The organism is Polyangium sp. 15x6, assembly GCF_029960785.1.
Taxonomy (GTDB): domain Bacteria; phylum Myxococcota_A; class Polyangia; order Polyangiales; family Polyangiaceae; genus Polyangium.
The window spans coordinates 57276-114946 of record NZ_JASBQE010000012.1 but is presented as its reverse complement, the minus strand read 5'-3'; the positions used below and the strand labels follow the sequence as shown (position 1 = coordinate 114946).

General features: G+C 69.9%; 45 protein-coding genes (2 of these 45 cut by a window edge). 22 read left to right on the top strand and 23 right to left on the bottom strand.

Annotated elements, in window-relative coordinates:
- The 3 genes from QHF83_RS11925 to QHF83_RS11915 all read right to left on the bottom strand — a co-directional run.
- Nucleotides 1-366 carry the 5' portion of a helix-turn-helix domain-containing protein gene (locus QHF83_RS11925; protein ID WP_282417911.1) on the bottom strand. 78 nt of this gene lie to the left of the window's left edge, so only the first 366 of its 444 coding nucleotides appear in the window; its start codon is at nucleotides 364-366; its stop codon lies beyond the left edge, outside the window.
- A 505-nt stretch (nucleotides 367-871) separates the two neighbouring features.
- Nucleotides 872-2806: a DNA topoisomerase IV subunit B gene (locus tag QHF83_RS11920; RefSeq protein WP_282417910.1), complete on the bottom strand. Its 1935-nt coding sequence runs from the start codon at nucleotides 2804-2806 to the stop codon at nucleotides 872-874.
- Between the two features lie 3 nt (nucleotides 2807-2809).
- Entirely contained in the window at nucleotides 2810-5242 is a 2433-nt protein-coding gene (locus tag QHF83_RS11915) for a DNA topoisomerase (ATP-hydrolyzing) (RefSeq protein ID WP_282417909.1), read from the bottom strand.
- Nucleotides 5243-5593: 351 nt separating this feature from the next.
- Here QHF83_RS11915 and bamA point away from each other — a divergent pair, with 351 nt between their 5' ends.
- Nucleotides 5594-8260: an outer membrane protein assembly factor BamA gene (bamA, locus tag QHF83_RS11910; RefSeq protein WP_282417908.1), complete on the top strand. Its 2667-nt coding sequence runs from the start codon at nucleotides 5594-5596 to the stop codon at nucleotides 8258-8260.
- A 186-nt stretch (nucleotides 8261-8446) separates the two neighbouring features.
- The gene (locus QHF83_RS11905; protein ID WP_282417907.1) at nucleotides 8447-9250 is read left to right on the top strand and encodes a rhomboid family intramembrane serine protease; all 804 of its coding nucleotides are present in this window, start codon (nucleotides 8447-8449) and stop codon (nucleotides 9248-9250) included.
- A 28-nt stretch (nucleotides 9251-9278) separates the two neighbouring features.
- Here QHF83_RS11905 and QHF83_RS11900 read toward each other — a convergent pair whose 3' ends face one another.
- The 9 genes from QHF83_RS11900 to QHF83_RS11860 all read right to left on the bottom strand — a co-directional run bounded on the left by QHF83_RS11900 (nucleotide 9279) and on the right by QHF83_RS11860 (nucleotide 20704).
- Complete coding sequence (locus QHF83_RS11900) at nucleotides 9279-9641, bottom strand: hypothetical protein (protein WP_282417906.1); 363 nt, start codon at nucleotides 9639-9641, stop codon at nucleotides 9279-9281.
- Nucleotides 9642-9679: 38 nt separating this feature from the next.
- Nucleotides 9680-11566: an RNA polymerase sigma factor RpoD gene (gene rpoD / locus QHF83_RS11895; protein ID WP_272423502.1), complete on the bottom strand. Its 1887-nt coding sequence runs from the start codon at nucleotides 11564-11566 to the stop codon at nucleotides 9680-9682.
- 108 nt (nucleotides 11567-11674) lie between these two features.
- Complete coding sequence (dnaG, locus tag QHF83_RS11890; RefSeq protein ID WP_282417905.1) at nucleotides 11675-13600, bottom strand: DNA primase; 1926 nt, start codon at nucleotides 13598-13600, stop codon at nucleotides 11675-11677.
- A 111-nt stretch (nucleotides 13601-13711) separates the two neighbouring features.
- Complete coding sequence (gene atpC, locus QHF83_RS11885) at nucleotides 13712-14266, bottom strand: ATP synthase F1 subunit epsilon (RefSeq protein WP_282417904.1); 555 nt, start codon at nucleotides 14264-14266, stop codon at nucleotides 13712-13714.
- 2 nt (nucleotides 14267-14268) lie between these two features.
- On the bottom strand, nucleotides 14269-15693 hold the full coding sequence (atpD, locus tag QHF83_RS11880; RefSeq protein ID WP_282417903.1) for a F0F1 ATP synthase subunit beta: 1425 nt from the start codon (nucleotides 15691-15693) through the stop codon (nucleotides 14269-14271).
- A gap of 112 nt (nucleotides 15694-15805) precedes the next feature.
- Entirely contained in the window at nucleotides 15806-16630 is an 825-nt protein-coding gene (rsmA, locus tag QHF83_RS11875) for a 16S rRNA (adenine(1518)-N(6)/adenine(1519)-N(6))-dimethyltransferase RsmA (RefSeq protein WP_282417902.1), read from the bottom strand.
- 68 nt (nucleotides 16631-16698) lie between these two features.
- The gene (locus QHF83_RS11870; RefSeq protein WP_282417901.1) at nucleotides 16699-18351 is read right to left on the bottom strand and encodes a DUF58 domain-containing protein; all 1653 of its coding nucleotides are present in this window, start codon (nucleotides 18349-18351) and stop codon (nucleotides 16699-16701) included.
- Nucleotides 18352-18353: 2 nt separating this feature from the next.
- Nucleotides 18354-19325 (bottom strand): MoxR family ATPase, encoded by a 972-nt coding sequence (locus tag QHF83_RS11865; protein ID WP_281311900.1) that lies wholly within the window; start codon nucleotides 19323-19325, stop codon nucleotides 18354-18356.
- Entirely contained in the window at nucleotides 19322-20704 is a 1383-nt protein-coding gene (locus QHF83_RS11860; RefSeq protein WP_282417900.1) for a DUF4350 domain-containing protein, read from the bottom strand. Before QHF83_RS11860 ends, QHF83_RS11865 begins: the two co-directional genes overlap by 4 nt.
- Nucleotides 20705-21511: 807 nt before the next feature.
- On the opposite strand from QHF83_RS11860, the gene rpsP reads away from it, so the two are divergent.
- The 9 genes from rpsP to QHF83_RS11815 are packed head-to-tail and all read left to right on the top strand — an operon-like array spanning nucleotide 21512 to nucleotide 27781.
- Nucleotides 21512-21766 carry a 30S ribosomal protein S16 gene (rpsP, locus tag QHF83_RS11855; RefSeq protein WP_272423510.1) on the top strand — a complete coding sequence of 85 codons (255 nt, stop codon included), beginning with the start codon at nucleotides 21512-21514 and terminating at the stop codon, nucleotides 21764-21766.
- 33 nt (nucleotides 21767-21799) lie between these two features.
- Nucleotides 21800-22033: a KH domain-containing protein gene (locus tag QHF83_RS11850; protein ID WP_136930783.1), complete on the top strand. Its 234-nt coding sequence runs from the start codon at nucleotides 21800-21802 to the stop codon at nucleotides 22031-22033.
- Complete coding sequence (rimM, locus tag QHF83_RS11845; protein WP_282417899.1) at nucleotides 22030-22578, top strand: ribosome maturation factor RimM; 549 nt, start codon at nucleotides 22030-22032, stop codon at nucleotides 22576-22578. The genes QHF83_RS11850 and rimM overlap by 4 nt, the downstream gene beginning before the upstream one ends.
- 12 nt (nucleotides 22579-22590) lie before the next feature.
- On the top strand, nucleotides 22591-23334 hold the full coding sequence (gene trmD / locus QHF83_RS11840; protein ID WP_282417898.1) for a tRNA (guanosine(37)-N1)-methyltransferase TrmD: 744 nt from the start codon (nucleotides 22591-22593) through the stop codon (nucleotides 23332-23334).
- A complete protein-coding gene (locus QHF83_RS11835; RefSeq protein ID WP_282417897.1) occupies nucleotides 23331-23897 on the top strand; it encodes an RNA methyltransferase in 567 nt (188 codons plus the stop codon). Before trmD ends, QHF83_RS11835 begins: the two co-directional genes overlap by 4 nt.
- A 40-nt stretch (nucleotides 23898-23937) precedes the next feature.
- A complete protein-coding gene (gene queG / locus QHF83_RS11830) occupies nucleotides 23938-25092 on the top strand; it encodes a tRNA epoxyqueuosine(34) reductase QueG (RefSeq protein WP_282417896.1) in 1155 nt (384 codons plus the stop codon).
- Between the two features lie 17 nt (nucleotides 25093-25109).
- A complete protein-coding gene (locus tag QHF83_RS11825; RefSeq protein WP_282417895.1) occupies nucleotides 25110-26006 on the top strand; it encodes a lysophospholipid acyltransferase family protein in 897 nt (298 codons plus the stop codon).
- 12 nt (nucleotides 26007-26018) lie between these two features.
- Nucleotides 26019-26750, top strand: a complete 732-nt coding sequence (locus QHF83_RS11820) for a DUF72 domain-containing protein (protein WP_282417894.1) — start codon at nucleotides 26019-26021, stop codon at nucleotides 26748-26750.
- The gene (locus tag QHF83_RS11815) at nucleotides 26747-27781 is read left to right on the top strand and encodes a hypothetical protein (RefSeq protein ID WP_282417893.1); all 1035 of its coding nucleotides are present in this window, start codon (nucleotides 26747-26749) and stop codon (nucleotides 27779-27781) included. Before QHF83_RS11820 ends, QHF83_RS11815 begins: the two co-directional genes overlap by 4 nt.
- Nucleotides 27782-27964: 183 nt before the next feature.
- Here the strand turns inward: QHF83_RS11815 and rpmB are convergent, their stop codons facing one another.
- From rpmB to QHF83_RS11800, 3 genes are all read right to left on the bottom strand, one after another.
- Nucleotides 27965-28189, bottom strand: a complete 225-nt coding sequence (gene rpmB / locus QHF83_RS11810; RefSeq protein ID WP_272423519.1) for a 50S ribosomal protein L28 — start codon at nucleotides 28187-28189, stop codon at nucleotides 27965-27967.
- A 129-nt stretch (nucleotides 28190-28318) separates the two neighbouring features.
- On the bottom strand, nucleotides 28319-30904 hold the full coding sequence (hrpB, locus tag QHF83_RS11805; protein ID WP_282417892.1) for an ATP-dependent helicase HrpB: 2586 nt from the start codon (nucleotides 30902-30904) through the stop codon (nucleotides 28319-28321).
- Complete coding sequence (locus tag QHF83_RS11800) at nucleotides 30904-31236, bottom strand: hypothetical protein (RefSeq protein WP_282417891.1); 333 nt, start codon at nucleotides 31234-31236, stop codon at nucleotides 30904-30906. Before QHF83_RS11800 ends, hrpB begins: the two co-directional genes overlap by 1 nt.
- 155 nt (nucleotides 31237-31391) lie before the next feature.
- Between QHF83_RS11800 and QHF83_RS11795 the strand changes: the two genes are divergently transcribed.
- A complete protein-coding gene (locus tag QHF83_RS11795; RefSeq protein ID WP_272423522.1) occupies nucleotides 31392-31763 on the top strand; it encodes a response regulator in 372 nt (123 codons plus the stop codon).
- 17 nt (nucleotides 31764-31780) lie between these two features.
- On the opposite strand, the gene QHF83_RS11790 is transcribed toward QHF83_RS11795, so the two are convergent.
- The gene (locus QHF83_RS11790; protein ID WP_282417890.1) at nucleotides 31781-32245 is read right to left on the bottom strand and encodes a YbhB/YbcL family Raf kinase inhibitor-like protein; all 465 of its coding nucleotides are present in this window, start codon (nucleotides 32243-32245) and stop codon (nucleotides 31781-31783) included.
- Nucleotides 32246-32414: 169 nt separating this feature from the next.
- On the opposite strand from QHF83_RS11790, the gene QHF83_RS11785 reads away from it, so the two are divergent.
- Complete coding sequence (locus QHF83_RS11785; RefSeq protein WP_282417889.1) at nucleotides 32415-33521, top strand: hypothetical protein; 1107 nt, start codon at nucleotides 32415-32417, stop codon at nucleotides 33519-33521.
- A gap of 166 nt (nucleotides 33522-33687) precedes the next feature.
- Nucleotides 33688-34161 carry a hypothetical protein gene (locus tag QHF83_RS11780; protein WP_282417888.1) on the top strand — a complete coding sequence of 158 codons (474 nt, stop codon included), beginning with the start codon at nucleotides 33688-33690 and terminating at the stop codon, nucleotides 34159-34161.
- A 3-nt stretch (nucleotides 34162-34164) separates the two neighbouring features.
- Here the strand turns inward: QHF83_RS11780 and QHF83_RS11775 are convergent, their stop codons facing one another.
- The 3 genes from QHF83_RS11775 to QHF83_RS11765 all read right to left on the bottom strand — a co-directional run bounded on the left by QHF83_RS11775 (nucleotide 34165) and on the right by QHF83_RS11765 (nucleotide 37819).
- The gene (locus tag QHF83_RS11775; RefSeq protein WP_282417887.1) at nucleotides 34165-35178 is read right to left on the bottom strand and encodes a diacylglycerol kinase family protein; all 1014 of its coding nucleotides are present in this window, start codon (nucleotides 35176-35178) and stop codon (nucleotides 34165-34167) included.
- A 127-nt stretch (nucleotides 35179-35305) separates the two neighbouring features.
- Nucleotides 35306-36379 carry a hypothetical protein gene (locus tag QHF83_RS11770; protein WP_282417886.1) on the bottom strand — a complete coding sequence of 358 codons (1074 nt, stop codon included), beginning with the start codon at nucleotides 36377-36379 and terminating at the stop codon, nucleotides 35306-35308.
- 87 nt (nucleotides 36380-36466) lie between these two features.
- Entirely contained in the window at nucleotides 36467-37819 is a 1353-nt protein-coding gene (locus tag QHF83_RS11765) for a hypothetical protein (RefSeq protein ID WP_282417885.1), read from the bottom strand.
- A 186-nt stretch (nucleotides 37820-38005) separates the two neighbouring features.
- On the opposite strand from QHF83_RS11765, the gene QHF83_RS11760 reads away from it, so the two are divergent.
- Nucleotides 38006-39373: an MFS transporter gene (locus tag QHF83_RS11760; RefSeq protein ID WP_282417884.1), complete on the top strand. Its 1368-nt coding sequence runs from the start codon at nucleotides 38006-38008 to the stop codon at nucleotides 39371-39373.
- Here QHF83_RS11760 and QHF83_RS11755 read toward each other — a convergent pair.
- On the bottom strand, nucleotides 39370-40848 hold the full coding sequence (locus QHF83_RS11755; protein ID WP_282417883.1) for a metallophosphoesterase: 1479 nt from the start codon (nucleotides 40846-40848) through the stop codon (nucleotides 39370-39372). The two genes, QHF83_RS11760 and QHF83_RS11755, sit on opposite strands and share 4 nt — an antisense overlap.
- Before the next feature lie 177 nt (nucleotides 40849-41025).
- Between QHF83_RS11755 and QHF83_RS11750 the strand changes: the two genes are divergently transcribed.
- Nucleotides 41026-41817, top strand: coding sequence for a hypothetical protein (locus QHF83_RS11750; protein WP_282417882.1), 792 nt, complete (start codon nucleotides 41026-41028; stop codon nucleotides 41815-41817).
- Here the strand turns inward: QHF83_RS11750 and QHF83_RS11745 are convergent, their stop codons facing one another.
- On the bottom strand, nucleotides 41818-43092 hold the full coding sequence (locus QHF83_RS11745) for a patatin-like phospholipase family protein (protein WP_282417881.1): 1275 nt from the start codon (nucleotides 43090-43092) through the stop codon (nucleotides 41818-41820).
- Nucleotides 43089-47513, bottom strand: coding sequence for a serine/threonine-protein kinase (locus tag QHF83_RS11740; RefSeq protein WP_282417880.1), 4425 nt, complete (start codon nucleotides 47511-47513; stop codon nucleotides 43089-43091). Before QHF83_RS11740 ends, QHF83_RS11745 begins: the two co-directional genes overlap by 4 nt.
- Before the next feature lie 77 nt (nucleotides 47514-47590).
- Between QHF83_RS11740 and QHF83_RS11735 the strand changes: the two genes are divergently transcribed.
- The 3 genes from QHF83_RS11735 (at nucleotide 47591) to QHF83_RS11725 (ending at nucleotide 52219) form a co-directional block, all read left to right on the top strand.
- The gene (locus tag QHF83_RS11735; RefSeq protein ID WP_282417879.1) at nucleotides 47591-48766 is read left to right on the top strand and encodes a hypothetical protein; all 1176 of its coding nucleotides are present in this window, start codon (nucleotides 47591-47593) and stop codon (nucleotides 48764-48766) included.
- A gap of 211 nt (nucleotides 48767-48977) precedes the next feature.
- A complete protein-coding gene (ftsH, locus tag QHF83_RS11730) occupies nucleotides 48978-50786 on the top strand; it encodes an ATP-dependent zinc metalloprotease FtsH (protein ID WP_282417878.1) in 1809 nt (602 codons plus the stop codon).
- A gap of 77 nt (nucleotides 50787-50863) precedes the next feature.
- The gene (locus tag QHF83_RS11725) at nucleotides 50864-52219 is read left to right on the top strand and encodes a LysM peptidoglycan-binding domain-containing protein (RefSeq protein ID WP_282417877.1); all 1356 of its coding nucleotides are present in this window, start codon (nucleotides 50864-50866) and stop codon (nucleotides 52217-52219) included.
- Here QHF83_RS11725 and QHF83_RS11720 read toward each other — a convergent pair.
- Nucleotides 52216-55749 (bottom strand): protein kinase, encoded by a 3534-nt coding sequence (locus QHF83_RS11720; protein ID WP_282417876.1) that lies wholly within the window; start codon nucleotides 55747-55749, stop codon nucleotides 52216-52218. The genes QHF83_RS11725 and QHF83_RS11720 overlap by 4 nt on opposite strands.
- Nucleotides 55750-55856: 107 nt before the next feature.
- Here QHF83_RS11720 and QHF83_RS11715 point away from each other — a divergent pair, with 107 nt between their 5' ends.
- The 3 genes in view from QHF83_RS11715 to moaC are tightly spaced (at most 12 nt apart) and all read left to right on the top strand, a layout consistent with a single transcriptional unit that may run on beyond the window.
- Complete coding sequence (locus QHF83_RS11715; protein ID WP_272423538.1) at nucleotides 55857-56108, top strand: MoaD/ThiS family protein; 252 nt, start codon at nucleotides 55857-55859, stop codon at nucleotides 56106-56108.
- 4 nt (nucleotides 56109-56112) lie between these two features.
- Entirely contained in the window at nucleotides 56113-57162 is a 1050-nt protein-coding gene (gene moaA / locus QHF83_RS11710; RefSeq protein ID WP_282417875.1) for a GTP 3',8-cyclase MoaA, read from the top strand.
- A 12-nt stretch (nucleotides 57163-57174) separates the two neighbouring features.
- Nucleotides 57175-57671, top strand: the 5' portion of a protein-coding gene (gene moaC, locus QHF83_RS11705; protein WP_282417874.1) for a cyclic pyranopterin monophosphate synthase MoaC. The gene runs 442 nt beyond the window's last position; only the first 497 of its 939 coding nucleotides appear in the window; its start codon is at nucleotides 57175-57177; the stop codon falls past the right edge of the window.

The window sequence follows — 57671 nt, the reverse complement described above, 5'->3', positions numbered from 1 at the left end:
GCCGTCGGCGAGCAGTTCGCGGGCTTTCTGGGCGCGCACCTCATCGTAGAAGACGTGAGGAGAGCGACCGAAGGCGGCGCGGAATTGCCGGGCGAAGTGGAACTCCGACAGGTCGAGATCGAGGGCGACCTCGTACGAGCGGATTCGTTGACCGGCTTCGGCGGCGGCCCGGATGCGCTCGCGCGCGACGCGCATGCGCTCGGGCGTGCTCTTCGGGATGATTTGCGACGGCTGCGGTGCTGGGATCTTGGGCAGCGTCTGCGTGATGGGGGCCTGGCGAACCGCAAATGGCGGCATGGACGAGGCCGAGGGCATACGGGCGGCGGAGGGTGCGTTCAGCATCGTGAAAGGAAGCGCATCGCTCACGGGAACCTCTCCTTGCCACGGGGAATCTCGCCGCTGCATGCGGCGCCGTGACGGCATCTCGACGTTCTGCCTTTGCAACCCTCGGGCCGAACCTCGTCAGAGGGGGGGGCTGGTAGCAAAATTTACCATGCAGGCGTACCAATCTTGGATGCGCATAATCGGGGCTGTGGGCGGGGGACCACGTAGGGGCCATGACTCGGAGCGCAAATGTGCCGGGATTTTGCGCGGATCTGGTGACCCTTCGGGCGCGTAGAGGGGTTGCCCGAGCATCGTTCCGACCCTTGCTACGTCTGACGCTCGGGCCTAACCCTGCGTATGAGCGGCAGGATCTCGTGTTGCGCCGAGTCTGCTCAACTCGCGCAGCTTCGGCTCCGGATGGCCGGGTGCGGCGCGACGGCGCGGCGCCACGGTTGCGCAAGTGCTGGACGCGCGTGATCCCGGACGCATGGGGGTGCGTGGGGACGAACTGCGGAGGTGAGGGGGAAGGGCGGGAGGAGGCTCGGGATCAGACGTCGATTTCGGCGGTCTGGGCTCGGTCCATGATGAACCGGAAGCGGGCCGAGGCGTCTTTGCCCATGAGCTCGTTCAGGATGCGATCGGTCTCGAGCTCGCCCTCGATGACCACGCGCAGGGCGCGGCGGCGGCGGGGGTCGAGCGTCGTGGCCTTGAGGTCCTCGGCGGGCATCTCGCCGAGGCCCTTGAAGCGGGAGATCTCGGGCTTCTGGCCCTTGGGCAGCTTGACGAGGATGCGGTCGCGCTCTTTCTCGTCGAGGGCCCAGTGCGTCTCTTTGCCGGCGTCGATCCGGTAGAGCGGGGGTTGCGCGAGGTAGACGTGGCCGCCGCGGATGAGGCCCGGCAGGTGGCGGTAGAAGAACGTGAGGAGCAGCGTGGCGATGTGCTGTCCGTCGCTGTCGGCGTCCATCAGGAGGAAGATCCGGCCGTAACGGAGCTTCGAGGCGTCGAAGTCCTTGCCGAAGCCGCAGCCGAGCGCGCTGACGATGTCCTGGAGCTCCTTGTTCGAGAGCACCTTCGAGGTCGAGGCTTGCTCGGCGTTCAGCACCTTGCCGCGCAGGGGCAGGATCGCCTGCGTGCGCCGGTCGCGGCCCTGTTTGGCGGAGCCGCCTGCGCTGTCGCCCTCGACGATGAAGAGCTCGCTTTCGTTCGGGTCGGTGGAGCTGCAGTCGGCGAGCTTGCCGGGCAGGTTCAGGCGGTGTGAGACAGCGGTCTTGCGGACGACCTGCTGCGTCGCCTCGCGGCGGGCTTCGCGGGCGCGGGCGGCCAGGATCGCGCGCATCACGATCGCCTCGCCGGCGGTGCCGTTGTCGAGCAGCCATTGCTCGAGCGCGGGGCGCACGATGCCTTCGACGGCGGGGCCGGCCTCGGGGTTGTTCAGCCGGTCCTTCGTTTGCCCCTGGAATTGCGGCTCCTGGATGTAGATCGACAGCAGGCCGACGATGCCCTCGCGGATGTCCTCGGCGGTGAGCGTCACGCCCTTCGGCTGGATCTTCTTGGCCTCGATGAAGGCACGCACGGCCTTCACGATCGCGGTGTTGAAGCCGCTCTCGTGCGAGCCGCCGGTGTGCGTCGGGATGCCGTTCACGTAGGAGCGCACCGACTCGTCGGGCGACTCGGTCCACAGCAGTACGGCTTCGAGCCGGATGTCGCCGTCCTTCGCGACGTGGAACATCGACGCGTGCACCGCGGGCTTGCCTCGCTGCGTGACGAGCTTCGGCAGGTAGTCGGCGATCCCGTTCGGGTGCACGAACTCGACGGTCTCGCCCGTCGCCTGATCCTTGAAGACGATGAGCAGGCCGCCGTGCAGGTAAGCCTTCGCTTCGAGGCGCTCCCTGACGGTGTCCGCGTCGAACGATGCTTTGTCCCCAAAGATTTCCGGGTCGGGGCGGAAGTGCAGGATCGTCCCGTGTTTGCGGGTCGGGGCGCCGCGCTTCAGCTTGCCCGTGGGGATGCCGCGGCTGAAGGCCTGCACGTGCTCGTAGCCGTCGCGGAGGACCTTCACCTCGAGCTCGACGGAGAGCGCGTTCACCACGCTCGAGCCGACGCCGTGCAGGCCGCCGGAGACCTTGTAGTTCGAGCTCGCGAACTTGCCGCCCGCGTGCAGCGTGCAGAGGATGAGCTCGAGCGCGGGGCGGTTGTACTTCGGGTGGACGTCGACCGGGAAGCCGCGGCCGTCGTCGGAGATGGTCGCGCCGCGCCGGTCGGCGTCGAGCGTCACCTCGATGCGCTTGGCGTGGCCGTTGATCGCCTCGTCGACCGCGTTGTCGACGATCTCCCAGAGCAGGTGGTGATAGCCGCGCGTGTCGGTCCCGCCGATGTACATCGCGGGGCGCTTGCGCACCGGCTCGAGGCCCTCGAGGACCTCGATGTCCTTCGCGGTGTAGCGTGATCCGGAGGTGGGCTGCGGGGTAGCGGTCGTTGCCATGGATCAGCTCTCCTCCTCGGAGGGTTTGCCGAGGACGGGCGTCGCGACGGGGGGCGGAACGATCCGGACGACGCGGTCCTTCTTGGCGAAGACCTGCCGGCCGAACTCGCCGCGCGCGCCGAGGACGCTGTCGGGGACCAGGTTCGCGACCTTGCCTTTTTCGGTCTCTGCCTGGATGACGTCGCGATCGTCGAGCATCGCGCCGATGACGCGCTCGTTCTCGTCGAGCTTCATCACGATCGCGCCCTTGCCGGCGCCCGAGAGCACGCCGATCTCCTCGACGGGTACGCCGAGCGCGTAGCCGTTGCTCGCGACGCACACGATGGAGCGGCCGGCGCTCGGGAGCAGCACGGCGAGGATGTCGTCGCCCTCGTTGAGCTTCGCGAACTTGCGGCCTGCGCGGGTGCTCGGCTCGCGGTGCTGGCGCAGCGAGAAGCGGAAACCCAACCCTCCGCGCGTGAGCGCGAGCGCGAAGGGCGGCTCGGGCTCGGCCGCGCCCTCGGTCGGCGCGGAGAGCTCCTCGCCGAGCGCGCGCGGATCGAGCGACATCATCGCGACCATCCGCTCGCCGTCCGCCAGCTTGAAGAGCTTCTGGACCGGGTCGCCGTAGCCCGTCGAGGGCGGGATGTCGTGGATGCGGCAGACGTAGCAGGCGCCGAGGTTCGAGAAGAACGCGACGGCCGAGCGCGTCGATCCCGCGACGGCCGCGAGCACGCTGTCGCCCTCGCGCAGGCGCGTCGCGGACGGGTCCTTGAGCTCGCGCACGCGCTTCACCCAACCCTGGGAGCTCAAAACGATGTTCGCGTCCTCCGCGACGATGAAGTCCTCGGCCTGGAACTCCGGCTCGTCGACCGCGCCCATGATCTTCGTGCGGCGGCGATCGCCGTACTTCTCCTTCAGCTGGGCGAGCTCGTCGCGCACGAGGTCCCATCGCCTCGTGTCGCTCTTGAGCAGCGCCTCGAGGCGCTTGGCCTCCGTGCGTTTGTCCGCGAGCTCCTTGCGCACGACCTGGATCTCCAGCCGCGCGAGGCGATAGAGGCGCAGCTCCAGGATCGCGTCCGTCTGTTCCTCCGAGAGCTCGAAGCGCTTGATCAGCTTGCTCGCGGCGTCCGCCTTGCCTTCGCTCTTGCGGATGATCGCGATCACCTCGTCGAGCGCGTCGAAGACGATCTCGAGGCCCTCGAGGACGTGGATGCGCGCCTTGAGCTCGCCGAGATCGAACTCCAGACGCCGCGTCACCGTCGAGTACCGGAACGTGAGGAACTGGTTCAGGATCTCGTCGAGCCCGAGGCGCTTCGGCGCGGACACGTCGGGGTTGTCCGTGGGCACGAGGCAGGTGAGGTTCACCGGCACGTGCACCGCGAGCGGCGTGTGCTTGTAGAGGTACGCCATGACGAGCTGCGGATCCGTCCCGCGCTTCGTCTCCAGCACGATGCGCACGAGGTCCGTCGACTCGTCGCGCACGTCGAGCAGCGGCGGCAGCTTCTTCGAGATGATCACCTCCGCGATCTTCTCGACGATCGCCTTGCGCTCGACGCCGTACGGGATCGACGTGATCACGAGGAACGAGGGCCCGCGCTTCGAGTCGTCCTCTTCGACCTTCCACTCGCCGCGCAGCTTCAGCGAGCCCTGGCCCGTCGTGTAGACCGCCTCGAGCTCCTCCTTCGTCGCGTGGAGCTGGCCGCCCGTCGGGAAGTCCGGGCCCTTGATCTTCTTCAAGAGCCGGCTCACCGGCAGATCGCGCTGGTTCGAGAGCTCGATGCAAGCGTCGAGCACCTCCGCGAGGTTGTGCGGCGGGATGCTCGTCGCCATGCCGACGGCGATGCCCTGCGAGCCGTTCACGAGCAGGTTCGGGAAGCGCGACGGCAGGATGACGGGCTCGCTCTTCGTGCCGTCGTAGTTCGGCCGCCACTCGACCGTGCGCTTGCCGAGCTCGCCGAGCAGCTCCAGCGCGAGCGGCCGCAGCTTCGCTTCGGTGTAACGCATCGCGGCGGGTGCATCGCCGTCGATCGAGCCGAAGTTGCCGTGGCCCGCGACGAGCGGCGCGCGCATCACGAAGTCCTGCGCGAGCCGGACCATCGCGTCGTAGATCGCGGTGTCGCCGTGCGGGTGGTACTTACCCATCACGTCGCCGACCACCGCCGCGCTCTTGCGGAAGCGCCCGTCGGGGGCGAGGTGAAGGTCGTGCAGCATCGCGTAGAGGATGCGGCGCTGCACGGGCTTCAGGCCGTCGCGCACGTCGGGCAGCGCGCGGGACGTGATGACGCTGAGCGCGTAGTTCAGGTACTTGCGCTGCGCCTCTTCCGCGAGCGACGTGTCGGGCACCGGCGGAGGCGGGGGCGGCTCGCTGCCGCCCGGGGTCTTGGGGGCGCGCCGAGGCCTCTTCTGACCACCCTCGCCATCGAGGGGAAACGGGACCTGCTGGGCAGGGGGCACGGGCGTTATCTCCAGGGATGGGGAGGCAAGGCGCGGCCGCCTCGGCTCGCGCGCGCCCCCCAGGAATCGACGGTGTACCCGCGTTCAGTGGGGCCGCAGGCAGGGGATGCCATTACCCACGGAGCGCCGATCGGTCAAGCCACGGCGGCACGGACGGGGCGGGCACGCCGGCCCCGAAAAGCGTTCGTCCAGAGGGATTTCGCGGGCGAATACGCGCCCCGTGCCCACGATCCGGCCCTTCCCCGACGGACGCTCCTCGTCCCGGGCGCCCTACCGTCCACACATGGACATGGAAAACCAACGGCTCCCACCTTGAGACCTCTGGCCCGCTGGGCTACGGGGAGGCGCCCCTTGTACACGACGCCTATCCCACCCAACCGCCTGACGAGCCGGCTCCGGCTCCTGTGGACGAGCGCCCTTCTGGTCGTCTTCACGATCACCGGGCTCTCGCCTCGGGTGGCCTTCGCGCAAGGAGGCCCGCCGGAAGGCGCAGCGCAGCCTCCCGCAGCGAAGGATGCGGCAGGACAAGGCGACGAAGACGAAGCCGACGAAGAGAAAGGCGCGCCCTCGGCGCCGAACGGAAACGGCGCTGCAGCGCCCGGCGCGCGCCCGGAAGAGGCCGCTCAGCCGGTGCCGACGCTCGCGCCGACCGAGGCCGAGCTCGCGCGTGGTCAGTCCGTCGCGCGCGTCGTCATCGCGGGCAATCGTCGCATCTCCGCGGACGACATCCGCGCTTATCTCGGCACCGCGCGCGTGGGCAAACCCTTCACGCCGGAGGGCCTCTCGCGTGACGTGCGCGAGCTCTGGGACTCGGGCTTCTTCGAGGACATCGAGGTCGACCTGACCCGCCGCGACGACGGAGTCCACCTGCGGATCCTCGTGCGCGAACGTCCGAACATCAAGACGATCGAGTTCGACGGCAACCAGAACATCAGCGCGGAAGACCTCACGGAGGCGCTCAGCGTCGAGGTCAAGAGCGGCACGATCCTCAGCTACAACGCGATCCGTCGCGGCATCCAGAAGCTGCGCGACAAGTACGCGGAGGAGGGCTACTTCCTCGCCGAGGTCTCGTACGAGACGGTCCCGCAGCGCGACAACGAGGTGCTGCTCCGCTTCAAGATCAAGGAGCACGAGCGGGTCACGGTCCGGCGCGTCACGTTCATCGGGAACAACAACATTCCCGACGCCGAGCTGCGCGAGGTGATGATCACCGGGCAAGGCAGCTTCTTCGATTTCGGCACGGGCGGCGCGTTCCGACAGGACGCGTTCGAGCGCGACGTGCTCGTCCTCTCGGCGCTCTACTACGACCGCGGCTTCCTCTCGGTGCAGATCGCGACGCCGCGCGTGATGCTCACGCCGGATCGCACCGGCATCGAGGTGACGCTCACCATCAACGAGGGCCCGCGCTACAAGATCCGCCAGCTCCGCATTTACGAGCGCGACGCCGAGGGCAAGGAGATCGAGCCCATCGGCGGCCGCAGGCGCCTGCGCGAGATGGTCCGCGCGAAGAGCGGCGACTGGTTCAACCGCGCCGAGCTCGCCGCGGACCTCGGCCTGATCCAGACGATGTACCGCGATCAGGGCTACGCGAACGTGGAGGCCCCGCCCGCGACCGACCTCGATCCGGAGCGCCAGGAGGTCGACATCATCGTCGCGATCCGGCGCAACCAGCCGATCAAGATCGGACGCATCGAGATCCGCGGCAACACGAAGACGCGCGACAAGGTCATCCGTCGCGAGATGGAGCTGCTCGAGGAGCAGCTCTTCAGCGAGTCGAAGCTCGAGCGCAGCAAGCGACGCATCACGATGCTCGGCTACTTCGAGCGCGTCGACATCTCGACCGAGCAGGGCGACGACGCCGAGCACATCAACATCAACGTCGAGGTGGTGGAGAAGCCGACGGGCACCTTCCAGGTCGGCGCGGGCTTCTCCAGCATCGAGAACTTCATCGCGACGGCGCAGGTCCAGCAGCAGAACCTCTTCGGTCGCGGCCAGTCGCTCTCGCTGCAGGCGCAGATCTCGGGCCTCCGTCAGCTCATCGACGTCCGGTTCTTCGAGCCGTACCTCTTCGACACGCAGTTCTCCGCGGCGATCAGCGCGTACGATCAGCTCCGCGTCTTCAACGACTTCTCGCAGACCTCGCTCGGCGGATCGCTCACGCTCGGCTACCCGATCATCCAGCCCGAGCTCCGCGTGGCGCTCACGTACACGCTCGAGTCGAACGAGATCTCCACGCAGACGACGTCGACGCTCTTCGGCACTGCATCGGCGGTGAACTACTTCCAGAGCATGCCGCTCGCGAACGTCTACAACGACGGCATCATCTCGAGCATCCGGCCGACGATCACCTACGACACCCGCAACAACCAGCTCTTCCCGTCGTCGGGTATCTTCCTCCAGGGCTCGGTCGAGCTCGCCTCGAAGTACTTCGGCAGCGAGCAGCAGTTCGTCCGGTTCCGTAACACCGCGCGCTTCTACTACCCGATCCGCGACTGGCTCGTCTTCAAGGTGAACAGCGAGTTCGGCGCGGTGACGAGCCCCTCGCCCGAGGGCGTGCCGATCTTCGCGCGCTTCTTCCTCGGCGGCATCCTCGACCTGCGCGGCTTCCTCCTGCGCAGCGTTGGCCCGCGCCTGACCCTGACCCGGACGCTCGATCCGAACGGGAGCCCGGTCCCGAACGGGACGCCCATCGGCGGCAACCTGATGTACTACCAGAACGCCGAGCTCGAGTTCACGATCCTGGAGCAGGTCGGCATCCGCGGCGTCCTCTTCACCGACCTCGGCAACGCCTGGAACCTCGAGCGCAACTACTGCGAGGCGAACCCGGCGTCGCCGTTCTCCGCGACGAACCCCTGCTTCACGCCGGATCAGCTCCTCAACGTCCGCACGTCCTGGGGCTTCGGCCTTCGCTGGTTCTCGCCGCTCGGCCCGCTGCGCTTCGAGTACGGCTTCCCGTTCAAGCCGCTCCCCTACGAGCAGGCGAGCCGCTTCGAGTTCACGATCGGCAACTTCTTCTGAGATGCATCGACCGCACCGCGGTCGATGCACCAACGGTCCAGGGCTTGCCCTGGTTCGGGTCCAGGGGCGAACAGCCCCTGGTCGGGCCCGGGGTGAAACCCCGGCGCTACGCTCGGGACGGCCGGCATGGCCTTTCCCGCGCCCTCCGGTTGCCCGTCCGCGTTCCTGTTGGTAGCTCCATGGACGATGCGCCCTAGCCCCGTCCAGTTCGTCCTGCCTCGCCCTGGCAAGGCCATCAGCGGGATGATGATCGCCATCACCGTCCTGTGGGTCGGCCTCGCGCTGAGCATCAACTGGGTGGAGGTCGGCGTGGGTATCGCCCAGTTCATGGCCGGCACGACCGCGGGCGTGCTCCGCGGCCAGGTCTGGCGCCTCTTCACGGCGCCGCTCTTCCACGACACCTCGAGCCCCGGGCCCTTCCTGATGACCCTGCTCGGGCTCTACTTCCTCGCGCCCACGCTCGAATCGCGCTGGGGCGCGCGGCGCATGCTGATCTTCCTCTTCGGCTCGGGCGCCTTCGCGTTCGCCACCCAGGTCGCCGTGGGCGCGCTCGTGCCGAAGCTGAACCAGGCCATGTGGTTCGGCGGGCTCGGGATGATCGAGGCCGTCGCCGTCGCGTGGGCGCTGCAGAACCGCGACGCGCAGGTGCGCATGTTCTTCGTGCTGCCGGTGTCGGCCGGCGCGATGGTCGCGATCATCTTCGTGCTCTCCGTGCTGAACGTGATCGCGCTGAACCGCCACACGTCCGAGGGCCTCGTGACCCCGTTCGGCGGCATGCTGGCCGGCTGGCTCTTCGGCGACCGTTCGCCGCTTCGTCGGTTCTACCTGAAGCTGCGCCTGCGCCAGATTCAGGCGCAGACGGCAGCGCTCCGCGCCGAGGCCACCGTGAAGGCCGAAGCCGCCCGCGCACGCCGCGCCGCGGGGCCGCCGCTGCGCGTGATCGAGGGCGGCTCGAAGACGCCTCCGAAGGACAAGCGGTACCTCAACTAGGGGACGCGGAGCGACCCAGCGTGTGGGCCTAATGCGCCGGGATCGTCGCGCACGTTCGCACGTCGGCGAGCGTCTTCGCGTGGCTGAGGCAGGAGAACTCGCCTGACGCGCGAGGCTTGCCGACGAGGTCGCGCTTGCAGTCGGCGACGAACGACTCCTCCAGCCGTTGCCCTTCGCTCTTCACGACGGCGACGGCCTTCTCCGCCGAAGGGCTCGCCGCCTCGGGAAACTTCGCCTCGGCGGTCCAGAGCACGTGCAGGTGCTCGCCCACGGCCTTGCAGTCGTCCTCGGTCACGTTCCGCGCGCAGCTTGTCGCGAGGCACGCCAGCGCGAAAAAGACGAGGGGCGCTCCCCCTGCGAACGATCGCTTCGGAGCACCCCTCGTATTCATGCCGGGAGTTTAAGCGCGTCGGCTTCGGCCGGACAAGCTCAGCTATCGATGAAGCTCTTGAGCTGCTTCGAGCGGCTCGGGTGGCGGAGCTTGCGCAGCGCCTTGGCTTCGATCTGCCGGATGCGCTCGCGCGTGACCTCGAAGTCCTGGCCGACCTCTTCGAGCGTGTGATCGCTCTTCTCGCCGATGCCGAAGCGCATGCGGAGGACTTTTTCCTCGCGAGGGGTGAGCGTCTTGAGAACCTTCCGGGTCTGCTCCGCGAGGTTCATGTTGATCACCGCCTCGGCGGGCGAGATCACGCTCTTGTCCTCGATGAAGTCGCCGAGATGCGAATCTTCCTCCTCGCCGATCGGGGTCTCGAGCGAGATGGGCTCCTTCGCGATCTTCAGGACCTTGCGGACCTTGTCGAGCGGCAGCTCCATCTTCTCGGCGATCTCCTCGGGGGTCGGCTCGCGGCCGTACTCCTGCACGAGGTAACGCGAGGTGCGGATGAGCTTGTTGATCGTCTCGATCATGTGCACCGGGATGCGGATGGTCCGGGCCTGATCGGCGATCGCGCGCGTGATGGCTTGCCGGATCCACCACGTCGCGTACGTCGAGAACTTGTAGCCGCGCTTGTACTCGAACTTGTCGACGGCCTTCATGAGGCCGATGTTCCCCTCCTGGATCAGGTCGAGGAACTGCAGGCCGCGGTTCGTGTACTTCTTCGCGATCGAGACGACGAGCCGGAGGTTTGCCTCGACGAGCTCGGCCTTCGCGCGCTCGGCCATGCGCTCGCCTTCGCGGATGCTCTCGTAGGTGCCGCGGATGGCCTCGACGTCGATGTTGAGCTCCTCCTCGACCCTCTTGAGCCCCTTCTGCGCGTTCTTCAGGGTGGACTCGAGGTCGAGCAGATCCTCGCGCGAGACGTTCAGCTTCTTCGCGAGCCGCGCCTCGGCGAGCTTGTTGCCCTTCACCTTCGCGAGCTCGCGCCGGAGCTCGGCCTTGCTCATGCCCGTGCGCTTCTCGATCTCGGTCGCGCCGGCCTCGGCCTTCTCCACCTTCGAGATGAGGCCCTTCAACTTCTGCACGATCTTGTCGATCGTCTTCTTGTTGAGGCGCATCTCCTCGAGCGTCGTCACGAGCTCGCCCGTGGTCAGCACGACCTCGGCGTCGAGCTGCTTGCGACGGCCGTCGGTCTTGACCTCCTTGCGCTCCTCGAGCAGGTCGGCCTTCTTCTTGTCGAGGCGCTTGACCTTGTCGATGAGGCGGATGATGCGGCGATCGGCCTCCTCCTCGTCGAACTCCTGATCGTCGCTCTCCGCGTCCTTGATGAGCTCCTTCACGCGGATCTTGTGCTTCCGGAGCTTCTCGCCGAGATCGATGATCTCGCGCACGGCGATCGGCGAGTCGAGGATCGCGGCGTTGACCGACTGCTCGCCCTGCTCGATGCGCTTGGCGATCTCGACCTCGCCCTCGCGCGTGAGGAGCGAGACGCTCCCCATCTTGCGCAGGTACATCCGGACGGGATCGTTCGACTTCGAGTAGTAGTCGACGTCCTCTTCCTCGCGATCCTGCGTGACGACGAGCTTCTTGTCGCTCGCCTCCTCGTCCGCGATGCGCTTCGGCGCGATCTTCACCTGCGTCGCGCCGTCGACGATCTCGATGTCCTCGTCGCCGAGTGCGCCGACGACATCGTCGAGCTGATCGGGAGAGACGTCCGCGGGCAGCGCGTCGTTCACCTCGTCATACGTGAGAAAGCCCTTCGTCTTGCCCGCATCGACGAGCTTCTCGAGCGCCTTGCGCGGATCCGACTTCCCCGCCCCATCCGGTGCCTGCGGCCTCGTCCCGCGGTCCCCCCGAGCGCCTTGTGCGACTCCGCCGCCACTTTTCCCCGCGCCCGATCCGCTTGCCCGACCCGCAGACTGCTTGGCCTTGCTCGCCATCCCATTCGCTCCACCGGGCCCACGTCGGGCCACGTGCTTCAAGGAACCACACCGAGAAAAAAACGTTCGTCACGCTCGCGCGGACTCATGCGCGCGCAAAAAAACCCGTCAGCCGAGCCCCAACTTGGCCTTGGCCTTGCGCACCGCTTCACGAAGCAGCGCTGCCTCGCGCTCCACATCCCCCAGCGGCGCGACTCGTTGGAGCTCGTCCACCGTCGCGGCTTTCTCGCGTGACAAGCTCAAGCGTCTCAACTTCCCTGCGTTCTTTAAGAGCTCTTCTCTCGCCACATCGGCCGTCTCGAAGACGGGCGACGCGAGCCGTCCAGCCGCGAATGCTTGGATCGACGCCGGGATATGCGCAAGAAATTCGTCGGGAATAAGTTGCGTTTCCGCCCCGAGGGACTGACGCAGCGCGCCAGCGGCCAATGCGAGATCCCCATCCAGCACGTCGAGTGCCTCCATCACTTCAGGGTCGTCGAGCAGAACGGGATGGTCGAGAAGTGCACCCAGGATGTGCTCCCCCACGTCTTGGACCTGGGAACGCGAACGTGCCCGGTGACCCGGCACCGTGGTCTCGGCCGCGCGGAGCTCCATGGGTTGTTCTGTGTCGTACCTCGTTGCCTGTTCGAGGAGCTGTTCGACTTGACGCAGATCGGCCGGCGCCGTGCCGCCCACGATGAGTTTCGACGACAGCCGATCGGCGTACGTCTTCAGCATGAGGCGCTTCACGGGGTCCTTTTGTTCCCCGAGTAAGTTTGCCACCGCACGCATGCGCGCGAGTTTGCCGTCGGTCGTGGCGTCGTTGAACGAGTCGTTCTGGAGCGCGTCCTCGATGAGGTGCTCGTAGAGCTCCTTCGCGCTCTTGAGGACGCTCTTCAGCGCCTCGGGGCCCTTGGTTCGCACGAGCTCGTCGGGATCGAGCTTCGCGGGCAGCGTCGCCGCGCGCCCTTCGAGGCCGCCTTCGTGGACCGGGATGCGTGCGGCCCACGTGGCCTTGCGCCCGGCCGCGTCGCCGTCGAAGAGGATCGTCACGGTGGGCGCGAAGCGCTTGAGGAGCTTCGCCTGCGCCGTCGTGAACGCGGTGCCGAGCGGCGCGATGACGTTGCAGATGCCGCGCGCGTGCAACGAAAGGACATCGAAGTTGCCCTCGACGAGGATCGCCAGGCCGTCCTGGCGGATCGCGTGGCGCGCCTGGTGCAGCCCGAAGAGGTGCTCGCCCTTCGTGTAGATCGGCGACTCGGGGCTGTTCATGTACTTCGCCGGCGACTCGGCCGCGTTCGATGGTTGGAGCCCCAAGCGTCGCATCTCGTCGGGCGTGGGCTCGGGGAGGCTCCGGCCGCTGAACGCGATCACGCGGCCTTGCACGTCGGTCACGGCGAACATGAGGCGGTGCCGGAACCGATCGTAAAACCCCGTGCCCGTGCCACGCGCGACGAGCAGGCCCACCTTCTCGGCGAGGACCGGCGAGACGCCTTGCCGCTTGAGGAAGTTCGCGAGCCCGTCCCAGCCCGGCGGCGCGTAGCCCACGCGAAACGCCTGCAGCGCGTCGGCCACGGGGCCCGTCGCCTCATGCGTGTCGAGCGCGCGCCGCGCGAGCTCGCCGAGCGCGTAGGAGGCGAGGGGATGCGCGCTCGGACCACGCATGCTCTGCTCGAAGAACGTCGCCGCGAGGTGGCTCACGGCGTACAGGTCGTCGCGCGCGCGCCGCGCCGCGTTCGCCTCGCGCCGCTCCGCTTCAGTCGCGGTCTCGATGATCTCCACGCCGCTCCGCTCGGCGAGCGCGCGCACCGCCTCGGCGAAGTTCATGCCCTCGACCTTCATGACGAAGTCGATGGCCGTGCCGCTCTCCTTGCAGCCGAAGCAGTGGAAGATGCCGCGCTCCGGATTCACGTGGAAGCTCGGCGATTTTTCCTTGTGGAAGGGGCAGAGCCCGACGAACGAGCGACCGCGCCGGGTGAGGCGAACGGTCTCGCCGACGAGCGACACGAGATCCGTGCGCTCTTTGACCCGCGCGATCGTATCGGCGTGAATCATCGTCCTACGCGATCAAGATAATGACAAACGCGCCGATCGTCCCGAGTCCTCGTCTCGAGATCGACCGGCGCGCTTGGTGTTCGTGACGCGCCTCCGGACGTGGAGGCTTTTTCAGGCGTCGGGGAAGGCAGAGCCCGGCTTCTTGTGATCCGTGAGGCTCTCGTCGGGGGTCTGGCCCTCGATCATCTCGTCGACGGGCGGCGCTTCGGCGTGATCCACGAGAAAGCGCGTGTCTTCACGCACGAGCGGCAGCGGCGGATCGCCGATGAGCTCGAGCTGCGTGGCGAGCCACTGCTCCTCCTCGATGAGCGTGCGACGCTTCGGATCCGTGAGGTCGCCCTGCCAGTGGTCGAGCTCCGCGTCGACCTCCTTCAGGCGCAGGCGAACCCGGACGACATCGACATCGTCCTTCTGGATGTACTTCTCCGTGAGGAGCAGCGCCTTGTCGCCCACGACCTCGACGAACCCATGCGCGACGGCAAGGCGATGCTCCTTGCCGGCCTCGTGGTACGTGACGAGGCCGGTGCGGAGCGCCGCGAGCAGCGGCAGGTGGCCCGGCATCACGCCGAACTCACCCGCCACGCTCGGCGCGGTCACGTCCGTGACCTCCTTGCGCAGCGCGACGCCCGTGGGCGTCACGATCTCGAGCACGATGGTCTCGGCCATGATCAGGCCCGCTTGCCCTCGGCCCGCGCCTTCACCTCATCGATGCCGCCGGCCATGTAGAAGTCCTGCTCGGCCACGTGATCGAGCTTGCCGTCGATGATCTCCTCGAAGCCCGAGATCGTGTCCTTCAGGCTCACGAGCTTGCCGGAACGACCGGTGAACTGCGCGGCGACGAAGAACGGCTGCGAGAGGAACTGCTGGATCTTGCGCGCGCGCTGCACGACGAGCTTGTCGTCCTCGCTGAGCTCGTCCATGCCGAGAATCGCGATGATGTCCTGCAGGTCCTTGTAGCGCTGCAGGGTCTGCTGCACGCGGCGCGCGACCGTGTAGTGCTTCTGGCCGACGATCTGCGGGTCGAGCATCGTCGAGTTCGAGTCGAGCGGATCGACGGCCGGGTAGATGCCGAGCTCGCTGATCGCGCGCGAGAGAACGGTCGTCGCGTCGAGGTGGGCGAAGGCCGTCGCGGGCGCCGGGTCCGTGAGGTCGTCGGCGGGGACGTAGATCGCCTGCACGCTGGTGACCGAGCCCTTCGTCGTCGACGTGATGCGCTCCTGGAGCGCGCCCATCTCCGTCGCGAGCGTGGGCTGGTAACCGACGGCGCTCGGGATGCGGCCGAGGAGCGCGGACACCTCGGAGCCGGCCTGCGTGAACCGGAAGATGTTGTCGACGAAGAGGAGCACGTCCTGACCCTCTTCATCGCGGAAGTACTCGGCGACCGTGAGCGCCGAGAGCGCGACGCGGGCGCGCGCGCCGGGCGGCTCGTTCATCTGGCCGTAGATCAGCGCGGCCTTCGAGATGACGGGCGCGCCGGACTCGAGCTTCGACTCGCTCATCTCGAGCAGGAGGTCGTTGCCCTCGCGCGTCCGCTCACCGACGCCCGCGAAGACCGACACGCCGCCGTGCGCCTTCGCGACGTTGTTGATGAGCTCCATGATGAGCACGGTCTTGCCGACGCCGGCGCCGCCGAACAGGCCGATCTTGCCGCCCTTGCGGTAGGGCGCGAGCAGGTCGATGACCTTGATGCCCGTCTCGAAGATCTCGACCTTCGTCGACTGATCGACGAACTTCGGCGGATCCTTGTGGATGGGCGCAAACTTGTCCGCGTTCACGGGCCCCGCCTCGTCCACGGGCGCGCCGACGACGTTCAGAATGCGTCCGAGACAAGCCGGGCCGACCGGCATCATGATCGGCTTGCCCGTGTCGCGAACCTCCATGCCCCGCACGAGGCCGTCCGTCGTGTCCATGGCGATCGCGCGCACGGTCGACTCGCCGAGGTGCTGCGCGACCTCGAGCGTGAGGTTGTCGGCCTCGCCCGAGATGCTCGGGTTCGACACCTTGATCGCATTCAAAATCTTCGGAAGCTGGCCCGCCGGAAAGTCGACGTCGACGACGGGGCCGATGACCTGGGTAATCTTTCCAACCGACATGGGGCGGGGCTCCTCCAGCGAATCGCCATGACGCCATGACGACGAACGCGCGCGGCCACTACCACGGCCACCGTGGACTGTCGAGGGGTCCGGAGCGGATGAACAGGGGTTTCTAGCCCTTCATCGCCGCAATTCGGGCGAAATCCTCGACCGCCAGCGTTTCACCACGCAAGTCGAGCGAGATCCCGGCTTCCCCGGCGCGCGCTTCGAGCTCGTCCTTGGACCAACCGTACAGGCCGCGCCAGGCATTTCGCAGCGTCTTGCGCCGCGCGCCGAAAGCCGCACGGACGGCCTCGCGAAACGCCTCGGTCTCCGCGGCCCGCGCTGGCCTGTGCGGCGCGAGGACGACCACCGCGGAGTCGACATCGGGGCGCGGGTAAAACGCGCCGCCGCGCACCGTGAGCAGGCGCTTCACGTCGAAGGCGGCCTGCACGAAGACCGTGAGCGCGCCGTAGGCCTTCGATCCCGGCGGCGCGATGAGCCGCTCGGCGACCTCGGCCTGCACCATGAACACCGCGCGATCGACACGATCGGCGAGCCCGGTCGCCCGCTCGAGGAGCGCACCGGTGATCTGATAAGGCAGGTTGCCCGCGATCACGTGCGGGCGCGGGCCGACGAGCTCGGCCGCCCAGTCGACGGCGAGCGCGTCGGCTTCGATGATGGAGACGCGACCTTCGGCGATCGGCGCTTCGAGCTCGGCCGAGAGGAGCGGGACGAGATCACGGTCGCGCTCGATCGCCACGATCTTCCCGGCGCGTTCGAGCAAGGGGCGCGTGAGCGCGCCGAGGCCGGGGCCGATCTCGAGCACGGTGCCGCCCGGCGGCGTGGTCGCGGCTTCGGCAATCGCGCGGGACGCGGAGACGTCGACCAGGAAGTTCTGGCCGAACCTCTTCTTGGGCGAGAGGCCGCGCGAGCGGAGGCGTTCGGCGATCGACATGGCAGGCTCGTGATCTCGAGGAAGGTTCGTTGGTGTTCCAACCGATGCGCGGATGGGCGAACTTTCGTTCAGGTCGCCTTGGGGTCCGCGGCGTCGGGGCGCTTCGTCGTCGTGGCGCGGATCTTCGTGACGCGCACGCCGAGGCGGCGGAGCACGGCCTCGCTGCGGCTGACGGCGACGCGCGTGCGGACGAGCACGGCCTCGGCGGCGACCCCGGCGGCCTCTTCCCACGCGATCCTTCGCGGTCCTTCGGCGACCTCCTCAGAGGGCGAACCGTCCGCGCGCGTCGGCGGATCCCAGGGCGGGAGCAGGCCCGGATCGAACTGCGGCATCGACCAGGTGACGGACGCCGAGTGGCGCGCGAGGCGGCGCAGGGCGTCCATGACGGGTTTTTCCTGCGCGATCTCGGAGGGCGCGGGCGCGACGACGTGCACGACGCTCGGCTTGGGCTTGCTCTTGACGATCTGCGAGAGGACCTCGGCGAGCATGAAGCCGGACTCGTGGCGCTCGGCCTCCGCGCGGGCAGGGGACTCGATGCCGTAGGCTGCGAGGTAGCGGCGGAGCGTTCGCTCGCGCGGGCTCCGGCCGTCGGGCGGAGGCGGCGCGAAAGGCGCGCGGGGACGAACCGCGTCGGCGCGCGACGCGAGCCTGTCGAGATCGCCGCGGCGCAGATCCGAAAGCCCACGCGCGTCGAGCGGACGGAGGTGCTCGAGGACCCGCACGGCCACGTCGGCCTCGTCGAGATCGCTGCGCGAGGCGTCGTGCGTCCCCGTCGCCGTGACGAGCAGGTGCGCGAGCTTCTGTCCATGCGCCGGTCCCTGGTCGGGCAGGACGAACGCGCGCACGGTGGACGCGTAGATCGCGAGTCCAACGCGATCACCACGCGAGAGGTACCGCGCGCAGATCGACGCGGCCTCGTCGATCGCGAGATCGAGCGGCGCGCGGCCGAGCGGGCCAGCCCAGAGCTCGACCGAGGCGTCGAGCACGACCCAAACGACGTCCCGCTCCTCGCGTTCGAAGTCGCGCACGAGCAGGATCCCGCGACGCGCGCTCGCCTTCCACGCGATGCGCCGGAACGGATCTCCCGGCTGGTGTTCGCGCAGCTCGCGCATATCGCTGCCTTCGCCGCGGGCGCGGCCGGGCCTCCCGCTCGACGCGAGCAGCTTGCTCCGGCCGCCGCGCGGGGAGGGGAGCCACGCCGCGAAGGGGCGCGGCAGGACCTCGACGCCGAAGGGATTGGCGAAGGTGAGAGGGACCTCGAAGAGCCCGGGCGCGCCGTGCACTTCGAGCGCGAGCCCGTGCACGCCGTGTTGCCCCACGCGCGGCGCGTGCACCGAGACTTTCACCTTGAGCCGCCCGGAGGCCATGACCTCACCCGCGGAGGGCTCGATCGTGATCTGGAGCTGCGACGAGGCGATGGGCCGGAGGCGCACGTACCGCGCGGCGAGGGTGTCGCGGTTTCGCACCTCGGCTTCGATCTCGATCGTGCTGCCGCGGCCCGTGCGCACGACGCGGCGTGGCCCGCTCCAGAGCATCTCGAAGCCGGCGGCGCGGATGCGCGAGACGGAGACGAGCGTGACCGCGCGGGCGAGCGCCATCGCGAGCAGCATCGCTCCTCCCCACCCGACGATGGCGGGCTCGCGCGCGACGAGGCCGACGCCCGCGACCGAGATCGCGGCGATGCTGAGGTGCGCCGCCGTGCGCGTGGGAAAGAGCTGCATCGCTAGACCGGCCGCACCGCGCGCCGGTAGGCCACGCGCTGCACGGCGTCCTCCACGACCGCGTCCCGAGCGCGCGCATCGCCCTCGGCCTCGGGCACGAGCACGAGCCGGTGCGAGAGCACCGCCGTCGCGACGCCGCGCACGTCGTCCGGCGTGACGAACGGGCGCCCCGCGATCACGGCCGCGCTCTTCGCTGCCTGCACGAGCCCGAGCGTCGCGCGCGGCGAGGCGCCGAGCAGCACGCGCGCGTGCGAGCGGGTGAACGTCGTCAGGCCGACGGCGTACTCGTAGAGATCGTCCTCCACGTGGATCCGCCGCGCGATGCTCTGGAGCGAGAGCAACTCCTCCACGCTGAGCACCGAGCGCGCGCGTGGCGGCTCGGCGTTGTGCGCGCGGAGCATCGCGACCTCGTCCTTCGCGTTCGGGTAACCGATGGCGACGCGCACGAGGAAGCGATCGATCTGCGCCTCGGGCAGCGGGTACGTGCCTTCGAGATCGATCGGGTTCTGCGTGGCGAGCACCATGAACGGCGCGGGCAGCTCGAACCGGTCGCCCTCGATCGTCACCTGCCGCTCCTGCATCGCCTCGAGCAGCGCGGACTGCGTCTTCGCGGGCGCGCGGTTGATCTCGTCGGCGAGCACCACGTTCGCGAAGATCGGCCCCGGCCGGAGCGAGAACGTGCCCTCCTTCGGCGAGAGCACGTACGTGCCGGTGATGTCCGCAGGCAGGAGATCCGGCGTGAACTGGATGCGGCGTACCGAGGCGCCGAGCGCCGACGCATACGCCTTCACGAGCGTCGTCTTCGCGACGCCGGGCACGCCCTCGAGGAGCACGTGGCCCTGCGCGAGCAGCGCGGTGAGCATGAGATCCACGGTGCGCGAGGGACCGATGTAGACGCGCGTGATCTCCCGGCGGAGCGCGTCCAGCCGCTCTTTGGCGGCGGCGATCTCCTCGATGGCGACGGCCTGGGTCAAGTGGCGCTCTCCTCTGCGGGTGCGGGCGGGCTCGGGGTTCGTGAGGGGTCGCTCGTCGGGCTCGTTCCCGCCGGGCGATTGGAAGTCTTCTCGCCGTTCGCGGCGCCGTGGCCGATCGGCTCGGGGGTGATCGCGCCCGCCTTTTCGAGCACGTCCCTCACGACGGCGGCCGCGTTCCGGAGCGCCGCGCGGGGCACGCGGACCGGCTTGCCCGCGACGACGGAGGCTTCGGCTTTTTGCATCACGGCGAGGACCTCTTTCAAGGCCGAGCGGCCACGCTCGTCAAGGCCTCCCGCGCGCTCGGCCGCAGAAATCACGGCGTCCGCCGATGGATCGAGGGGCGTGTTGAGCTTGTGCGAGAGCGCCTCGACGAGCGCGCTCTTGAGCTCGAGCAAGAGGAGCCCCGGCGGCGAGGACGGGGCCGAGAGCAACGCGAAGCGGCCGGCCACGCCTCCCTGCGCGACGAGCGGCACGGGCCGCGCGAAGCGAGGTTGCGGGCTCTTGTACGGTCGCCCTGCCGCGCGCGCCACCCACGCGGCCACGCCGAGCACCGCGAGCAGCGCGAGCAGCCAGTGCGCCCACGTCGGCAGTCCGTTTTGACGCGCCTCCGCGAGCGCGTCGCCGATCGAGCGGAGTTGGCCCTCGATGTCCTTGCGCAGCGTCGACTTGCCGCCGAACGAGCCCTCCTCGGAGAAGCGGTTGGCGACGATGAAGAGCCGGCCGCCTTGCCGTTCGCCGCCGTCCTCGTCGACGAGGTAGTGCGCGAGCCCCACGGCGAACGAGCGGTTGCCGGGGTAGCGCAGCATCTGGTTCATGAGGCCCGAGGGATCGCTCAGCGCGAAGAGCCGACCCCTGCCGACCTGGCCCGCGACCGCGACGATCGTCGGGGGCTCGCCGACGGCGCGCACCTCGAGCACGGGCGAGAGGTTCGGGTGGCGGAGCCCCGTCGCGTGGTTCGTGACGAACTGCTGCACGCTCGCGACCACCGGATGCGGGCCCGTGAGTTGCCCCTTGTCACCGGTGAGCACGGGCTCGGCGATCGCGAGCTGGGGGTTGTTGCGCAGCGCCGCCACGGGGCGCGAGGGCAGCGAGGTCCGCTCGATGTGGAAGCGCCGCAGCGTCTCCTCGCCTCTGCCGTAGTCGTCCACGATCGCCAGGCGTCCGCCGGCCTTCATGAAGGCCGCCGTTTCTTCGGGATCCATGCTCTGGAGCGGGTGCAAGACGAGCACACCGTCGTTCGGCGTGATCTCGTTCCAGTCGAGCACGGCGACGGCCTTGACGCGCCTGTCGCCGAGCTCGTTCACCGCGAGCCCGTAGAGCTCCGAGCAGCCTTCCCACGTCGTGTCCGCGACGTCGAACGCGGCGGCGCGTGCGTCCACGGACGCGAGGCCGATGCCGAGCGCTGCGCAGATCACAAGGGAACGGCGCGCCTGCTTCGCCGCGCCCCGCGTACGCGTTCGGGGCTCCGGCGACGAGGACGAAGCTCGAGAGGCGCGCGCTGCATGGCGCTCTAGCTCCGGCGATCCCACGCCATCCTGCGTCATAGAGGCGGCGAGCATATCACCGTCGTCCCGGGCGATAAGCTTGACCCCGTTACTCTCATTGCTAGATTCGACTCGTGAACGGGCCCATTCTTGCTAGGCACGTTCATCCGAGCGACGCTACACGCGGTGCGGAGGAGTCCGGATGCTACCTCCTTTCATCATCGAACAAATCCGACAACGGGAAGAGAGGGAGCGCCGGCAGCGTGAGGAAAACCGACCGCGCCTGGAGCTTCCTCTCGAGCGGTACCCGGCTCCGCGTCGGCCCGGAGGCGGACCGAAGGAGCCTCATGAGGATGAAGACGACCCGAATCGCGGCGTGATCATCCTCGAGATCGGCTGATCTCCCGTCTGTCCTCTCGAAAACGCCGCACGTACCCGCGCGGCGCTTCTTCCCTCGTTTTTACCCAAACCCCATGTTTTTCGCGGCCGCGGGGTGCGTCCGGGCCGCAAGCTGGCAGGAACCTCCATCGGTGAGGAGCGGACGGGACGAATTTGCGTCTTGTCGGCCTTGACCGGTGGGGGGGTTCTGCCTACCCTTCGCCCCCCGTTCCCCTGGCGTGGTGCGTCGGGGGATCGCGAATGCGCGCGGGGCATGCCCGCACCCGGCAAGCGCCGGATCTCCAAGAAGACCGAGGTTCACCGATGGCCGTTCATATCCGCCTCGCCCGGGCGGGCACGAAGAAGACCCCGTTCTACCGTATCGTCGTCGCCGACCAGCGTTCTCCGCGCGGAGGCCGGTTCATCGAACGTTTGGGCACGTACGACCCGCGTCGCAACGAGATCCGCCTGGACACGGCCCGCGTGAAGCACTGGCGCGACGTGGGGGCGCAGCCCTCGCACACGGTCGAGCTCCTGCTGAAGCGCCCGGACGTCGTCGCGGCGACGGTGGCGAAGTAACGAGGCATGGCGCCGTCTCCTGCGTCCTCCACCATGCTGCTGGATCTCGTCGCGCTCATCGCGCGGTCGCTCGTGGATCATCCCGAGAAGGTGACCGTCCGCGAGGTCACGGGAGACAGGTTCCCGCGCATCGAGCTCAGCGTCGCGCGCGAGGACATCGGCAAAGTGATCGGCAAGGATGGCCGCACCGCGCAGTCGATCCGCGCGCTCCTCAACGCGGCCGCTAGCAAGGCGGGCCTCCGGGCCCACCTCGACATCCTGGATTGATCCCGCGTAAGCGCGCCACGAACGAGGCCGAAGCCCCGCGACGGTTCGTCGCCGTCGCGGAGATCGCGCGTGCCCACGGGATCCAGGGCGAGGTCCGCCTCAAGCTCTATCACGAGGGCTCCGACCTGCTCGGGCAGCGGCCGACGCTCAAGCTCCGTCTCCCCGACGGCGCGGAGCGCGCGGCCGACATCACGTCGATCCGGAGCGCGAACAAGGCCGTGCTCGCGCGGCTTTCGGGCGTCGCGGATCGGGATGCCGCCGACGCGTTGCGCGGGGCGATCCTGCTCGTCCCGCGCGACGAGTTCCCGCCGCTCGACGAGGGCGAGTTTTACGCGTGCGACGTCGAAGGCGCGCGCGCAGAGCTCGGCTCCGGCGAGGTCATCGGTCGTGTCCTCACGCTGGCCTCGTACCCGAGCTGCGAGGTGCTCGTCGTCGAGCGCGCGGACGGCAGCAAGATCGAGGTCCCGCTGCTCGACGACTTCGTCGAATCCGTGGACGCCGATGCCGGGGTCGTCCGGCTCGTCACGATCGACGGCCTCACCTGACGAGGCGCGCACATGCGTGTCGACATCGTCACCCTCTTCCCCGAGATGTTCGGGCCATTCCTCTCGACGGGGATGGTCGGCCGCGCGGCGCGCGCAGGCGCGCTCGACGTGCGTTGCGCGAACCTGCGCGAGCACGGGCTCGGCCGCCATCGCAGCGTCGACGACACGCCGTACGGCGGCGGCTCGGGCATGGTGATCCGCGTCGATGTCGTCGTGGAGTGCATCGAGGCCCTCGAGCAGAAGGCGCGCGAGGGGCGCGAGGACGTGGACACCACGCGCTCGCATCGCGTGCTGCTCTCGCCCCAAGGGAGCGTGCTCGATCAACGCAAGGTCGAGGCGCTCGCTGCGCTTCCGTGGATCACGCTCGTGTGTGGTCGTTACGAGGGCTTCGACGATCGGGTGCACGCGTTCGTCGACGAGGAGATCTCGCTCGGCGATTTCGTGCTCGCGGGCGGCGAGGTGGCGGCGATGGCGATCGTCGACGCTTGCTCGCGGCTCTTGCCTGGCGTGCTCGGCAGCGCGGACTCGGCGATGCACGAGTCGCACAGCGCCACGATGGACGGGCTGCTCGAGTACCCCCACTACACGCGGCCCGAGGAGTTTCGCGGGATGAAGGTGCCCGAGGTGTTGAAAGGCGGTAACCACGCGGCGATCGCGGCCTTCCGGCGCGAGCAGGCCGAGGCGCGCACGGCGGCGCGCAGGCCCGATCTCCTGGAGCGGGCGAAGCGCCTGCGCGCCGAGCGGAGTTCGTCGTGACGAAGGTCGCGCTCGCTCTGGTTCATCACCCCGTGCTCGATCGCGGCGGGGAGATCGTGACGACCGCGATCACGAACCTGGATCTGCACGACATGGCCCGGAGCGCGCGCACGTTCGGCGTGCTCGAGCTCTACGTCGTGCACCCGGTCGCGGCGCAGCGGCTCCTCGCCGAGCGCATCCGCGATCACTGGGTGAATGGTTCAGGGAGAAAGCGCATCCCGGATCGCGCAGATGCGCTCGACGTCCTGCGGATCGTGCCGAGCTTGGAAGACGTGTACACCTCGCTCGCGCCGGGCGTGGGGCGCGCGGGGATCGAGCTCTGGACGACGGCGGCCTCGGCGAAGCGTGGGCCCGTGACGAGCTATCCCGACGCGCGCGCGCGCGTCTCGCAAGCGGACAAACCCGTGCTGATCACGTTCGGGACGGGGTGGGGCCTCGCGGGTGAGCTCGTCGCGTCGGCCGACGTTCGCCTCGCGCCGATCCACGCGGCGAAGGACACGGGCTACAATCACCTGAGCGTGCGCGCGGCGTGCGCGATCGTGCTCGATCGGCTGTTCGGGTAGCTCGATCGCGTCGCGTGCGGCGCGCGGGGAGGCGGGGCGGATGTCCGCGAGCGACGTCGATCAGCGAGTCCGAGAGCGGGCGTTCGAGCTCGGCTTCGACGTGGTCGGCGTGGCGCGCGCCGATGAGCCGCTCGACGTCGAGCACGATCGCTACCGCGCGTTCATCGATGCCGGAATGCACGGCACGATGCGCTACCTCGAAGAGCACGTCGAGGAGCGACGGAGGCTCGACACGGATGCGATCCTCCCGGGCGCGCGGAGCGTCGTGTGTGTCGGTCGCCGTTATGCCCGCTCGGCCGAGGCCGAGGCGCACGATCCCGATGTCGCGCGTGGGATCGCCCGCTACGCGCGCGGGCAGGACTATCACCTGTTCCTTCGCAAGAAGCTGCGCCGGCTCGCCGAGTTCATCCGCGGGCTCGGGCCTGGCATCGACGCGCGCCCGCTCTGCGACATCGAGCCGGTGATGGAGCGCGCGTGGGCCGCGCGCGCAGGGATCGGGTTCGTTGGGAAAAACGGGCTCGTGATCGTCCCGGGGCAGGGGAGCTTCGTCATGCTCGGCGAGGTCGTCACGACGCTCGTGCTCACGCCGGGCGTGCCGATGCACGAGCGCTGCGGAGCGTGCACACGTTGCCTCGACGCATGCCCGACGGGCGCGTTTCCGAAGCCGTTCGTGCTCGATGCGCGCCGGTGCATCTCGTACCTCACGATCGAGCAATACGAGGCGCCGCCGGAGGAGCTCCGCGCGAGGATCGGCGAGCACCTCTTCGGTTGCGACGTGTGCCAGGAGGTTTGTCCCTACAACCGGACGGCGCCGCCGCCCGAGACGCGCACGCAGCAGTTCCATCCGCTGCCGCGCTGGTCCGAGATGCGGCTCTCGGATCTCGCGTCGATCGAGGAGGAAGCGTTCCCCGAAACGATCCAGGGGACGCCGCTCCGGCGGGCGCGTCGCGGAGGGCTCGCGCGGAACGCGGCGATCGTCGCGGCGAACAGGCTCGCGCGGGATCCCGAGGGGCCGAGCGCCGTGGACGACCAGAGGACCTTGGAGCGGGCCGCGGCGCACGACGACCGAGCGGCGCGCGAGGTCGGGGTGTGGGGACTTTTGCGGATTGGGAAGGCTCTCCCGGAGCCTGGATCCAGCGGTCACGATGAGGGCGTCGTCGATCCGGACGCGCCGCCCTTTGCGCCGCGCCGCTGAGCCGCTAGGGGGGCCCCGTGGGGATCGGTGACGACCTCGGCAAGCTGATCGACGATCTGCGCCGGCACGACTCGGTGCTCTGGCGCCGCGCGCTCGACGCAGGCGTGACGCACGGCCCGCGTCCCTTCGTGCGGTACGCGCCGCCGCTGATCGGTCTGGCCTTCGGGATCGCGCTCGGGCGGCAGCGGCGTGCGGTCCGGAGAAACCTCCGGCGCGCGCTCGGGAAGCGGAACGTGCTCGTCGAGAACGTCGACGTCGCCCGCGTCTTCGCGAGCTTCGCGAGCTGCTTGACGGAGGCGTTTCTCGTCGGGCGCGGGCGGCCCGAGCGCCTCGTGGGTCTCTGCGCGTCGGACGAGAACTACGTGCAGGCGGCGTCCGAGGGGCGCGGCGTGATCATCGCGACGGCGCACACGGGCGGCTGGCAGGCCGCGGGCCCGATCCTGCGCAGCGTGCACACGGCCGACGTCGTCGTGGTGATGGCGCACGAGCGCGACGAGCGCGCGGAGGCGCTCACGGACGACGCGCGCGACAAGGCCGGTGTACGGATCGTGCACGTGGGGACGAGCCCGCTCGACGCGCTGCCGCTGCTCTCGCACCTGCGGCGCGGCGGGGTCGTGGCGGTCCAGATCGACAGGCTCCCGAAGGGCATGCGCGGGCGCGAGGTCACGCTCTTCGGCGAGCCGTTTGTCGTTCCCGAGGGCCCGCTCTCGCTCGCCGCCTTGAGCGGGGCGCCGATCGTGCCCGTCTTCACGCGGCGGCTGGGTTACATGCGCTACGAGGTGCGGAGCTGTCCGCCGATCTCGCTGCCGCGCCGGCCCAGCGAGGACGAGCTCTCCCTCGCCGCGCGGCGTATCGCCGCCGCGATGGAAAGCTTTTTGCGCGAGAACCCCACCCAGTGGTTCCACTTCGAGTAAAGAGACCCCGCCATGGCAAGACTCCACGTGGGCGTGCACGCGCTCCAGGGCGACATCAAGAAGTACAAGGATCAGCTCGATCTGGTGGAGATCCGCCCGATCGATACGTCGCTGCCCGGCGCGCCCGGCTTGCGAAAGTGGCGCAAAGCGGCGCCGCCCGCGTTCGTGTTCAGCGTGGTCTTGCCGCGCGTCGTGGCCGAGCTCGTCCCCGGCAAGGAGCTCGACGACGCGCTCGCCACCTCGCTCGAGGTCGCGACGACGCTCGAAGCGCGCTGCATCGTGCTCTCGACGTCGACCGAGATCCGACCGACCGCCGCGAACAGGAAGCGCATCGCCGCGCTCTTCGCGCGCATCCCGGCCGAAGGCGCGCTCCGCTTCTGGGAGCCGCGTGGCATGTGGGAGCGTGAAGACGTGATCGACACGGCGCGCGCCGCCGGCGTGCTCCCCGTGTTCGACGCCGCGCGTGACGATCTGCCGCGCGGCTCCGTGGTCTACACGCGCCTCCGATCGCTCGGCGCGCAAACCATGCTCTCGGCCGCCGCGCTCGATCGCGTGGCGAAGCGGCTCGGCGAGCGTCGGGACATTTTCTTGGTGGTCGAAGGAACGCGTGGAGCGGCCATTCGCGCGAAGAGCACGCTCGTCGCCGCGCTCGCGCGCACGGGCCGCGCCCCGGAGGCGGGATCGATCGCGGCGCCGGTCGCTCCGATCGTGCGTCCGCTCGTCGCGGAGGACGAGGAGCAGTGATCCGCGGCGCTCTCGCACTCGCACGCTCGGCCGCCACGCAGGGCCCGGCTCAGGCCGCGCTCGACGCCGGCGGCAGCGCCGCCGACGCGGTGATCGCCGGGTTTTTCGCAGCAGCCGGTCAAGATGCCTCCGTGCTGCTCTCGCCCGTCGTGGCGATCGTCGCGGGCGGAGGCGCCGGGGCGCGCGTGATCGACGGACGCTCGCTTCAGCCGGGGAAAGGCGCAGCTCGTCCGCGCGGGTGGAAGACCGAAAAAGAGATCCCGGCGGGCGCATACGTGGCCGTGCCGCGATCGCTCGGGCTCATCGCGATCTTGCACGCGGCGCGGGGTCGATCGGGGCTCGGCGGGCTCGCGCGGGCCGGCGTCTCCGCGGCGGAGGCCGCGGGCGCCACGAAACGCGCGGCGCTGATCAAGCGCGTGGGAGCAGCAGGGCCCCTCGCGCTCGGCTCCGAGGAGGCAGTGAGCGCGCTTCTCGCGGCGGGAGGGCCCGTGGCAGGCGGCATCCTGACGGCCGAGGATCTGGAGAGCGCGATGCCGGAGGACGTGCCCGCGCGGTCGACGTCACTCGGGCCGGACGTGACGGCGCTCAGCGTGCCCTGGGATGCGCCGCTCGGCCGGTTGCCGGTGGCCGACGCGATCCTCGCTTGTGATGGTCGAGGCCTCGTCGCAGCGCTGGTCTTCGTGCCGACGCGGCGCGAGCAGGGCGTGCTCGTGCCAGAGCTCGAGCTCGTGCTCGGCCGACATGCGCAGCCGGTGCGGCGCGGCGTTCCGCGGACGTCACCGGGCGCGCCGCTCGACATGCCGGCGCCGCTCGGGATCGTGAGCAAGGCTGGGTTCTACGCGGCAGTGGCGCTGCTCGGGAAGGCAGGCGTCGACGTCGCAGCGCTGCGGCCGCTCGCGGAAGGCTGGCCGGCGGAGACGGCCGTCGCGGATCTGCGCGAGCAAGCGGGCGCATTCACGGCGATGGCACTCCTGCGCGATGCGCGCGACGCGCGGTTCTTGGTCTCGACCGGCGACGGGGCCACAGCGTAGCGCCGGGGTTTCACCCCGGACCCGAGCAGGGGCTATCCGCCCCTGCACCCGGACCAGGGCAAGCCCTGGACCTCAGGTGCATCAACCGCGGTGCGGTCGATGCATGAGAGACAAAAAGCAGGCGCGCCCCCGTATGGAGGCGCGCTGTTCCGCGAGGCGCGGCGACGAGCCCAGGCCAACGGCCTAGAGCGTGATGCCGTACCGCTTCGCGTACGCGACGACACCGAGCTTGTCGATGCTGCGGATGTCGCGCGTGGTGAGGCTCAGCGTGACGTAGCGCTTGAGCTCCGGAACCCAGAGCCTGCGGGTCTGGATGTTCACGTTCTGCCAGCGCTTGGTCTTGATGTTCGAGTGGGAGACGTTCTGCGCCAGAAGCTTCCGTTTCCCAGTGATGTCGCTCTTCGCCATGACGTCCTCAGCAGGCATTTCGCGCGCGTGACGCGCGGGACCCGTCGCTCGGGGCTGCGGAAAGTGGCGGAAGAGGCCGGGCATGTCAAGCACGAGTGGAGTGTTTCCATCTCGAACATGCGACCCGGCTCAACTCGGGCGTATTCCTTTCGGGGGAGGCGGCGTCGCATGGCGGGGATCGTCCGGCCAGGCGTGTTTCGGGTAGCGGCGCCTGAGCTCGCGCGCGATGGCCGGGTAGTGCCGCTCCCAGAAGCCGGCGAGGTCGGTCGTCACCTGGACCGGGCGCTGGTTCGGCGCGCAGAGGTGGAGCACGACCGGTACGCGGCCCCGCGCCACGCGGGGGCCTTCCGCCAAACCGAAGAAGTCCTGCAGGCGCGAGGCCGCCGAGACCGTGCCGTCGGGGCCGTATTCGAGCCGCAGCCGTCGGCCGCCCGGTAGCTGCATCGTCTCGGGCGCCCACTCGGCCACGCGTCGCGCTTGCTCCGGCGTGAGGCGCTCGCCGAGGGCCGCGCCGAGATCCGCATCCCGCAGCTCGGAAAAACTCTGCCGGCCCACGCAGAGCGCGCGCAGCGTCTCCACGATCGCGGCCTCGTCGAGCGCGGGCAGGCCGGCTTCGGGGCAGTGCGTCCGGACGAACGTGACGCGCGCGAGCCATGTGTCGAGGCCATCGCCGCGGACGAACGTGCGGTACCCGCGAGCGCAGGCCGCCTCGGCGAGGGCCTGGCCGATGCGATCGATCGAGGCGGGATCCGTGGCCGCGACGCGCGACTCCTCCAGCACGAGGCCCTCGTACGCGAGGCGTCGCGTGACCTCCACGCGCTCCTGCGCCGCGTTCCATCGCACGTCGGTCGTGTCGGTGATCGCGTCGGTGAACAGGTCGAGCAGCCAGTCGGCTTCCACCGCGCTCGCTGCGCGCACGACGACGCGGCCCTTCGTGCCCTCCGTTCGTTCCTCGACGTCGACGGCGACCACGTACTCCTCCGCGCCGAGCACGCTCGACTCGGCGAGCACCGCCGAGCCTCCCGTGGCGAACACGATCTCGCGGCCACTCCGGCCCGTCGCGGTCTCGGGTCTGCGCATGCGGCCCACGCGATCGGGGTAACCCGCGAGCGTCGCGAGCAGGAGCGCTCGCTCGCGATCGAGCGCGCTCGCAGGCCGCTGCGCTTTGCGACGATCGACGAGGCGCGCGAGCTGCTTCGCCGCGCGATCCACGGCGAAGACACGCGTCGGATCGAGGCCGAGCGCGCGGAGCCGATCCGGCGCGTGTCCTTCGAGCTCGGCCATCTCCAGTTGATCGAGCGCGTGCAAGAGATCCGAGCGGTGCTCCTCGACGCGCCCGCCGCCGCGACGTTGCGACGCGCCCGAGACGCTCACTTCGCGCTCGCCGAGCAGCGCTGCGAGCACGCACCCTTCCTCGGCGACGCCACGTGCCTCGGCCTCCACGACGAGCCGCGCCTGCCGAGGATGCGCCGGGAACCGGAGCATGCGCCTGCCGAGGGGCGTCACGCGGCGCGCCTCGTCGATCGCGCCGAGCCGCCGCAAGAGCTCTTCGGCCGCGGTGACGGCCGCGCGCGGCGGTGGATCCAGGAAGGGCAGCTCTTCGAGCGGACCCACGCCCGACGCGCAGAGCTCGAGCACGGTCTCGGCGAGATCCACGCGCAGGATCTCGGGCGCGTCGTGCTCGGGGCGCGCGAGCAGATCGCCGCGTGTGAAGAGACGCAAAGCTCGGCCGGGTCGCGTGCGTCCCGCGCGACCCGCGCGTTGCGCCGCCGAGGCACGCGCGATCTTCGCGACCTTCAGCGTCGGCAGGCCCGACCACGGCGCATACGACGCGACCCGCGCAAGTCCACTGTCGATCACCGCGACGACGCCGTCGATCGTCACGCTCGACTCGGCCACGTTCGTCGAGAGGATGATCTTGCGGCGATCGGCCGGGCGCACCGCGCGATCCTGCTCGGCCGGCGTGAGCATCCCGTGCAGCGGCAAGACGAGGAGGTGCTCGGCGTCCGCGATCGGCCTGAGCGCCTCGCCGGCGCGACGGATCTCCGCGGCGCCCGGCAAGAACACGAGCACGTCGCCGTCGAGCCCCTCGCGCACGAGGCGCCGCACCGCGGAGGCGACCTGCGCTTCGAGCGGACGATCGTCCGAACGTTCGAGGTGCTCGATCGCGACGTCGTACATCCGACCCATCGACCGCACGATCGGCGCGTCGAGCCACGCCGCGATCGGATCCGCTTCGAGCGTCGCCGACATGACGACGAGGCCGAGATCCTTGCGACGCTCGCGTGTGAGGCGCGCGAGGAGCGCGAGCGCCACGTCCGCGTGCACGTGCCGCTCGTGGAACTCGTCGAGGACGACGACCGAGACGCCTTCGAGCGTCGGATCTCGCACGAGCCTGCGCGTGAGCACGCCCTCGGTGACGAAGCGGATGCGCGTCGCCGAGCTCGAGACGTCCTCGAAGCGCATCGTGCAGCCGACGGTCTCGCCGAGCTTCTGGCCCATCTCCTCGGCCACCCGCCTCGCCGCCATCCGCGCGGCGAGCCGCCTCGGTTCGAGCACCAAGATCTCTCCCGCGCCCGCGAGCCCGGCTTCGAACAGCGCGCGCGGCACGCGGGTCGTTTTCCCCGCGCCCGGAGGCGCTTCCAGCACCAGACGGCGACGTTCGGCGATCGCGGCGCAGATCTCGGGGAGCGACGGCTCGATCGGTAAGGTCATCACGCGGCCCGCGATTGCCTCGTACGCTCACGCAAAAGGGCGAGGACGGCGTCGTGATCGTCCGGCGTGAGCGCGATCTTCATGAATCTGCCCCGGTCGAGCAGGATGCATCGATCCTTGCCGGGCCGCGCCATGTCGAGGTGGAACCAGATGGGCGTGAGGCCCATGCCCCAGATGCGCAGCTCGCCCGTGAGCAGGCCCATCCGCCTCTCGTCGACGCGCCGGATGTCGGCATACGGGATCCGCTTCTTGCCAAGCGGGAAGTAGTATCGCTTGATGGTGAGGGCATCTTCGTCGCACATCACGTGCTTGTCTTCGTACAGGACGGCCATGGGCGTGACCTGGGGACAGGTGACCCTGGAGACAATACCCCCGACCCGCGCGCGGGGGAGGCGTCGCGGCGATCGGAGCGGCTCGATCTGGCCCGCACACGGGTCTCGATGTAGAAGGGACGAACGGACCCTTCGGGGCCGGAGCGAGTGAAATCATGCGAGTGCTCGTCTGCGAAGATCAGGACGCCATCCGCCGGATGATCGAGACGCTGGTCGGTTCGAGCGGTCACGAGGTGGTGGGCGTCGCCACGGGCGCGAAAGCCGTGGAGCTCGCCTCGACCGAGCGGTTCGACATCCTGCTGCTCGACCTCATGCTCCCCGGCGCGCTCGACGGCTTCGAGGTCTGCGCGCGCCTGCGCGCTCACGAGGCGACGAAGGATCTGCCGATCTTCGTGATCAGCGCGATGGACGATCCCGAGTCCCGCGCGCGCGTGCGCGACGCCGGCGCGACCGCGTTCTACGCCAAGCCCTTCCGGCCGCTCGAGCTCCTGAAGGACATCCAGGCCATCGCGGCCAGCCGCAAGTGACCGGGCTGCGCCGCTGATCAGGCGCCCTTTTCGTACGTGCCCACGAGCTCCGCCTGCTCGAGCACGTGCCCTTCCATCGCACGCTCGAGCTCGGCCTTCGTCGGCGTCCCGAGATCCGGCAAGATCACGTCGAGCGCGTAGAGCTTGTGGAAATACCGGTGCCGTCCGATCGGCGGACACGGGCCGCCGTACGCGTCGCGGCCCCAGTCGTTGTTCCCCATGCGCGCGCCCGCGGGCAGCGGAGCACCCGCGGACAGGCCCGTCGTGGTCGGCGGGAGGTTGTAGACGACCCAGTGCACCCACGTCCGCTTCGGCGCGCGTGGATCCGGCGCGTCCGGATCGTCCACGACGAGCGCCAGGCTCTGCGTGCCCGGCGGGACCGACGAAAACGCGAGCGGCGGGGATCGATCGTCGCCCTCGCAGGTGTGCTCCTTCGGGATGTGGCCGTTCGGCCCGAACGCGGCAGACGTGATCGTCAGCATGCTCCCTCCTCGGCGCGCCCGTTCTCGGTTCACGCGCGGCGCAAGGAGCATGTGCGGCCCGCGGCGTCGCCCTTCCATCCCCCGGTTGACGGGCTACGCGCCCAAACCCCCGGATGGTTCGGCCCGGTCGGACCTGACACCCTCGCGAAAACGAGATACATCGTGCGCCATGGCTCTACGCGCGAACGTAGCCCGATGCGCGAGCATGATCGCGCTCGGCCTCGTGATCTCCACGATCGGCTGTCAGGAAGAGAAGAAGCCCGCGGCGCCCGTCGCCGATGCGGGCGCGGATGCCCAGACCGGGCCCGTCGTCGGCGGCAAGCTCGGCGAGGCCCTCGCCGCCGCAGCCCAGGCGCCGCCCGCACAGTCCGCCGGCCCGAAGGACGCAGCCGCGGGAGGCCCGCCCGAGACCGGCATCTTCGAGCCCGCCGCGGCCGACGCCGCCCACGCGCCCACGGCCGCGCCCAAGATCGAGCTCTTCGGCGACGGCAGCGATCCGAAGGTCCCGCTCTCGTACGCGTTTGCAGGGGGCGACGAGCGCAAGACGACGCTCCTGCTCCAGGTGCGCGCGGCGCAGCAAGGGCTGCCGCCGCTCATCGTCGAGATCGCGTTCAAGGCCGACAAGGCGAAGGACGACAAGAAGAAGGCCGACAAAGCGGCCGAAGCGGCCCCGGCAGGACAACCCGTGGTCGTGAAGCTCGCGTCGGTCCGCGCGATCCGCGGCGACGTGCCGGCCGAGCTGAAGAACCTGAAGGACAGCGTGATCCGCTATCGTCTGCAGCCTTCCGGGATCGCCACGGATCTCGCGGTCGAGTACCCGAAGGACTCGAACCCGGGCATCGAGCTCATGACGGGTGCGCTGATGGACGCCGTGCTCGCGTCGACGGTGCCCTTGCCGGACAAACCGGTCGGGGTGGGCGCGTACTGGATGGTGACCGACCGGGCGCGCTCGTCGGGCGTGGATGTCTTGCGATACCGCGTGGCGAAGGTGGAGAAGCTCGACGGCAAGCGGGCGACGCTGTCGCTCGAGGTCCGGCAATACGCGGCGAACACGGCGCTCGGCCTGCCGGGCTTGCCGAAGGACGTGCCCGTCTCGCTCGAGCGCTACGAGTCGCGGGGCAAGGGCGAGCTCGAGGTGGGCGACAGCCGGTTCATGCCGGAGCGGGGACAGATCGCGCTCGTGATGCAGTCGCTCCTGAAATCACCGAATCAGCCGGCGGGTCAGCAGCTCGTGATCCAAACGGAGACGAAGGCCGCGCTCGGGGCCGCACCCTGACGGGCAAGACGGGAGCACGCGGGAGCGGCCGATCCCGACCGCTCTGCGACGTTCCCGCCCGGCACGTTCCTTTTCGGTGAAGGGGGCGTTGGCGACGCTCGTGCATAAAACCCCTGCGAGGAGGCGCGGCGGGCCCGTCCGAAGGCGGGGTCCTCGCGGTATCAGCATGGGGGACGCCAAGAACAAGGACACCGCGAAATCGGAGATCCCGGCGAGCCTGTCGAATTTCCTCGCCGAAGCCTCGCTGACGGAGGGGCAACGCCGTCGCATCGCCCTCTTCCGGAGCGTGGAAAACGCGGTCTGCTCGCGCATCGAGCAGGTCTGCGTGACGAGCGGGATCGACGTCGTGGACGTGGCCGTGCTCGTCGTCGACGTCTCCGCGCACGAGCTGTTTTTCCAGGACGAGGAGTCCGTGGGCACGTGCGTGCTCATCGGGCACCGCGACAAAGTCCACGCTTTCCTGCGATCGGCGCTCCCTCCCGCGGAGGACGCTCCGTTCGATCCGTACGAGGATCTCCGCACCGCCGCGCCCGCGCGTTGCGTGCGCGTGATGATCGTCGATCACGAGTCGCTGACGGTGATGAGCTACGGGACGTTCGTCACGGTGCGGCTCGACGCCTCCGAGATGCCGGAGGCGTGAGCGTCACGAATTGCCAGGCTGGATCCAGGGCGGGGGGAAATGGAACGTGCTCCCGCCCGGCGGCCGAATGCCCGCCTTGTGTTCCACGACAATCTGGACCCGCGGCCCCACGCGCATCTCGAGCGGCCCGTGCTGCTCGTGCAGATCGCCGTCGAGCACGTACCGCACCACGCCCGAGCGCGCTTCCAGGATCGCGTGCTCGGCGAGGTGGTCGTACGTGTGCTCCTCGCCCATCGGGCGCGCCTGCCAGATGTCCGGGAGCTTCTTGACGAACCCGAGCGCGGTCGTGTGGATGCCGAGAATGTGGAAGCGGTTCGGGACGTGGCCCGAGCGATAGAAAGGCCGGAAACCGAGGCCAATCTGGTCGACCGTGCCCGCGGCGATGCAGAGGTAGTCGCGCATGGGCAAACGCACGCCGCCGGAGAGCTCGACCGAGCCTTCCCAGCGCTCGGCGACCGGCGTCCTGCGCCCGAGAAGGACGTTCCTGCTGGCCTCGTAGAGCGTGCTGGCGGCGTGGACGGGGTTCGGCTCGGGGTGCCGGTAGTACTCGGCCATGTATCCGTGGATCGCGCCCGTGCCGAAAATGAACCCGTAATGGTCATTGATTCGCATCGTGCTGCGCTCGACCACCCGGAGCGAGGCTTTTCCGCGCTCGTTGTAACGGGCGATCAGCGCGGCGAGCAGGCCGTCGGGCTTGCCGCGGGGCACGCCCACGGCGTTCGCGACCGTGTTCATCGTGCCGCCGCGCAGGAACGCGATCGGCGGGAGTGGCTCGTCGCTGTAGACCTCGAGGAATCCGGTCAGGGTGATGTGATTCGTGCCGTCTCCGCCGGAGATGCCGAGCACGTCGATCTTGAGTTTTCGGAAATCCTCCGCGATTCGAGCGAGGTCCTCTCGCGTCTGCGCGGTGCGAACGACGCCTCGATCGCCGAGGGTCCGCGCCAGCCGCGAGGCCGCGGCCGGGTCGCGACGGTTCTGTCGGGAGCGAGGGTTCAGAACGACGCCAATGCCACCCATGTGATCATCCGTTACGGGATTGCGTCGAAACGTCAAGAACTTCGCGACGCGAAACGCAATGAAATGCCTGCGAAATGGCCTTCGCGGAGGTGGCGATTCGATTACGCGCGTCGTGCGAAGCGTTCGATCACGACTTCCCGCGCGGAGTTTTCCAGCGGGCCTCCAAATGAACACGCACGATATCGGCCATGAGTCCGATGTGCGCGCAGTGATCGGGCTTGTCGTCGCCGGTGTAACCGCGGACGTGGAAATCGCCCTTGTCGTAGCGGCGGATGAGATCGAGGCCGAGCACGTCCGCGCGCTTGGCCTTCTTGGGCTTGCCCTTGAGCTCGCCGATGACGTAACTCGCGACCTCCGTCGTCGACGCGTAGCCGGGCGGGATGATCGACGAGTGGCTCAGGAACATGAACGCCTGCTTCTTCGCGGCGCGCTTGGCGTAATCCACGAAGACGTCGATCTGCCCCGTCTTCAGGGCCTTCGAGCGCTCGTCGATGTAGCCCGTGTGCAAGGAGTCGAGCAGGACGACGGCGTCGACGCGCTTGCCCGCCGGCTGGCGGAGGATCTGTTCGATGGCGCCGTACCCCGCGCTCCAGCTCGAGAGCGCGAGCTTGCGGACGTGCGCCTTGGGGTTGCCCGTCTTCTTCGCCATCGCCGCCTCGACGCTGGCGAGGAGCTGCGTGAAGGTGCTCGGCGCGGCAAACCCCTGCGCGTACGCGCCCGAGCCAATGCCGAGGTCGATGCCGACGAGGACCGAGCCCTTGGCCGTCTTGACGAACTCCTTGCGGATGGGCTCGTGGCCGTGGAAGTGGACGACGAGGTCGAAGCCGCCGCTCTTCGTGATGCCGCCCTTCTTCGGGGCGATCATCTGGCCGATCGTGGGCTCGTTCGACCAGCGGTCGTAGATCCCGAAGCCCGGGTCCGGGGTCATGCAGGGGTGGATGCCGCCCCGGCGCTTCTTCGCAGGCGCGCTCGCCTGCTTTCCTTCGCCCTTCTGGGCCGCCGCAGCCGCCGGCTCGGCCTTGGGCGCGACGAGGACCGCGGGCTTGTTGTCAGCCTCTTTCTTGGCTTCCTGGGCCTCGGGCTTGGGCGCGGCGTCCTCCGCCGACGCAGGCAGGGACGCGAGGAGGGAGCTCGCCGCGACGAGCGAGACGAGCGCGCCGATGCGGTAGAGGCTCTTCGAGGAAAGGGAAAAGAAGCGCATCCGGGTCTTTGCCTCCTCGCATGAATACGGCGGAGAGGCCACTTTATTGACGCGGACGGCCGGGCGCGTGAAGAAAGATCGGCGCTCTCAGCGGCCGGGGTAGCCGCCGCCAGGAGGAAAACCGCCGCCCGGGGGCATGCCGCCCGGGGGAAAACCGCCGCCGGGGTAGCCGCCGCCAGGATACCCCTGGGGCATGGCCTGCTGCGCGTAGGGCTGGGCGGCGCCCGCGTCGGCGGCGGCGAGGATCTGCTCCTCGGCCTGCGAGGCGAGCTGCGCGACCGTCGCGGCCTGCTCCTGCGCGGAGAGCTTGCTGAAGAAGGCCCAGAACTCGGGCTCGCGGCCGAGGTGGACCGTCGAGAGGACGAGCACGATGGGGACCGCGGGCTTCTCGATGTCCGCGAGCTCGGTGGCGCGCCTGCGCCAGTTCGTGAGGCCCTCGAACATGCGCACGGTCCACTGGAAGCCGAGGCCGAGGAGGAGGCCGACCATGACGCCCGCGACGAAGATGTCGGCGTCGAGCGGGAACACGAACGCGGCGATGAGTCCGCCAACGCCGGCGCCGATGACGAGGCCGGGTTCGCCGCCGTTGTGCTGCGAGGCGAGCGTGAGCAGCGCCGCAGCCTGCATGCCGGAGTTGCCCGTCTTCGCGGCCTCGCGCAGGGGCAGGAGCGTCGAGAGGCGCCGCCCGGCGGCCGCGCGCACGCTGAGGAAGCTCGCGAGGAGCGCGAGCACACCGATGAGCACGCCGAGGCCAACCGCGAGCTCGCGCGGGAGCAGGCCCTTCGGCAAGGGCTCGCGCACCTGCGCGGTCTTCGCCTTCTCCTGCTCGGCTTCGGCGGCCTTCTGGAGCGTCGCCTCGGCCTCCTTGGTCACCTCGAGCACCTTGTCGACCGGCGCTTCGCCGAGCGCCGCGAGGAGCTTGCGCGCGGCCTCGACCTGCGACTTGTAGTCCTCGCCGACGGTCACGGCGGCCGCCGTCGCGACCGCGTCCCAGCCCTTCGCCGCCTCGGGTTTGTTGCCGGCCACGCCCTCGACGAGCGGGCGACACGGCGCGAGCAGTTTTACCTGTTTGTAGGAAGGGAGCGCCGCGGGCCACGCGAGATCGACGTCGGGCTCTTTCTCCTTCGGCGGCGGCGGCTTCTTGCCTTTCGTGGGCGGCGGCGTGGCGCTCGGCGTGGCCGTCGCGGCGAGGCGCGCGGCCTTCGCGGAGGCCTTGAACACGGGGATCTCCGTGTTCAGCCGATCGGCGGCGGTCTGGCAGGCCTTCGCTTGCTGCGCTTTCGTGTCCGCGGCCTTCGCGGCGGCGATCGCAGCGGGGTCGGGGATGAGCCGTCCTTCGGCTGTGACGAGCCGCACGACCGCGCCTCCGAACGAGAGCACGAGCACGGTCAGCGCGATGATCGTCCAGCGCATCTCCTCGCGTCGGGTGTAGACGTTCACCGCGCTTCCCCCATCACGGAATCCGTGGCCCCAGAGCGGCGTCGGCAGAGCCTCGACATGTCGTCTCCACGTCTAACCGAGACGGTCGAAAACCGCTACCTTCTGGACGAGGCCCCCCGTATTTCCGCGGTGCGTCGGCCAGAAGGTGGGCCCGCCGGAACTTTCTGGTGTAGGGGACTCGGTAACGTGTCCGTCGTCGAACGAGCGTCTGCCGCAGCGGAGGCGGTCCCTCCGGGCCCTTCCCTCGAAGAGGTCTATGCACCTCCGAAGAACGCGGCGCCGGACGCACCACGGCGCGAGGCCGAGGAGAAGGCCGCGGAGAGCCCGCTCCGCGCGGCGCCGTGGGTCGCCACGACGTACTTCGGCGAGGGGCTGCCGTACTCGATCGTGCACCAGGTGAGCGCGGAGCTCTTCACGGCGTTCGGCGCGAGCCTCACGGCGATCGGGTACACGGCGTTTTACGGCTTCGCGTGGAACGCGAAGTTCCTCTGGAGCCCGCTCGTCGACATGTACGGCAAGAAGCGCGGCTGGGTCGTCGCGACCCAGATCGCGCTCGGGCTCGCGGTGCTCGCGCTCGCGATGCCGGCCGATCGCGGGGATCTGCCCGTGGTGGCGTGGGGGCTCATCGCGGTGTCGGTGCTCGCCGCGACGCAGGACATCTCGGTGGACGGGTTCTACCTCGACGCGCTGCCCGAGAAGCGGCAAGCGGCGTTCTCGGGGCTGCGCGTGGCCGCGTTCCGGGCCGCGATGCTGGTCGCGAAGGGCGGGCTCGTGGTGCTCGCGGGGATCGCGGGCGGGTGGCGCTACGCGTTCTTCGCGGCGGCCGCGATGATGCTCCTCCTCGGCGTGGGGCACGCGCTGTTCTTGCCGCGTCCCTCGGCGCCCGCGCAGGCCGAGGTCGAGGCGCGCGTGGGTCGAAACGCCGACGCGTCGTATCTGCAGGCGTTCGTCACGTTCCTGCGCCAGCCCAAGGTCGGGCTCGTGCTCGGGTTCATCCTGACGTTCCGCGCGGGCGACGCGCTCATGTTCGCGATGCACACGCCCTTCCTGAAGGATCTCGGCCTGAACCTCGCGCAGCGCGGGTTCGTGAGCGGCACGTGGGGCACGGTCTCCTCGATCGCGGGCTCGATCCTCGGAGGGATGGTGGTCTCGCGGCTCGGACTCGAGCGGACGCTCAAGCCGATCTCGATCCTCCAGAGCGCGGCGATCCCGCTCTACGCGTGGCTCGCCTGGACGCGGCCGGGGATCGCGGCGATCACCGCCGTGGTGCTCGTCGAGCAGTTCGTGGCCTACGCGGGATCGGCCGCGTTCATGGTCTTCATCATGCGGCGGTGCCAGGGCGCCTACCGGGCGTCGCACTTCGCGATCGGCAGCGCGCTCATGTCGCTGGCGACGACGCTCGCGGGGTCGGTGAGCGGCCACCTCGCGCAGAGCGTCGGGTTCACGACGTTCTTCCTGCTCGCGTTCGCAGCCTCGATCCCGGGCGTGATCCTGTCGATGTTCGTCCCGACGAACCGCGCCGACGAGGAGCCTGCGAAGGCCGTGGCGGCTTAGACCGCGCGGGCGTCGTCGCTGCGGATCTCGGGAGCCTCTGTGCTGCGCAGGAGGGCCTCGCTGCGCGGAGGCGCTTCGGTCTGTGGCGCGCGCACGACGCGCGGCAGGATCACGCCGTCTTTCCAGGCGTAGAGCCCGCCTGTGAGCTCGCCCTGATCGCCGCTCGTGAGCCAGACGAAGGGGTGCTCGCCAAAGCGCGGGGTGCCGTCGGGGCCGTCCATGGCCGCGGACCACGAGCCGCTGTTGCCGATGAACACGTCGCCTTCCCACGAGCCCTCGGGTGTGTGCGTGTGGCCGAAGACGACGGCGCGGGCGCCGTGGATCTTCGCGACGTTCCGCATCACGCGGCCGACGCGTAGCCACGTCTCGGCGAGCGGAGGCTTGGGGACGAGGCGGTCGTAGAGCACGAAGAGGAGCAGCGGCACGATGCCGCCGAGGAGCCCGAGCGGCACGCCCACGACGCCGATGAAGAGCGCGCCGAGCGCCGCGCCGACGAGGATCACGAACACGTGATCGACCCAGAGCTCGCGCACGACGCGGAGGAAGCGCGACTCGGCGGGCGGCTCGAAGAGGCGGGTGTGGCGCGCGACGGCCGCGACGCGCTCGCCCGTCTCGCGGGCGCAGGCGATCACGTTGCCGCGGTAGCGCGCGCGGCAGAAGGACCGCCGCGATCGCCAGAGGCGGGCGAGGATCCGCGCGGTGCCGAACGCCCAGATGAGCGCGAGCCAGCGGCGCGAGAAGAGGTAGTAGCGCGCCCAGTGCAGGAGGTAGCCGAGCTTCGACATCATGACGGAGCTGTCGTCGTGCGGGTTGAAGTAGCCGAGCCGCGAGACGAGCAGCCGCGTCCCCATCGAGCCCATCGTCGCCACGATCTCGCGCCCGCCGTCGTCGTACGGGGCCATCGGGTAGCGGTAGCTGCAGTAGGGATCGTAGAGGTGGCCGTGCTCGATGACGACACGATCGGGCGTGACGTGCATCCACGCGCGGAAGTGGATCCGCGCCGCGATCGCGGCCCGCGCGCTCGGGCTGCGATCGCGCGCACGCAAGGCGCACGCGGCGTCGCAGAGGCGCGCCGCGAGGTGCGCGCGGACCTCGGGCAGCGTGAGCAGGACGTCGTGGTTGCCCGACACGAGCACGATGTCGTGTCCCTCGTCGAGGACACGCCCGAGCGCTTCCAGGACGATCGGGTGATCGTCCAGGATCGCCGCGATCGCCGGCACGCCGTGCTCGGCGTCGCGCGGGAGATCGTGGCAGACGCTGCGACCGTCGATCACGCGCGGAGCGTCGAAGTCGAAGACGTCGCCGTTCAGCACGAGCGTCATCCGCTGCCCGCGGACGGCGTGGAGGACCGCGTCCAGCATCCTCGCGATCTCGCCGTCCGGCAGGAAAGCTCGCTGCCGATGACGCATCCACGGACCTGTCCCCGGCTCCACTTCGCAGAGGTGGATGTCGGAAATCACGAGCGTGTGATGCATTACGTTAAGGATGGCACGTTGGCGAGGTGGACGCCTGCCAGGGGATCTCCTAACGACGCGAAATTATTGGGAACGTACGGGGAATGTCAGCGGCGGTTGGAGATGGATTCCGGACGACGCAAGGCCTTGCGGAGGGGTGGCGCGGACGCCCAGGTTCTACTGAGACGGAGGGGAGCGATGCGGGTGACCGAGGCGTTGGGGCGGGCGATTGGCGGCGTTTTGTCCCCGATCACGGGGGAGGGGAGTCTTCTCCGGCGTGCGCGGCTCTTCCATCCGGACGGCGTCCTGTTCCGGGCGGACGTGCGGCCGCTCGTGCGCGAGGGCGCCGTGGGAGAGCTCGCGCAGAGGCTCGCGGGGCCCGCGCTCGTGCGGCTGTCGAGCGCGTGGTGGCGTCACGAGAAGGAGCTGCCGGACGCGCTCGGGATCGCGGTGCGATTCTGCGGGCGCACGCCGACGGCGACGTCGGTGGAGGTCTCCGCGAGGGATCAGGACCTGCTCTTCGCGACATTCCAGCACATCTGGTCGCTGCCGCTCGCGCCGCTCACCACGAACGTGCACGACTACCTGGCGAACGAGTACCACGCGATCCTGCCGTTCTACGTGCTCGGGCTCGGTCGCGTGAAGTTCAGGCTCGTGCCGTCGCGGCAGAGGGAGACGCACGGCAGTCGGCGTGAGCGGCTCGAGCGGGCCGTGGCCGCGGGAAACGCGGTGCTGCGGCTCGAGGTCATGCAGACGGGGGCGCTCGGCGTGCGGCTGCGTTCGCCGGAGGAGATTCTGCGGATGTCGCGCTGGCGAGCGGTGGCGTTGATCGATCTGGAGGAGCGATCGCTCGTGGATCAGGAGGCGCTGTCGTTCACGCCGTTCCACGCAGGTCGCGGGATCATGCCGGTCGGGCCGTTCCAGATGATCCGCGCGGCGACGTACGCCGCGAGCCGCGCGGGCAGGAAGGTCGCGTCGATCGCGGGGTAGTCACTCGACGGGAGGCGGGATCGTCCAGCTCGAGTTCTCGGCGTGGCGCGGCTCGTCGTCCTCGGCCGCGCTGCCGAAAAAGTCGGCGATGTCGTGCCTGCGGGCCTCGGCGTCGGCGCGGCCGAGGTCGATGAGCCTGCGCGCGAAGGCGCCGTCGAAGAGCAGGTAACTCGCGAGGTCCGCCTCGGTCGCCTCGCCGACGTCGACGAGCGTGAGCATGCGCCGCGCGAACGCCGGGCCGCCATGGATGTTGCCGCGACGCACGTACTCGGCCGCGAGACGGCCGATGTCCTCGCTCGGGCGCACCACGAGCGAGTGGATGCGGTTGTACGGCATCGTGCCGCGTCGCTCGGCGCTCACGTTGACCTTGTCCAGGAACTCGGTGCCGAACGTGTTCTCCGCGTCCTCGATGATGTGGTTCAAGCGCGTCATCACCTCGAGGTCCGTCTGGATGTGGTCGAGGAGGAACGCGTTCAGGATCTTGCCGAGCAGGAAGGCCGCGCCCGGCGGCTTCTCGTCCTCGGGCATGGTGCTCGGGCCCGTGAGCTCGCGCGAGAGTCCGATCGCGAAGACGTGCGTCGCGCCGAGCCGGATCGCCGGCGCGATGGGCGTGTTCTGCCGGACGCCGCCGTCCATGAAGAGCTCGCGGCCGATGCGGACAGGCGGAAACAAGATGGGGATCGCCGCGGAGGCGAGCGCGTGCAGCGGGCCGATGTGCGCGCCGCGGATGAGCGTGCGCGGCGGCGCCGTCGTGGGGAGCGCGCCGTCGGGGCCGGTCTGCATGAAGATGACCGTGCGACCCGACGCGACCTCGGTGGCCGAGACGCTGAGCGCGCCGAGGTGGCCGCGGCGCAGCGTGCGCGCGATGGCCCGCCACGGGATCTCGCGCTCGACGAGCTTGGCCATCGGCGTGACGTCGAAGACGCCGGCCGCCGCCTTGCCGCCGCCGAGGAGCACGCGCGGGAGGCTCACGGCCTGGCGAAGGCCGAAGCCGAGCACGTCCGGCAGATCGAGCTCGGTCCAGAGGTTCGCGAGGCGGCGGATGCCCGTCGTGGCGTCGCCGAGGTGCGCAGCGAGGAAACACGCGTTGATCGCGCCGACCGAGGTGCCGCAGAGGATGTCGATGCGCGGGACCGCGCCGCGCACGCGGGCGAAATTGTCGAGCACGTACGACAAGACGCCGACCTCGTACGCGCCGCGCGCGCCGCCGCCCGACAGGATCAACGCGACCTTTCGTCGGCTCGCACCCGCTCGCTTCGTGGTCTTCGAACTCATGCCATTCCGCCGCGACTGAGCGGATCCGACCGAGAAGGAAGGTCCGATCCGTCTGCCTCGGACAGAATGCGCTCGACGACGGGTCTTCGCAAGAAGAGCGCGCGGAGGCGAGCATCTCGGACGTACCCGGCGACCTTGCGTACGTGCGTCGCGGCGCGGAGCAGCGCGTCACGAGCACCGCTGGAGCTGCCTTTGCGCAGCGCTTCGATGCAGAGCGCGCGGACCTCGATGCCGTACTCGGAGAAGCTCGTGGCTTCGATCGCGCCGAGCGCCGTGCGAGCGAGCAGGACACCGGTGTGATGCTCGCCCGCGTCGACGCGCGCGGCGGCTTCGATGGCGGTCGCGTGAATGTGGTAGCTCAAAAGACCTTGCGGCTCGGCGAGCTTGCGCGCGGCCTGCGCGTGGACGACGGCCTCCTGCGGGCGATGCTCGGCGCGCGCGAGGAGGGCGCGGACGATGCGCTCGTGCACGGTGTCGTACGCGCTTCCGGTGACGGCCACGAGCGCGCCCGCGTCGCCGCACATCGTGGCGGCTTCGGAGATGATGCCGAGCTCGATGAGGATCTCCGCGGAGCAGAGGAGCGTGTCGGCGCGCGAGTCCTGATCGGCGTAGCGCTCGTGCGCCTCGCGCGCGCGCTTGAGGTAGCTGAGGCCGCGCTCGGTGTCGCCGAGGCGCGCGTAGGCTTGGCCGACGTTGCTGAGCGTCTTGGCGATCTGGAAGCGGCCGCCGATGGCGAGGTCGATGCCGATGGAGGAGAGGCCGAGCGCGATCGCGTCCTCGAAGCGCTCCATGACGAACATGGCGTAGGCGAGGGCGTTCTTCGCGCGCGCTTCGCTGCGGCGCGCACCGACGGCGCGGAAGACCGCGATGGCCTCGGCGTGTGCCGCGGCTGCTTCCTCGACGCGGCCGATGCGTCGGAGCAGGACGCCTTTCGATCGGAGCACCTCGGCGCGCAGGCGCGGCTGGAGCTTGGCAGTGTGCGTGACCTCGAGCGCGCGCTCGCAGGCGTCGATGGCGCCCTGCACGTCGCCGAGATCGCCGAGGATCTCGGCGAGGATCGTGTACGCCTCGACCTCGAGCGCAGGCTGTCGCGCGAGGCGCGCGATCTCGGTGGCGCGCTGCGCGACGGGCAAGCCGCGCGCGAGGTGGCCATCATCGCAGTCGAGGCGCGCGGTGCGGACGAGGGCGAGCGCGACGCCGCGCGCCTTGCCGCTCTGCCGCGCGAGCTTGCGTAACGCTTCGAGGTGCTTGCGGCGCTCGCTCCGGCGGCCGAGGTGCCGGTAGATCGCTTCGAGCGCGGCATGTGCGTTCATGCGGCGCGAATCCTCGGGCGGGAGCAGGGAGAGCGCGCGGAGGTAGTAGCGGAGCGCGAGCTGCTCCTGATGCGTCGCGCGCGCGGCGCCCGCGGCTTCGAGGTACATCTCCGCGGCGGGCACGGCGGCCTCGCCGCGCGCGAGGTGGCGTGCGACGATCGCCGCGGAGAGGCCACGCGCGAGCGGCGTGCGAGAGAGATGCTCGCCGAGCGAGAGGTGCATGCGCGAGCGCTTCGCCGTGTCGAGCGCGAGGTAGGCGACGTCTCGCGCGAGTGGAATGCGGAAATCGACCGATCCGGCGCGCCGATCGCAGAGCCCGCGCGCGCAGAGGCGCGTGATCGCCTCGTCGTCGGGGAGGCGCGCGAGCGCGAGGATGTCGGTCTCCGTCAGCGGGCCTCCGGCGACGGCGAGCCAGTCGACGACGTCGTGCTCGGCGAGCGGCAGCTCACGCAGACGATCACCGATGAGCTGTTCGAGCGTGGAGGGCAGGGCCTCGCTGCGCTCGCCGGGGCGCTCGTGCCGCACGAGCTCGTGGAGGCCTTCGTCGCGCTCGACGATCTCCAGCGTGCCGCGTTCGAGCAACGCGTCGACCATCTCGAGCAGGAAGAAGGGGTTGCCCGCGACGCGCGGGACGAGCTCGCTGCACACGGCCGCGACGCCTTCGCGGACGCCGAGCCGCGCTTCGACGAGGCGCACTTGTTCTTCGGGTTCGAGCCCGCGCAGCTCGATCCGCACGAGGCCCTCGACGTACGGCAGCACGCGCTCGTCGGCGCGGGTCACGAGCACGACGAGGATCGGGAGCGGATCCGGTCTGCGGAGCAGCTCCTTCAAGAGCTCGAGGCTCGCGCGATCGGCCCACTGCAGGCCGTCGACCACGACGACGATCGGCTGCCTGCGCGCGAGCCCGGCGAGCAGGTGGCGTATGCCCTGGACGACGAGGTCGTGGCGGTAGTTGCTCGCGTCCTCTTCCTGGTGATCGCCGTGCTTGCCGGTCACGAGCTCGGCGAGGCGCTGGATCTCGCGCGGCGCGCTCGGGGTGCGGGCGAAGGGGCCGAAGACGTCGCGCAGCGCGCCTTGCGCCTCGTCGAGCGAGTTGTCGAGGTCCATGCCCGTCACGTCGCGCACGACGTCGGCGACGGTGGCGAGGGGCAGCTCCATCTTCACGGGCGAGCACTCGACTTGCACCACGCGCGCGCCACTCGGGAGCTCCGAGAGGAACGTCGAGACGAGCGCGGTCTTGCCGATGCCCATCTCGCCGACGACCACGCGCGCGACGAGCTCGCCGAAGGACCTGCGCGAGAGCGGCGTCGCGTCTCCCGCCTGCGTTTTCGGGCCACTCGGAGATTCCTGCGAGGAGTACGCCTCCGAGGAAGGCGGCGATCCCGGCACGCCGCCGAGCGGCGGCGAGACGGCGCGGTGATACGCGGCGTAGAGGTCCGCCTTCTCGGCGTCGCGTCCGACGAGATCACTCTGGCCGAGCGCGAGCTCCGCCGTACGCTCCTCGCGCGTGAGCAATCGATCGAGCGCGTAGAGGCGCATCTGCGCGGGGACGCGGTGGCCGCCCGTGTCGCCGAGCGTGAGGCTCGGCGCCTCGCCCCAGCGGAAGTCGCGCCGCACGAGGCGGTAGACGCCGCCCGCGACCCACGTCTTGCCGAACGGCGTCGCGGCGCCCACGCGATCCGCGAGCAGATCCGCAGGCTCTTGCAGCGTGTGCCGCACGAGGTGGCCTTGCGGATCACGCTCCCCGGAGGCGATGCCACGCACGATGCCGATCGACGCGCGCAGCGGCGCCGGCAGATCCTCGCTCGCGCCGGCGAGCGCCTCGTGCACGTCGATCGCGAGCGTCGCGGCGTCGGCCGCGGCGCGCGAAGGGTTCGCCATGAGGCCGACGACGGCACGCGCCGACCACAGCGACTCCCACGACCACACCGCGCCGCGCTTGAACGCGATGTCGTCGAGCGTCTGCCGGATCGACGTGCCCATTCGCCGCGCCGCCTGTTTGCCGTGCGCGCTCTCGAGATCGACCGTGCCGTCGATGCGCAGCGTGACGACCGCGACGTGCCGGACCTCGCGGGCGACACGCGTGGGCTTCTCGCCGTTCGTCCCGTCGGACGGCGTCCGCGCGAGCGGCACCGCGGCGAGCGTCGCGGCCTCCGGAGCCTCGCGCGGGCTCGCGAGCGGCAGCTCGAGCTCGCGGCCGAACAGCTCGAGCAGCATCGCCTCGATCGACGCCGAGTCGACGAGCTCCTGCTTCGCCAGCAGCGTGCGCATGATCGCGGCGCTCATGTCGCGCGCGGTCTGGAAGCGGTGCTCCCGCGGGCCCCGCATCGCCTTGAGGACGATGGATTCGAGCTCGGGCGGCACGTCGCTCACGTACGTCGACGGAGGCTGGAACGCGCCCGTCTTCACGGCTTCGAGCAGCGCGTCGTCGTCGAGCTTCCCGTACGGCGATCGGAGCGCGAGCATCTCGTACAGCACGACGCCGAGCGCGTAGACGTCGCCTCTTCGATCGACGCGCTCGCCGCGGGCCTGCTCGGGCGACATGTACCCGAATTTGCCCTTCAGCACCCCGGCCTCCTCGCGGAAGAGGTTTGCGGTCGCGATGCCGAAGTCGGCGATCTTCACCGCGCCTTCGTACGAGAGCAAAATGTTCTGCGGCGAGATGTCGCGGTGGACGATGGCGAGCGGCACGCCGCCCTCGTCCTTGCGCTCGTGGGCGTAGTGCAGGCCCTTGGCTGCCTCGGAGACGATGTATGCCGCGACGAACGGCGGGATCCGCGCGCCGATGCGCTTCGCCGTCGACATGATCTTGCCGAGGTCGAAGCCCTCGACGTACTCCATCGAGAGGAGCAGCCCGTCGTCGCCGTGGTCGCTGAACTCGTAGACCTGGACGATGTTCGGGTGGTTCAGGCGCGTCGCGAGGTGCGCCTCCTCGACGAACATCGAGCGGAACCGCCACGACGAGCCGTGCGCCGGCAGCACGCGTTTGACGACGAGCAGCTTGTACGTGCCCTCGGCGCCGCGCTTCTTGGCGAGGAACACCTCGGCCATGCCGCCTGCGCCGAGGCGGCGCAGGATCTCGAAGTCGGCGAGCTGGTCGGGGTGCATGGCCATCGTTGCGCGCGCCGGGAGACGGACGCCTCGGCTGCATGGTAGCGTCGCGGCCCACTCCCGTGACATCGAGCATGCTACGCCCCACGCCCTTCGCCCGCAGCAAGCGGAAGCTCGCCGTCGGCTTCTCCGCCTTCGCCCTCGCGCTCGTCGCCGTCCCCGCGCTCGCCTTCGCCCAGGCGCCGCCGAGCAAGGGGACCGACATGGAGATCGACCCGGATGCGCCGCCTCCGCCGCCGGCCGAGCCCCCGCCGCTCCCACCCGCGCAGGAGGGCGACTGGGGCGTCGGCGGCTCGGATGACGAGGGGAAATTTGCGCCCTCCGGCAAGACGGGCGCGAAGAAGCGGGAAGAGGATGAGAAGGCGGAGGAGGCGAAGGCCGAGAACTACCGCACGCTCCCGCCGCGCGAAGTCGGCGTCGACATGGTGATCGGCTTCGGTGAGACCCGCGATGTCCTCAGCGATACGAATCCCACCGACGTCACCGTCGCCTCGTTCGTTCCGTACTTCTTCTGGCGACTGAACGAGACGTGGGCGATCGGCGCGCGCGTGCCCTTCGCGACGGGCAGCGTCGACGGCCCGATCGAGAACCCCGTCGACTCGTCCGTGCTCGGCAACATCGAGGTGAGCGTGCACGCGCGCTTCAAGTTGATGCGACGCATGACGTTGCCCGTGAGCCTCGCGATCGCCGTGCCCACCGCGCAGGGCGACATGTTCCCCGAGCAGGACGCGGCAGGCGCGAGGCCGCAGGCGCTCTTGAACCAGGCCGTCGCCGGCGCGCGTGGATGGGAGGAGCAAGCGCCCTACACGCCGAACCGCCTCGGCGCGACGCCGAGCGTCGGCTTCGCTTACGACACGCGCCTGCTGCACTTCGCGGCGAGCACGAAGTTCGAGCTCATGATCAAGACGGGTGGCGGCGCGCCCGAGAGCGAGGCCGCCGGCACGCTGCACTCGCCCGCGTACAACTGGGTGACGAACGCGTCGTTCTTCTACGACTTCCTCGACGGAATGATCTCGCCGGGCCTGCGCGCGTGGCTCGCGGTCTCCCAGCAGCCGGTCACCAAGGGCACGAGCGACTACTCCGGCGCGCAGTTCGTGATCGAGCCCGACGTGAACAGCACGATCCCCGTCGGAAAGTCGCTCGCCGTGCGCGCGGGGCTCGGATTCCTCGTCCCGCTCGGCGGCCCGCTCGGCGGCTCGAATGGCGCGACCATCAACGGTTTCCGTCTTCGCGCCGGCCTCGCGTTCTGACTTCCGGACAAACCCGGAACAACGCCTGCAACAGGCCGCTCGCCGAGTCTGTAAGTCTCGGAAATCAGAGCATAAAACGTCATCGTCCACGCTGGCGGACAACCTCCTCGCAGCTATCGTGCTTCGCCCCGGCTGCAAACCGCCGGCCGTTGCGACCGTTTTGGTCGACTGCGAGCCGGATCGGATGGGTCGGGCGACGAGGTGCGACGCGATGGGATGGCTCTCGAGATTCGAAAAGCGGCTGGGGCGTGTGGTCGGTCCGGTGGTCGTTCTGATCATCGCGGTGACGATCGGTGCCCTCGTCTACTCGCTGCGAGGACCGCGCGAGGGGACGATCTCTTACACCGAGCTCACGCAGATCACGGGATCGCAGGCGATCACCGAGGTGCGCGTGGAGGGTGAACGCTTCTCGATCCGGGGCGCCGACGGTTCTCTTCGCGTTGGCATCGTCGGTGACGAGGAGGCGCGCCACGCGCTCGTCGACAAGTTCGCCGCCGCGGGCATCGCGGTCGAGTACGGCTCGCGCGAGGGCTCGGCGGGCGCGCGCGCGGCGACGGCGCTCGCGCCGATCGCGGTGATGCTCGCGCTCGGCGCCGTCGGCCTCGGCATGCACCGCAGGAAGAGCCGCGCGCACTTCTCGGAGGGCCAGTCGCCCGGCGTCGGCAAGGTCCGCTTCACGGACGTCGCCGGCATGGACGAGGTCAAGGAGGCGCTCGCCGAGACGGTGGAGTTCCTCAAGAACCCCGAGCGCTTCGGTCGCCTCGGCGGACGCGCGCCGCGCGGTGTTCTGCTCACGGGCGAGCCTGGCACGGGCAAGACGCTCCTCGCGCGCGCGGTCGCGACCGAGGCCGGCGTCCCGTTCCTCTCCGCGTCCGGTTCGAGCTTTCAGGAGATGTTCGTCGGTGTCGGCGCCTCCCGCGTTCGCAACCTCTTCGCCGAGGCGCGCCGCGTCTCGCCCTGCATCGTCTTCATCGACGAGATCGACGCCGTCGGCCGCTCGCGCGGGCGCGGCGGGGACTCGGCCTCCGCCGATCACGATCAGACCTTGAACCAGCTCCTCGTCGAGATGGACGGCTTCGATCACACGACGGGCATCGTCGTCATGGCCTCGACGAACCGCGTGGACGTGCTCGATCCGGCGCTCCTCCGCCCCGGCCGCTTCGACCGTCAAGTCGTGGTGCCGCTGCCGGATCTGCGTGGTCGCCGGGAGATCCTCGAAGTGCACGCGCGGCCGATCGCGCTGAAGGAGGACATCGACCTCGCGCACGTGGCGAAGGTGACGCCGGGCTTCTCCGGCGCGGAGCTCGCGAACCTCTTGAACGAGGCGGCGATCCTCGCGGCGCGCAGCGGCGCGGACAAGGTGGACCTCGAGCACATCGACAAGGCGCGTGATCGCGTGCTCATGGGCGAGGAGCGCAAGAGCCTCGTGATGGACGCGGAGGAGCGGCGCGCGACGGCAATCCACGAGGCCGGGCACGTGACGGTGGCGCTCGCGTCGAAGCACGCGGACCCCGTGCACAAGGTGTCGATCCTCCCGCGCGGCCGAGCGCTCGGCGTGACGCAGGCGCTGCCCGAGCGGGATCGGCTGCTCTACACGAAGGAGTACCTCGAGGATCAGATCTGCATGCTCATGGGCGGTCGCGCGGCGGAGATGGTCGTGCTCGGCACGATGACAGCGGGGGCGGCGGACGACATCCAGCGCGCCTCGTCGCTCGCGCGGAAGATGGTGGCGGAGCTCGGCATGAGTGAGCTCGGGCCGATCAACGTGACGGATCATCCGGGCCACGTGACGCACAGCGAGCACCTGCACGCGCGGGTCGACGAGGTCGCGCGCAAGCTCGTCGAGCAGCAGCTCGAGCGCGCCTGCCGCATCGTGCGCGAGACGCGTGACGGCGTCCTCCTCCTCTCCGAGCGCCTGCTCGAAGAGGACACGCTCGTCGGCGAAGCGATCGTCGCGTGCTTCGCGAAGCACGCCGATCACGCCGAGGCAGCGCCCGCGGAGCTCGTGGCTTCCGCCTGAAACGTACGTCCCTCCTTCGGGCATGCGGAGTTGCTCGGCGCTTGCCGGGCCCTCCGCGCAGCGAGATCCTTCTCCGCATGCCCCAACCCTCACAGCGCTACACCGTTCGACGCGGCGATACCCTCGGGCGTATCGCCGCGCGCTTCGAGATCTCGGTCGGGGCACTCGTCGACGCGAACGCGGCCACGTACCCGAGTCTGCGCACGAATCCGGGCTTCGTGCAGATCGGATGGGAGCTCGAGATCCCCACGGAGGGCGGGCCGAACGACGGCATCCTGTTCGTCGGGATGAACCCGGGCGCGGTCGTCGAGCACCGCGCGCTCGTGAGGACCGGGGCGGACGTGGTGCCCGTGCTCGACTCGCCCGAGGGCGATGATCGACTGCGCGTGGCGGGCGTGGTGCACGATCTCTCGACCGAGGAGGGCGCGCTCGGTTTCGCGCGGACGCTCGCGCTGCCGCCGGATCAGACCGCGGCGATCGCGCGCGTGCTCGAAGGCACGCCGCCGGACGCGCGGGACGAGCTCGGCCGGATCGCCGAGGTCTGGGCCGAGGCGGAGAAGGGGCGCTCGATCCCCGCGCGACTCGTGCTCTCCGGGCACAGCGTGGGCGCGGGCGTGTGGGGCGACGAGAACGGCACGCTCACGCTCGACGCGCTCGGCGATCTCGCGACGGCCATGCCCCGCGCGGCGCGCGCGATCGAGGACGTGCACGTCGCGGGCTGTTACTCGGGCGGTCGGTACGCGCTCCTTCGCGTGCAGGCGATCTTCCCGCACGTAGCGACGATCTGGGCCTACGCAGGATCGGCGCCCGGCGCGGAGAGCGGAGCGACGATTCACGAGACGCTCTGGGAGCGCGCCACGCGGGGGCGCGCGGAGACGATCGATCGTTCGATCGCGGAAGATACGCGCAAGGGCGAGAGCGTCGTCGTCTGGAGCCGCGTCACGGGTCTCGATGACGGCAACGCAGCGCGACCGCTCGAGTCGCTGCGCATCGACCTCGCATACTTCGAACCGCTCCAGGCGCTTTACGACAGCGGCGACCTCGTCGTGGACGATCCATACTCCGGGCAGCTCCGCGACTACTACGACGCGCTGCAGGCGCTCCTCGCGCACCCCGACGTTCCCGCGGACGAACGCGCCGTGCTCTCGGCGCGGCGCGATCACACGGTTCGCCTGCTCTACTACGGCAGGACCGTCGCGCCTCGGTTCGCAGCACACCACGCCGCGGTGATCCGCGACGGATACCGGAGCCTCGGCCTACCTGCCGTCGACTACCGCGTGCTCTCGCGCCGTGACGCGCTCGCGCAGATTGAAGCGTTCTCGAACCGCGCCCGTGCAGCCGGCGCGCCCGAGGCCGCGGTCGTGCTCGCGGACCTGCTCGAACGCGGCCTGCGCGACCTGGATCCTGCGGTGATCCCCGACGGCTGGGTCTAGCTGCTGGGCTTCGCGGAGGGCGGTGCCGCGGCGGGTTGCTCCGCGGGCGGCGGCGTCGAGAGCGGGCTCCGCGTGGAGAGCGCGCGCATCCATGCCGTGATCGTCTCGCTCGCGGGCGCGGGCCAGCCCATGCGGCTGAACCTGCGCAGGAGCTCGGGCGTGTGATCACCGGTGCGGCTCGGATCCTGGAACGTCTTGCGCGCCTGATCGAGCTCGTGCGCAGCATCCTGGAACCGGCCCTCGTGGTAGGCGAGCCACGCCCGCGTGAGCGCGAGGTGCTGCTTCGGCTCGGCTTCGGCGAGACCCGTGGCCTCGCACTCGGCGAGCGCCGCGCGCGCGACCTCCGCTTGTCCACGTTCGAGCGCGATCTGCGCGACGATGATCTTGATCTCGACCTGACCCCACGGATCGGCGAGCCGATCGAAGAGCGCCGTCGCGGCGCGCGCGTGCGCGTCCGCCATGTCGAGCTGACCTGCGTCGAACGCGGTCATCGCGAGCAGACGCTCGCACGCGCCTTCGCCGCGCGGGTTGCCGAGGTCGCGGAAGCTCCGGCGCGACAGGAGCGCCACCCGTCGCGCTTCTTCGAGCCGACCTTCGCGATGATCCGAGTGCGCGAGCGTGACGTCGCACTGGGCCATGCCGAGGCGATAGCCGATCGCGTCGAACTCGGCGCGCGCCGTGCGGAGGAGCGCGCGCGCCTTCTCGGGCGAGCCGCCGGACTGCTCGACGAAGCTGTGCAGCACGAGGCACTGCGCGTGGCCGAGGCGATCGCCGACGGCCTGGAACTTGGGCCCTGCGCTCTCGAGGATGCGGGCCGCTTCGAGGTGATCGCCGAGCAGGAAATCGATTTCCCCGATGATCACCTCGCAGAGTGCTTGCCCGTGTGTGTCGCCGAGCGACCGGAACATCTCGAGCGCCTTCGCCACGAGCTTGCGCCCTTCGGCGGGCGCGGCGAGATCACTCGCGGCGTGGCCGAGGAGCCGGAGACACGCGGCCTCGCTCTCGGGATCCCCCGCTTCGTGGAAGAGCCTGCGGGCCTCTTCGGCCTCGCGCCGGCAGTCTTCGAGCCTGCCCGCGTGCCGCAGCGCCTCGGCGCGCCACCTGCGATGCCGCGCGAGCTGCAAACCTTCGAGCCGACCGTCGAGGAGTGACAGATCGCGCAGCGTCGCTTGCACGTCGCGCTTGCGCCCCCACGACTCGGCGATCGAGCGGTGCAAGAGCTCCGCGGCGACGTTCACGTCGCCGGCGCGGACGAGGTTCATCACGCGGTGACGCACGATGCGCCGACTGCCCGCGTCGGGGTGATGCGCGAGCGCGTTCGCGGCGGCGCGCAGGACCGCGGCCGCGTCGGGCTGCGCGAAGAGCTGCCCGAGCAGGTGCTCTTGCAAGAGCGCGTGCGGCCATCGCAGGCGCTCTTCGCCGGACGCGAGCAGGATCTGCGCGCGCTTCATCGCGGCCACGGCGCGCTCCGCGTCCACGCCGAGCGCCCCGAGCTCGAGCCGCAGCACGTCCTCGCGGATGTCGCCGCCGAGCGCCGCCGCCGCGCGCGCGCCGCGCCGGAGATCTTCGGGGATCGCGCGCAGCCGCTCCTCCCAGAGCTCGGCCGTCGTGGCTGCGCGCATCGCGAGCTTCGCTTCGGGCACCACGTACCGCCCGTCACGCAGCTCGATGTGCCCGCCCGTCGCCCATGCGTGGACGATCTGCAGCGCGAACAGCGGGTTGCCCTTGCTGCGTTGCGCGGCCTCGACCACGGCCGCCTCGTCGAGCGGCAACGTCTCGCGGAGGAGCGCGTGCGTCTGCGTCGGGTCGAGCGGCTCGAGCGTCAGGCGATCGCCGCCGAGCTCGCGCAAGAGCCACTCGACCCACTCGCGCGCGACCGGGTCCGTCATGATCGCCTCGTCGCGCACGGTGCCGACGATGAGCAGCCTGAGGCCTGGCGTCTCGCGGTGGAGCCGCGCCATCCCCTCGAACGTCGTCGGCGAGCCGTGATGCAGATCGTCGAGCATCAAGAGGAGCGGACGGTTCTTGGCGATCTTCTGCAGCGCGTACTGCATCACGCGCCACCGCGTCTCGGAGGAGAGCGCGAAGCGTTTGCCCGTCGGGCCGATCGCGTCGCCTTGCGACGAGGGCCGGATCCACTCGGCCGTCGCGGCGACCCACATCTTGCCTTCGTCGTCGTCGGGCGCGACCTCCCACTGGTTCAGGAGGACCTTCTCGACGACGTCGCGCCCTTCGCGCTCGAGCCGGTAGTGCTGCACGATCGCGCCGACCACACCGTCGAGCGGCGCGGCGATCTTCCGGTACCGCGCGCGCAGCGGCACCACCAGCCCGCGCTCGTGCACCTCCTCGCAGAGCCACTCGGCGAGGCGCGACTTGCCCACGCCGGCTTCACCCGAGAGCAACAAGAAGCGGTGCTCGGGGTTCTCCGACGTGGCGATCTGGTTCGCCACGTCGAGCAGGCGCGAGCGCTCCGCCGCGCGCGCGACGAAAGGGCTCGGCCGCAGCCCGAGCAGGCCCGTCGTGGTCACCTGCGAGTCGAGGTAGTTGCTCTCGACGACCAGCGGCGAGTCGCGCAGCGGCATGGACATCGGCGGCGCGGCCGAAGGTCTCGGCGTCGCCGTCGGGTCTCCGCCGCGCGGCCGCATGCGCCAGAGGAGCGCGCGCGCGTCGGCCGCGAAATCGAAGCGCTGCCACGGTCGCTTGTTCATGAGGCGCCGCACGAGCGGCACGATGTCCGGCGGGATGCCCGGACGGAGCGGCACCTCGGGCAGCGGCGAGCTCTTGTGCTTCGCGAGCAGCTCCTCGTCCGTGCCTTCGTACGGCTCGCGGCCCGCGAGCATCGTGAACAGGACGCAGCCGAGCGAGTAGAGGTCCGTCGACGGACCCACGTGCGGCGCGGCGTAACGGATCTGCTCCGGCGCCATCCACCCCGGCGTGCCTGCGCCCCAGCGGATCGTCGGCTTCGAGACGGGCGAGCCGTCGAGCCTGTGATCGACGCGATCCTGCATGAGCCACGCGAGCCCGAGATCGAGCACGTGCACCGTCGGCGGCTCCGTGTCGTCGTGCGGGATGTCGACGAGGATGTTCGAGGGCTTGAGATCCCCATGGATGACGCCGCGCGCGTGCGCGTGTGCGAGCGCCGCGAGCACGTCGTCGGTGATCTTCCAGATGAGCGGCCACGGCAGACCGCCTTCCTCTTGTGCGAGGTAGAGCCACTCGTGCAGCGAGCGGCCCGGCACGGCATCCATCACGAGGAACGGCGTGCCGTCGGCGAGCGCGCCGAAGTCACGCGCGCGCACGATGCACGGGTGCGAGAGCGCCGCGAGCGCGCGGGCCTCCTCGTGGAACCACCACGCTTCCTCGGCGCGTGGCCGCGCCCCCGGTCGGCTCAGGACCTTCACGGCCACGCGATCGTCGGCCACGAGATCGCGGCACAGGTAGACGACCCCCATGCCGCCACGCCCGAGCTCCCTCCGAACCTGGTACCGTCCGGCCAGAATCTTGCCGATCGTGCCGGTTTGCTCGCTCATCGGACGGGCGACTATATCGCGCCCCTGGCCGCTCGGCACAGCGACGAGACGGCTTGTTTTCACGCCCGATCTGTCAACCTCGATCCAACAATGCTACGTTACGGAACATGTCGAACACGGTGAGGCTGCTCGCGTTCGCGGGGGCGCGGGACGTGCTCGGTGCGTCGGAGCTCGTCTTTCCGCTCGACGCGCCGTGCACCGCGGAGGAGCTTCTTCACCACGTTTGCAGCCGTTTTCCCGCGCTCGTTCCTTATCGGCGATCGATCCGCGTCGCGGTGAACGGCGCGTATGCGCGACCCGACGAGGAGGTCCGGTCGGGGGACGAGGTCGCGTTGATCCCGCCCGTCGCGGGAGGATGAGGCGGTGGCGGTGGTGAACGATCCGACGGTCGAGAAACGGCGATCCTTGCCGATGCTCGGCGCGCGCTCGCTCGTGCCGACGCGCGTTTCGGCCGGCCCGCCGCCGCGCAGCGTGCGTGTCTCCGTGACCGATCGGTGCGACTTCGCCTGCACGTACTGCCGGCCCTCGCGGAACGATGGCTACGCGGACGGTCGCCTCATGACGCCGGCGTGGAAGACCATGTTCGAGGCGCTGCGGCGCGCGGGCGTACGCCGCGTGCGGCTCACGGGTGGCGAGCCCCTCGTGCATCCCGAGATCGTCTCGATCGTCGCGCACCTCTCCTCGCTCGGCTTCGAGGACCTCGCGCTCACCACGAACGCCTCGCAGCTCGCGCGCCTCGCTCGGCCGCTGCGCGACGCGGGGCTGCATCGCGTGAACGTCTCGATCGACACACTCGACCCCGTTCGTTTTCGCGAGGTCACGCGCGGCGGCGATCTCGACGCCGTCCTCGCGGGCATCGACGCCGCGATCGAAGCGGGGTTCTCTCCGATCAAGCTGAACACCGTCGTCCTGCGCGGCGTGAACGACGACGAGCTCGAGCGCATCTTGCTCTGGGCCTGGGAAAAACGGATCTTGCCGCGGTTCCTCGAGGTCATGCCGATCGCCGAGGGAGCCAAGCTCGTGGCCGATCACCTCGTCACGGCGTCCGAGATGCGCCGGGCGCTCGCCGCGCACCTCCTCCCCGAGGAGGCCGTCACCGATCCGGGCCTCGGCCCCGCGAAGTACGTGCGCGCGCGCCACGATCCGGCGCTGCGCGTCGGGTTCATCACGGGCACGAGCGACACGTTCTGCGAGACCTGTGATCGCCTGCGCGTCTCGTCGACGGGCGTCCTGCGTCCTTGCCTCGCCACGGACGACGGCGTCGACGCAGGAGCGCCTGCGCGCGCGGGCGATGCGGAGGCGATCGTCGAGCACATCGGGCTCGCCTGGTCGATGAAGCCCGACGGCACGATCTGGAAGGGTTGCACCGAGGAGACCGCCGCGGGCGTGTCCATGCGCGCGATCGGCGGATAGGATTCGGCCTCCGTGAACGAAGTATTTTCATTCGAAGCCGAAGAGATCGGGCCCGCGCTGGATCTCGTTCCTCTCGCTGCGCGACGCGCACTCGATCACGCCGGGCTCCGGCTGCCGCTCGAAGGCTGGCGCTCCCTCGCGTTCGAGGAGCGACGGCGGATCACGCGCGCCGGCGCCGAGGCCGTCGTCGACGTGGCGACTGTCAACGAGATCGTGCAGCAGGCCCACCCTCCTGCACTCCCGATGCCACTCGCCGCGGATCCGAGCCCGGATCACCTGCCCGAAGGCCTGCGTGAGGCTTTGCCGGCAGATCGATCGATCGACGCGCGCACGTGGGCCTCGCTCTCGGGCCTCGCTCGTTTTTCTCTCGTGCACTGCCTCCGCCGCGCGGCAAAGCGCAGCGATCCGACGATCCTCTCGGCCGCGCTCGACGTCCTCGTCCCGCGCGCTGCTGCGCACGCGACCGATGCGACGAGCCTCTCCTCGCACCTCGGTCCTCGCGGGGATGT

Excerpts from the sequence above, each read along its gene's own strand:
- QHF83_RS11920 (WP_282417910.1), bottom strand. The coding sequence starts at position 2,806 with ATGGCAACGACCGCTACCCCGCAGCCCACCTCCGGATCACGCTACACC.
- QHF83_RS11905 (WP_282417907.1), top strand. The coding sequence starts at position 8,447 with ATGCGCCCTAGCCCCGTCCAGTTCGTCCTGCCTCGCCCTGGCAAGGCC.
- QHF83_RS11900 (WP_282417906.1), bottom strand. The coding sequence starts at position 9,641 with ATGAATACGAGGGGTGCTCCGAAGCGATCGTTCGCAGGGGGAGCGCCC.
- rpoD (WP_272423502.1), bottom strand. The coding sequence starts at position 11,566 with ATGGCGAGCAAGGCCAAGCAGTCTGCGGGTCGGGCAAGCGGATCGGGC.
- dnaG (WP_282417905.1), bottom strand. The coding sequence starts at position 13,600 with ATGATTCACGCCGATACGATCGCGCGGGTCAAAGAGCGCACGGATCTC.
- atpC (WP_282417904.1), bottom strand. The coding sequence starts at position 14,266 with ATGGCCGAGACCATCGTGCTCGAGATCGTGACGCCCACGGGCGTCGCG.
- atpD (WP_282417903.1), bottom strand. The coding sequence starts at position 15,693 with ATGTCGGTTGGAAAGATTACCCAGGTCATCGGCCCCGTCGTCGACGTC.
- rsmA (WP_282417902.1), bottom strand. The coding sequence starts at position 16,630 with ATGTCGATCGCCGAACGCCTCCGCTCGCGCGGCCTCTCGCCCAAGAAG.
- QHF83_RS11870 (WP_282417901.1), bottom strand. The coding sequence starts at position 18,351 with ATGCAGCTCTTTCCCACGCGCACGGCGGCGCACCTCAGCATCGCCGCG.
- rpsP (WP_272423510.1), top strand. The coding sequence starts at position 21,512 with ATGGCCGTTCATATCCGCCTCGCCCGGGCGGGCACGAAGAAGACCCCG.
- QHF83_RS11850 (WP_136930783.1), top strand. The coding sequence starts at position 21,800 with ATGCTGCTGGATCTCGTCGCGCTCATCGCGCGGTCGCTCGTGGATCAT.
- trmD (WP_282417898.1), top strand. The coding sequence starts at position 22,591 with ATGCGTGTCGACATCGTCACCCTCTTCCCCGAGATGTTCGGGCCATTC.
- queG (WP_282417896.1), top strand. The coding sequence starts at position 23,938 with ATGTCCGCGAGCGACGTCGATCAGCGAGTCCGAGAGCGGGCGTTCGAG.
- QHF83_RS11820 (WP_282417894.1), top strand. The coding sequence starts at position 26,019 with ATGGCAAGACTCCACGTGGGCGTGCACGCGCTCCAGGGCGACATCAAG.
- rpmB (WP_272423519.1), bottom strand. The coding sequence starts at position 28,189 with ATGGCGAAGAGCGACATCACTGGGAAACGGAAGCTTCTGGCGCAGAAC.
- hrpB (WP_282417892.1), bottom strand. The coding sequence starts at position 30,904 with ATGACCTTACCGATCGAGCCGTCGCTCCCCGAGATCTGCGCCGCGATC.
- QHF83_RS11800 (WP_282417891.1), bottom strand. The coding sequence starts at position 31,236 with ATGGCCGTCCTGTACGAAGACAAGCACGTGATGTGCGACGAAGATGCC.
- QHF83_RS11795 (WP_272423522.1), top strand. The coding sequence starts at position 31,392 with ATGCGAGTGCTCGTCTGCGAAGATCAGGACGCCATCCGCCGGATGATC.
- QHF83_RS11790 (WP_282417890.1), bottom strand. The coding sequence starts at position 32,245 with ATGCTGACGATCACGTCTGCCGCGTTCGGGCCGAACGGCCACATCCCG.
- QHF83_RS11785 (WP_282417889.1), top strand. The coding sequence starts at position 32,415 with ATGGCTCTACGCGCGAACGTAGCCCGATGCGCGAGCATGATCGCGCTC.
- QHF83_RS11780 (WP_282417888.1), top strand. The coding sequence starts at position 33,688 with ATGGGGGACGCCAAGAACAAGGACACCGCGAAATCGGAGATCCCGGCG.
- QHF83_RS11775 (WP_282417887.1), bottom strand. The coding sequence starts at position 35,178 with ATGGGTGGCATTGGCGTCGTTCTGAACCCTCGCTCCCGACAGAACCGT.
- QHF83_RS11770 (WP_282417886.1), bottom strand. The coding sequence starts at position 36,379 with ATGCGCTTCTTTTCCCTTTCCTCGAAGAGCCTCTACCGCATCGGCGCG.
- QHF83_RS11755 (WP_282417883.1), bottom strand. The coding sequence starts at position 40,848 with ATGCATCACACGCTCGTGATTTCCGACATCCACCTCTGCGAAGTGGAG.
- QHF83_RS11750 (WP_282417882.1), top strand. The coding sequence starts at position 41,026 with ATGCGGGTGACCGAGGCGTTGGGGCGGGCGATTGGCGGCGTTTTGTCC.
- QHF83_RS11745 (WP_282417881.1), bottom strand. The coding sequence starts at position 43,092 with ATGAGTTCGAAGACCACGAAGCGAGCGGGTGCGAGCCGACGAAAGGTC.
- QHF83_RS11740 (WP_282417880.1), bottom strand. The coding sequence starts at position 47,513 with ATGCACCCCGACCAGCTCGCCGACTTCGAGATCCTGCGCCGCCTCGGC.
- QHF83_RS11735 (WP_282417879.1), top strand. The coding sequence starts at position 47,591 with ATGCTACGCCCCACGCCCTTCGCCCGCAGCAAGCGGAAGCTCGCCGTC.
- ftsH (WP_282417878.1), top strand. The coding sequence starts at position 48,978 with ATGGGATGGCTCTCGAGATTCGAAAAGCGGCTGGGGCGTGTGGTCGGT.
- QHF83_RS11725 (WP_282417877.1), top strand. The coding sequence starts at position 50,864 with ATGCCCCAACCCTCACAGCGCTACACCGTTCGACGCGGCGATACCCTC.
- QHF83_RS11720 (WP_282417876.1), bottom strand. The coding sequence starts at position 55,749 with ATGAGCGAGCAAACCGGCACGATCGGCAAGATTCTGGCCGGACGGTAC.
- QHF83_RS11715 (WP_272423538.1), top strand. The coding sequence starts at position 55,857 with ATGTCGAACACGGTGAGGCTGCTCGCGTTCGCGGGGGCGCGGGACGTG.